The sequence below is a fragment of the Flavobacterium frigidimaris genome (assembly GCF_002217275.1).
Taxonomy (GTDB): domain Bacteria; phylum Bacteroidota; class Bacteroidia; order Flavobacteriales; family Flavobacteriaceae; genus Flavobacterium; species Flavobacterium aquidurense.
Genome location: NZ_MUGV01000018.1, coordinates 158,060 through 203,730, shown reverse-complemented (window position 1 = coordinate 203,730; position 45,671 = coordinate 158,060). Strand labels below are relative to the sequence as shown.

Below are 45,671 nucleotides of genomic sequence, written 5' to 3'. Positions count from 1 at the left end.
GCTAAGCGCCAGAACGTTAGTGGCTATTACACAAGAAAAACAGAAACCAAAAAGCATCCTAAAACAATAAAAAATGACAGAAAACATATTTAACGATTGGTTAGACCAGATTCTAAAAACAGAAAAACCAAATGCTGACATTCAAGCTTATTATTTTGGGATTCTCGAAACGGAAGATGGTTATGAAACTTACTTAGTAGGCTCAGAAGAATTTGACGAAGACGAAGATTGGGCGTGTAATACGGATTTTGAACCGAAAAATAAATACTTACCACTAGGACAAAATGGAGTTGATTGGGAATTGATTCTTGCCGACGTTAAAAAAAATATTGAAAACTATATACAGTCGCCAAACTTTAAAAATAGCTTTCTTGAAAAAGCAAAAGCAATAGCTACAGGTTTTGATGGTGGAGATTTATTCATACTAAAGTAACAGCCACTAACACACGCTACAAGCAATTTGGGGATTTGGCTTAATTAAAAAAATTGGTTTGTATTTGGAAGATTTGGCAAATCCGAAAGACATCGCTGACTTATCCCAAACTGCTTGTAGCGCGAGAACGTTGGGGGGCAATAACTCCGTAGAAGTAGTAGAAACAGCTTTAATTAGGACGTCGAAAGCTAGGCAAAATGTTTTAATATAGATAAAAGTAGCCTGAAAATAGCTGAAATTTAAACGAAAGAACTAGTGATGAAACCTTACTAATATGAATGCATTAGAAAAATACAACATAAAATTCATCAATAAGATAGTTGATGGCAGAGTTTATAAAATTGCCACAGGAGGTCTTGGATATATTCAATCAATAAAAGATGTTTCAACTTTAAATGAATATATTGATATGACAACTACTACAATTAATGGTGATTTCAGCTCTATCGAAGAAGATCCAGATGTCAGCAGTAGTTATGAAGTTGCTTTTCTTACTACTAATGGAGTTGAGGTAATGGATCGTGATGTAAAAAATGTTATTGATGTAATTCCTTTACAAGATTTCAAAGAAATGTTAGTTGGTTGGAGAGATTTTTTATCAATAACACCATTAGATGGTGACAACGGTATTGAAAGATTCTTAAAGCAAAAAGAAATCAATCCTGATGGATTTGATACCATAATAGAAATGGCTAAGGATAAAATTTCAGAACATCAATTAACAACATACCCAAAGCAAAATAAAAGAGTATTCATTTTATGGCTGTCTTTGTTGGTAGGACTTTTATTTTTTTTCTGCATTATTCTGCCATCATTAAATATTTCTAATGTAATAATCCCTCTTTCAATAGTGGGGGCAATAAGTATAAGTTTTTCTGGATTTAAATCTATATTGTATTATAAAAGTTGGGGAAAAGACTTTATCGAAAGAGTGGGAAAACCAAAATTTGATTTACAAACTTATTTTCTAGTATCTTGTATACCAACTATTTTATTCTATTTTATAATTTCTTGGAACTTTATAAGCGGTCCAGGCCATAATCTCTATAAATTAGGCATAACAGCTAAATTCATAAAATCTTTAATCCCATAAATACGTTTGAAAATAGAAATAAAATATTGTAATAAAAACACACTCTTGCTCAACTTAGCGTGTTGTTACTGCCCCCAACACACGCTACAAACAATTTGGGTTTTAGGCTTAATTTAAATTTGGTTTTGTATTTGGAAGATTTGGCAAATCCGAAGATAAGGCTTAATTTAATCCCAAACTGCTTGTAGCGCGAGAACGTTATGCCCAATTTGAAAACAAGAACTTGAGAAATGAATATCCTTAAAAAACTTTTTAGTAACACCAAAGATATTAGACAAAGTATCAGCGTAATAAAATATCCTGATCGAATTTTCTTTAAGACTTACGATAAAATAATTAATGCATATTCTACAAGATCAAAAGAAATTACAATACTAAGTAGTAATTCGTCAGATATTGAAATTGGAGAAGCAATTTTAAAGCATCTGTCTTTATCTAGAACTATAAAAAAGCTAAGCCATGAAACTAGAAAAGAGAATTATGAAATATATAAAAAATTTACAGGATTAAAATCCATGAAAGCTCAAATGAAAGATTCACTTTGTGTCAATATTTATCGGCAAAACGATAAGATTGAATTCTCTCCAACCGTTAACGGCGGAACGACTGGTGATCGAAAAGGATACCATTTCTCAGGTGAAGGTAAAATTACAATTGAAAACAACGAAGATTTTGAATTAATCGGAAAATCTTTGAGATTAGCTTTAGAAAAATGTCGTTGAAAACAAACTGGGCATAACAGCTACTACAACGAATTTGGGCAGTAGGCTAATGGAAAAATGGTTTTGTATTTGTAATGATTTGGCAAATCCGAAGAATGGGCTTAATTTAGTCCCAAACCCGCTGTAGTAGCGGGACGTTGTGTGCTATTTTACCAGAAAATTTAGTGGAAAAGAAAATATGAAAGAAAATATTCGCCTTAAAACTTTGATAAGTATAAGTTTACTTATTTTTAGTTTACCTTTTTTACAAACTTGTTCAGATAAATCATTAAAAAATTCTCCAGCATACAAATCTGAATTTACAGGTTTAGTAGAAGACTCAATAAATACGAAAATTGTATATAATGCAGTAAGTAAAATCAATGATACAATTCGAAATTATGTTGAAGTAAGCAAAATTGAAAAACAGAAAATTATTGCAAAAGATAAAATTGAAAAAGAAATATGGCTGAAAAACTCAAAAAAGGAATTTACACATAACGCATATTTTTTGGGATTTGAAAGCTACAAAAATTTTGAAATTAGATTTTTTGCTGACAAAACTTTTTACATGATGTTGAATTTTACTTTGATTATAATTTTCACATTTATAATGTTTCTAATTTCATTCCTAAAAAAATTTAAACAGATAATCATAATGAGTTCCTTAAATTTAGTTTTTTTATTTACTGCTACTATTTTATTGTGTTTTTGGGAGCAGATAGAAGATATCAGACAAATTAAATATGGGTATTATTTATTTGTTTTAAATTCAATATTAATAATAGTGGAAAGCAGAAAAGAATACAAAATATTGAAAACGAAAACGTAAAAAAAACAGCACACAACAGCTACTACAACGCATTTGGGCATTGGGCTTAATAAGAAAATGGTTTTGTATTTGGGATAATTTGGCAAATCCGAAGAATGGGATTAATTTAGTCCCAAACCCGCTGTAGTAACAGAACGTTGTAAGCAATTTTCCTCATAGTTATAAAATTAGAACAAATTAACATTGCAAGAATGAAATTAAATTTTTTAATAATCTCTGTTTTATTTAGTTGTAATCAAAAATCTTTTGATGCAGAACAACTCAAAAAATATATTGCAAGTAAAAATGAATTTGATAAAAATTTTGTGAATCAATTCCCTAATACTTTATCAGAATATACCACTTATGTCAACAATAAAAATACATCAAAAAATGACGTTGGCTTTATACTTTATAAATATAAAGTAAATCCAGAAGAATTTAAAAAGGTAAAGTCATTAATTAAAAAATCAATTGGACATTATAAATCTAAAGATAGCTGTCTATTAATTGTAAATAGATTTGAGACAATCGAAACAAATGAAAACAGAAGTGAAGTTATCATATCGAATGAAAATCTAATAAATCAAGACTGCTATAACAGTCTTTATCCAATTCCAAACTTTATAAATTATTCAAATCCAAGTAAAAATTTTGAGTCTTATTTGGACGGTACATTCGACATTTACGTTTTGGAGGCAAAAAAAGGTAACCACTTCAAAAAATTTAGTTTGATGACTGATTTACAAATGCCAAATCAATGGAAAAATGGATACTCCAAAGGAGTAGCAATAAGTAAAGAAAAAAGGACTTTAATCTATTGGTCAATCATTTGGTAATAAAAAACTGCTTACAACACACGTTTGTGGCTATTGTGGAATTTAGTGGAATTAACGTTTTTCAAGGAGATTTTCGTTAAACCGAAAATACTCGTTTTCAAAACTCCACAACAGCCACAAGCGCGAGAACGTTAGGCGACATTTAAACAATATTATGAGTACATCAGGACTTGGAGAATTATTTCAATTTATCGGACACTTTCTTTTTATTGCAATCAGTCTTACCCTTTTAATTTATGGTATTTGGAAGACAGGAAAAACGAGGCACATACTTGTTTTTTTATCAATTATAGTTTTTGGAATTTATTTAATTTGGGTTTTCACAAAGAATAGCCAAAAAAATGAACTTGAACAGAGTTATGTTGGAGAATATGAGCTAACAAAATACAAAGACTGTCCTGATTGTATTCTTAAATTAAATCCTGATAATTCTTATACAATTTATAGCAGTGATAAAGAATATGAAAGTGGAAAATGGAAATATTTTGATGACGGAGATATTTTTTATGTTGAATTTGACAACAATGGACAATTAGGTTATAATGAATATGAATATAGAGAATAAACGGCGCCTAACAGCTACTACAACGGATTTGGGCATTGGGCTTAATGGAAAGATGGTTTTGTATTTGGGATGATTTGGCAAATCCGAAAAATGGTCTTAATTTAGTCCCAAACCCGCTGTAGTGCCAAGACGTTATGTGGCATGCTACCGAACTAGATATTAAAAAATTAAAATCATAAACTAAACATCAAATCCCAATACTAAATAAGGCTCTGAAGCTAAACATAAACATCTGCAGACAAAATGAATCAACAAAAGATTGAACAAATTAAGTCGATACTAAAGCACTGGAATCCTCTGGGAAATGCTGAACATAGCATCCAAGATTTAAATGACTATGAAACGGAGGTTGACGATATCATTTTTAATCTTGAAATAGATTATGACTTTCCAGAAAAAAGTGTTACCAAAAAGCAGTTATCTAAAATTGTCAAAGAAGTCTTGAATCAAGCTTTTGATTTGTATTTAACGAACTCAGATTGCGATGCCCCTTCTGAAGAAATATTAGAGATTCTGAACCAGAGATGAAAGCACGCCACATAACACACGCTACAAGCAATTTGGGTTTTAGGCTAAATTTAAATATGGTTTCGCATTTGGAAGATTTGGTAAAACCGAAAGTTTAGGCTTAATTTAGTCCCAAACTGCTTGTAGTGCGAGAACGTTATGCGTCAGTTTACACGAATCTCGAAAACATACGGAAATTATTCAGAAAAATATAACTATGAAACTTTACAAACGAATTGACTCTGCAATACACTTTTGGGAAACTTGGGATATAAGCGAAAAAAAAGGAGCTATTCACAAAGGAATAGTTGGAAAACGTGGTGAATATAGAGAAGTAAGTTCTAAACTTTTTTCAAGCTTTAGAAAAGAGATTCAAAAAGAAATTGATAATTATTGCAAAGATGGTTATCAAGAAGTAGACATTGAAAATCATTCTACTCTATTGATTGAGTTCTTAGTTGAAGGAATGGGAACTGCGGAAGATGTTGAAAAAAGAACTCGACTTCAAAATAAAATGGATGATGTATTGGGTTGGACAGGACTTGGACATTGCGACGGAGGAAGTATTGGAAGTGGAACTATGGAAGTTTGTTGCTACGTTATTGACTTTGAAACAGCAAAATCAGTAATCCAAGAAAGTCTGAAAGACACCGAATTTTCAAACTATACGCGAATATTTGAAGAGATTGAAGAATATGACGAAGAATAAAACCGAACGCACAACAGCCACTACAACGGATTTGGGCAATTGGCTTAATGGAAAGTTGGCCTAGTATTTGGGATGATTTGGCAAATCCGAAAATAGGCCTTAATTTAATCCCAAACCCGCTGTAATACCAGAACGTTATGGGCAATATTAGACAACCTTTCGTTTAAATAGAAACAATGAAAATAAAAATCTTTCTACTCTTAGCATTTTCCCTTAATTCATGTGCGCAGAATTCTAACAAGTCTGATTTTAAAAAGTCTGATGTTCCAAAGGAGTATCAAGACTTACTGATTAATATTGAAACTCTTAAAACTGGTATGATTAGCTATATGAATGAAGCAAATCCAGATTATACAGAGAAAGATGTAAATCAATGTGTAGTAATCTTGCAAAGCTATATCTTAGAAATCGCAAAGAGTAACTCAAAAAAAGATGGAATTGAAATAATCAAGTCAAAAATCCAAGAGTTAAACGAACTCAATAAAAAATGTGGCGATCAACTTATTGAGACTGGTGAAAGAGAACAAATTGCAGAAATCATTATTTCGGCAGGCTATAAAAAAGGCTATAACCAAAAAGACGAAGATATAACCGAACAGTGGCGCGAATGGTAATACTGCCCATAACAGCCACTACCAGCAATTTGGGTATTTGGCTTAATTTAAAATTGGTTTTGTATTTGGATGCTTTGGCAAATCCAAAGAATGGGTTTAATTTAATCCCAAACCCGCTGGAGTAACAGAACGTTGTGGTGCATAATAAAGAACCGAAATACTAAACATGAAAATATTGATAACATTATTAAGTATAATTGCAGGACTAATAATTTTATATTTTGGATTAGCATTTATTTTAATTCAAATCCGAAGACCAAAATTCAACAATAAGGGCTATACGAAACTTGAAAAAAAACTTTTAGATATTTTTACATCTATGTTTGACCCTGATTTAGCTGACAAGATTAAGATGCAAATTGAATACTTCGAAAATAAACGTAAATGGAGGCAATATTGGGAGAAGAGTATGTCAATAGAGCTATATGGAGATAAAAAAATGTCGCCTAAGTTTAAGTACCCAAGACAAGATGAAAGTAAAATTGCAACTATTAGATTTAAGGTAAACGAAGAAAAATACAGTATTGATTTTAATAGTTATGATGGTAGGATTTGGGGATGGAAAATCAGACCCAATCCTAAGTTGATTCAAAAAACAGATAATATTGAAGTAACTGGCAAAAAGATTAACAATGATCCAAATGAGAAAGTTCTAATTACTATTGAAAAAACAGAATTCAAGATAATTCCTAATTTTGGTGGCGTAATTGGAGAGATTGCAAAAGTGAAACCAATTAAAGTTGCCTTTAATCCGTTAATTCCACAGCAAATTGAGATATTTAAGCGAAAAATTGACTCGGTACTTCCAAATGGCTATATAAAAATAATTGAACAAACTGAAGGCTTGGAATTTAATGATTTTCGAATTTCCGGAATTTCTGAAATACAAAGAACAGGATTAGATGATGGAGATTATTTTCATTTAGTTGAATTTGACTATGGAATAATTACCATAAAAGAAAATGATAAAAATGGAGAGATTTATTTTTGTCATTTTTCAGATGGATCGATTGATAAATTGGGAACAGATTTCGACAAAATATTAAAAGAAAGAACGGCATAACTACGCACCTCAACAGCTACAACGGATTTAGTGATTTTGCAAATCCTAAATAATAGGCTTATTTTAGTCCAAAACACGCTGTAGTGCCAATATGTTGGGCCATATACACTCATAACACATTAAAAAAAGAATCTAATGAAAATATTTTCAATGATATTTTTATTTAATATATCATTTTGCTTTAGCCAAAATTATTCATTAAATGACTTTGAAGAATGCAAAATTCCTGATGTGGAAAGCAAAGAATGGTATGATTTTAATCATTCATCAGGCAAAGAGTTTGTTTTTACATTAGAATCAGCTAAGATAAAAGTATCAAAATACAAGTATGCGTCTTCTGTTGAATATGATATTCCCAGTGGAAAATTGCTTGGCATCGATATGGGAGAATTTGGAGGAGGGTTATACTACAGACAAAAAGATTCAACTAAAATATTTTATGTTAATGGAAAAAAAGGGATAGATATTAAACCAAACTGGTTTGGAGGTCTAATGACTAACGAAACGGATCCAATTAATAAAGTCCTTAAAGATTGTAAACTACTTAAAAGCGGGAATGTAAAATTTATTTTTGGAATTAAAGATTCAATTTATTTGCTAGGCGGCTTATCGCATATGGGATTAAATTCCGGAGGACTTTATACTATTAAGTACAATAATGATAATTTTTTTATTTCCGGAGCTTTAAATCTTGAAGATGCTCCATCAGCTATGTCTATATATAACAATTGCATTTATCTAGCAGGAAGTAAAGGATTTTATATAATTGATGAAAACTTGAAGTTAAAGACAATATTTGATAATTTATTTTGGGATGGACTTTATCCAACTTCTGTAGTTGTACTTGATAAGAAGAATGTATTTGTAACAATAAGAGGTGGCTATGTAAAAATCAATCCCGAAGAGAAAAAATTGAAACTTTATAAAGCAAAATAAGTACATCGCACAACAGCCGTTTTGGACCAGGCAAGACAATCGGCAAAAGGCAAGGATATAAGAATTCAAGGTGGTGCAAATACAATCCAACAGTTTTTAAATGCCGGACTTATTGACGAGTTTTTTATTCATATTGCTCCGGTTTTTTTAGGTAGCGGTATACGACTTTTTGACGGCATTGACAAAGAAAAATATAACTTGCAAATTACAGAAGTTATTCCATCAGAATTAACAACCCATTTAAGATACAAACTGAACAAAAAATAAAAACAGACCTATAAATCCAGTTCCTAAACCCTATTACAACTCATTTTGGTAATCGATCTAATAGAAAGTTGGTTTTATCTTTAAGATATTATCAAATTAGAAAATAGGGCTAAATTTGCCCCAAATCAGCTGTAGTCCCAAAACGTTGTACCTAATTTTAAAAACAAAAAAACGAATGAACATATTTCCAAAAAACGATTATACTTTCAAAATAATTGGAGAAGAAACAGAAACTCTTGAACGTTTAAAAAGAAGAACTGAACTGTCTGAAAGTTTAACTTCAAAAATAACCGACAAATCATTTCGTGGAATAATTAAAAACAACACATTTAAAATAATATCTTCAGAAATTGGAAAAGGTGCATTTTGTGTTTTAACTGGGGAAATTGTGAACAAAGAGGGACAAGTTGAAGTGGAAATAAATAAAGCCTTCCGAATTTTGCTAAGTGTTTTATTATGCTTTCCTTTCTTTGGCTTAATTGCTCAGTTTTTTTCTAACAAAGAAGAGTTTTCAATAATCTTTATACTTGTGGCAATACTACAATTATTAATGATTAGATATGTATTTATCGAATTGGCATTCAGACGATTCTCAAAATCTAGTTTAAGTAAATTGAGTGATGTATTGGACATTGACCATCTTGAAAAAAAATAATCAGAACAGCTAAAATTTGGAATTTGGAATTTGGAATTTGAAATTTGGGAATTTAAAAATTTATTTCGGCATAGCAATTTTTGCCTTAAACCCTTTATCAGGTTCAGTATCAAAATCGATAGTTCCTTTAACTGCCTGAATACGGCTTTCCATGTTAAGAAGACCATTTTTTATCATCTTCGTTTTTTCGCAGCCTATACCATTATCAGTATAGTGTATTAAAATAGATTTGTGATCGTTTTCAAATTTTATAAGCACTAAACTTGCCTTACTGTGTTTTTTCATATTCACCATTAGTTCCTGTAAAATTCGACTAATGGCAATTTTTTTTGTATCATCAATAATTTCCCAGTTGATGTCTTCTAAATTATTGACAATAATATTTCTTTCCTTGGTATCATAAGCCAAAAGCATTTCTTTTATGCTGTTGGTAAATTCCATTCCAGTATCAATTCTATTGTTTTCTTTTGATATTCCTCTCACACGCCCGTAGATATCATCTAATTTCTGGAGTAGATTCTCTTTAGTGCTTTCTTTCGATAATGGCTGAGATTCGGCAAAAGCAATTACATGATAGACATCGTTTGCCAATTCATCATGGATTTTTTTAGCAATACGGGTTTCGGTGTTATACGAAGTTTTAAATTCTATAGCCTTGCTCTTATTTTTATAATAACGAATTAAAAGGGCTATTAAAATGACTAAAAAGATAAAAACAATAGCAAATACAATTCGTAAATATTTATCTTTTTGAATAGATAATAGGTTTTCTGCTTTTTCTAAGCGAAGTTTTTCGTTTTCATCTTTTTCTTTTTTAGAATCGTATTTAATTTTGGCCGATTTATTTTTAAAGTTGTTTCTAACCTTTATGATACTGTCATTTAACGTAAAATACTGTTGAACATATTTGCGTTTTTGAAGACTATGATCATTTGAAATTAAAATTTGGAGCGCTTCTAATCTTTCATCAACACTATTTAGTTTAGTAGCTGCATTATAAGCTGCAAAAGCATTTTCATCTGATTTTGGAATGTCTTTTTTAGCATAATAATCGGCCAGATGCAGATAACTTTCAATACTTCCATAAGTGTCCTTGATTTTATTTCTTGTCTGAAGGGCTTCATACATTAAATTAAATCCTTTTTCATTCATTCCATTTTTAAAATAGGCATAACCCAGATTATCTTGCAATCGCGATAAAGATTTATGAGATAGTTGTTTTGATAATTTTTTACTTAATATAGATTCTATGAGGGTAATAGCCTTATCATATTTTTTTTGGTAGATAAAGACAGTTGCAATATTGCTCAAAGGGGCATATTTAGCGATAAGATCTGGCTCATCTTTTATGGATTCCTTATAGTAAAAAATAGCATCATCATAAAGAGATAGTTCTTTATCAGCGACACCTAATATATTATTTATTGAAGAGGTGTATACATTCTTTTTTTTATAATAAGCTAATGCTTCTGTTGCGGTCTCCTTACTACCATAGTAATCACCATTAACTTGTTGAATTGTTGCTATTGAAATAAGTATGTATCCCAGATTGGCACTATCTTTTAAACTTTCAAAAAGTATTTTGGATTTATTAAATTCATAAAAAGCAGTAGTAAAGTTTTGTTTTTCATAATCTGTAATTCCTTTATCTCGCAAACTAAATGCTTCTTTTTTTAAAGATTTTATATGTGGGTTTATGATCTTTTTTTCCTGACAGGAAAAAAGAAAAAGAAATATAATAAAATAAAAAAACGGGGACCGTAACATATAAATTTACTTTCCCCGAAAATAGTGATTAATTAGATACTAAAAATATATTTATTCATCAGTTGGCGGTGGTGGTGGTGGAAGTTTTGGTTCGTCACCAGGACCATCAGCCTGAGTTGATTTTGAATGATCAATAATTTTTTCTGTTTTCTTTTTTGGCTGAGTTTCATATTCATCAGCAGTACAAGAAAATATAGTAAATAACAAAGCGAAAGCGCTTAATAGTAATAGTTTTTTCATTTTAATTTAATTTAGAAATTAGACATGAGTATGGCCGTCCGGATTATCCGGAGCTTGTTAATGGCAATACCAAAATTGATTTTTGGGGAAGTAAACCGTGTAGAACTGTAAGACGTTATTTATACTTCCCGAATAAACTCGGTCTTACGGTTTTCCACTGTTAATTTGAACTAGTTTTATGTTTTTGTTTTAATCTGCAGATAAAACGTGAACTAATTTCTATGGCAAAGGAAAGGCACTTTGAGCCCTTTGTTGATAAGGGATTCCCAGAATTCCCGCATTTTCCCAAGATTCCCGGGAATTCCTAAAAACAAAATACAATGCATACTAATTTAGGTTTGTTAGAACATGTTAGGTGAATGTAAAACCAATCCTGACCTTTATTTAATAGAGATAAAAAAACCTAAAAAGGTTGTCTTGAACTATTAAAAAAGATAAAAAATGGAGTTTTGAATAAATCAAGTTGTTTACGGTTTTCCTCATTTTTAATTTAATCTAGTTTTATATATTTGTTTTAATCGGCAGATAAAACGTGAGTTAATTTCTATGGTAAAATAAAGGTGCTTTGAAGTCCTTGTTTATAGAGAATTATCAGAATTTTTACGTTTTCACGAGATCCCAAAAAATCCTAAAAAACACCATGCATCATACCTTAGAAGAATATAAAAAAGCGATTAAAATTAAATACGAGACAGAGAAAGAAGCAGAACATTTTGATTATTTGTACAATCCTTCCCGCGGAAAACTCCGCGACTTGTGCTGGCTTATTTTCGAGAATAACCCAACGCAGGACGATTTGAATGTTTTTAGAAATTTATTTTGCCTGGATTTTGATCATACCAAAAAAAATAAGTTTAAGGAACAAAAAGACAAGTTCAGGCCTATTGAAACTTTCTTTAAAGGCGAAACAGATCCATTGAATATTGATGCAATAAATCTCGCAGCGGTTATAGTTGATTTTCAACCACGCCCTTTTAAAAAGTTTAATGAAAAGTGTAGAATCGAAGAAGCAAAACAAATTGAAATTGCGCATAAAGAGAATGCAGTTGTTGAAATAGAGAAAGAAGCCATAGTAGTAGAGCGTTTAGTTAAAAATGAACATGAGGAGTCGAAAGAGCATCCTAAAAAAGGAAATCTTTTGTTTGATTTTGCAGCTATATTTTCTAAAAAAATAGGTCAGAAGATATACCCACGAAAAATAATTACGGTAGGAATTGGAGCTGTCGCTTTGATGTCTTCTGCGCTTTTATATTTTGTGCAGAAAAAAGATTAAAAAGCGAAGTTTCTAAACGATAATGAAAAGCATTTTTTTGAAAAATAAAATGCATAAAGAAGTAAAAAGAATAATTTTTTAAGGAGTAATTTTGGAGTAGAAATAGTTTGTTTTTCGGCATATATGATCTGTTATTTATACTATAAAGATAAGAAAAATAAATCGATTAACCTAATAAATACCAAGGAAATAACGATTTTTTTTACTCAAAAAACCCTGTTTTTTTAATTTTTTTTTGACTGCTTAATGCAAGGAAATAATGTGGGATTTTCGAGGTGCTAATTAACCGAAAGAGGATAAAAAAAGCCTGTATTTTTTTACTTTACAGGCTTGCCATTTTTTATTGTTGTAAATCACCCAACATTATAATTCATTATTTGTTTTTGTAGCATTTAATATTTCTATAATCTTTAAAGCGACGTCGCCTGAGGATTGAAAATTTTGCCCGGTAACAATTCTTCCATCCGTCTCTACATGTGAAACGTTGCCTTTAGAAAACTTAAAAATACCACCTCTTTCTTCAACCGTCTTTTGAATTAAGAACGGAAAGTGCTTAAAATAGTCTGCATCTTGTTGTTCGAATGAATCAGGGTAACCGCTAATTTTTTTTCCCGCGACTAAATATTTGCCATCATTTGTTTTTAAGTTTACAATTCCTGCGGTTCCATGACAAACAGAAGAAATAACACCCTTATTTTCTTCATATACTTTTAATGCAATAGTTTGAATTTGCTTGTTTTCAGGTACATTATACATCGCGGCTCCACCACCAACGTAATAAACCGCTTTATAATTCTTTGAATCAATTTCTTCTGGTTTATTAGTGTTTTTTATAGCATACATAAAATCCGGATCAAATAAATATTGTTTTTGTAAAGTGTCAGAGGTATTGATATAGGCGAGTGGAATACTTCCTCCATCCGGACTTACAAAATCGACGTTGTATCCTGCTGTTTTAAAAGTATTGTAGGCGTTTACTATTTCAGCAAAACTATTGCCTGTACCTATTGTCGATTTGCCATAATAATGAGCATTAGAAACAATAAACAGAATTTGCTGTCCTGATTTATTACTACTCCTACTGGCCGCAGATTTGCTGATTATTTTCCATTCGCCCTGAATTTTTTTGAGTAAAAAAAGATCGATGAATTCTATTTTTTTGGCTGGTATTACTATTTCTGCTTTGGCCAGGGCGATATTGTTAAATAAATCAATTGAAATAATACGACCCATTCGACCATTAAACTGTCCCTGATTGTCTTTTTTAAACCATGTCGTGTACTCGCTAATGGGTACAATCCATAACTCCTTGTCTTTATGGCTTAAAAACAAATTGGCATCAGGATAAAACGCTTTTTCGATGCATTCCGGTTTGTTGTACGAGGTACCGTCAAGGTAATTTTGAATGCATTTTTTTACAGCTGCCTCTTCTTCTGTTTGTGCCAATAAACAAGCAGGTAAAAATAGTACTGCGATAAAATAGAAGATTTTTTTCATAAACTTTTAGAATTAAAATTTTTACAAAGCTATGATGGGGCCGATTTAAACCGGAATTGATTTATAATTCAGGAGTCCTGATTTATAAATTAGGACAAAAGAGGTCCGTTTTTGTGCCGTTTACAGCTGTTGTTGCAGTAACTTTTTTATCATTTTAAAAATCTGCATTATTACTTTCTAAAACTATAAAACGTGTTTTGCCGATAATTGACTTGTAATAAAATTATTTATATTTATAAAATATTACAGTAGATTTTGATCTTTGGTAACTAAAATCATTTTTTATGAAAAAGCTTCTATCCTTACTACTTATTTTATGTGCTTTCGGTTGTAAAAAATATGTTGTGTCGTTTGAACAGCCAACAAATATGAAACTTGATAAATTAAAACTCGAAGTACTTCTGGATAAAAAGAAAGTTCAGGAAATTAACTTAAAAGCAACAACTGCAATGCTTTCTTATGAAACAGTAGCCTTGTCAACATCAGGGGAGGGAAAACATCTGCTTCAGGTTAAAGTAAAAGACACGATCTTTAGTTATGACATAAAGTATCCCGAAGAAAAATATATTCTTTTGACCGCGCACTTAAAAGAGAATGGCAAGATTCATATTGGAATTTTGAAACAGCAGTATAAATTTAGGTTGCGTTGAGAGATGATTTATTTTACACATATAAATAAGTTGGTGGTTATTTTATGAAAAATCAAATAGCGACAATATTTTTATTTCTAACTATACTCACTTCTTGTAACAAAAAGCAAGAAGAAAAAATAATGCCGTTAAGTGAATTACAAAATAAAAAAATATATAAAAATTTAGATAGTTTGCCAAAAAATCTGGAACTGGTTTATCGTGTTGATTTATCAGAAAACGATTTGAATAAAATCCCAAGAATAATCTTCAAATTGTCTAATCTACAAGAATTAAATCTTTCTGTAAATAATTTAACAGAACTAAATAATTTAGAAGAACTGCAAAACCTCCAAATTTTAAATATTGGAATGAATAATTTTAAAATATTTCCAATTGAAATTACTAAACTTAGAAAACTTAAAACGCTAGATATTTGGTGGAATGACATTAGAACTTTTCCGGAGGCATTTTATGAAAATAATGTAAACATCGAAGAACTCGACTTAACAAGTATGTTTGAATTTGACTTTACAAACAATTTATCGAAGGTTCATCGATTTAAAAATCTTAGACAACTAAATTTAGGTAATAATCAAATTAAAAATTTAAATATAGAATTTGATAAACTATCTAATTTAGAAACGTTTGGATATATTAGACAGGATAAAATTGATACTAAAAGCATCATTTTAGAGCTTTCCAAATGTGAAAAACTCAAAACTATCCATTTAAGCGTTAATCATATCAAAGAACTTCCAAGTGAAATTTCATTACTTAATAATTTGGAAGAGTTAAATTTATACGAAAACGAATTGACTAAACTTCCTGATAATTTGCTTAAAATGAAGCGACTAAAATCAATTACAATAGATGGTAACAAAATTGATAAAAAAATAATTTTGGACTTTGAAACCAAAATGCCAAAGACGACTTTTATATATTAATGAAAAAAAATATTACAACCAGATACTAGACATTTGGGTATTTGACTTAATAGAAAGTTGATTTTGAGCTGTTGCGCAAAGAAACATCCTGAAAAAACAAAAAATGAACGGCAACCTGCAAACTTCCCGAATATTAACTTCTGAAAGGCTCACCCTTAGGAAACTTTCAAAAAAGGATGCCGCAGCAATATTGCAATTACGCTCGAACACAGAAATAAATAAATTTCTTGACAGAAAGCCAAGCAAATCAGTAGAAGATGCCTTAAATTTCATTAACAATATAATTGATCATGAAAGCGAAGAACTTTTTTATTGGGCAATTACAAAGACAGGCGAAGACAAACTAATGGGTACAATTTGTTTGTTTGATTTCTCAAGTGATTTAAAGAAATGTGAAATTGGATATGAGCTTCTTCCTGAATATCAAGGTCAGGGAATTATGGCCGAAGCAGCGAAGAAGGTTATTGCATTTGCCAGTAAAACACTTGAAATAGAAACGATAGAGGCACTAACACATAAAGACAATCAAAGCTCAACTAAACTTCTTCAAAAATTAAATTTTAAGAAATTGGATGATAAAGTTGAAGATAATCCAAATCTTATTCGATTTAGATTGACAATATAAAGCTATGGAAGCCAAATAATAAGCTTAATTTAGTTTCCAAATACGCTATCGTACCAGAATATTGGTGCTACGCATAAATCAATTAGAAAGCATGAGTTTTGAATTAGATGATATCTTTTTTCTAGAAAATTATGAGACCCTTTTGATTATAAAAAATCACATTTATTTATCGCAGAAAAAATACTTTTCTATGGAGCATTTTAAAAATGAAAGGTATTCAGATAAGAATCTGATTGAAATAAAGGTTGAAGGAATATTGAAAATTAATTTTAATAGTTTAGACGAACACGTACAACTTGAAACCAAATTAAAATCATTTCGATTAATTTTCTTTAGCAATAACATGATGTTGAGGTTTGTTTCAGGGATTGAACCTTTTTTGATTTTAGAGAAAACGGAAAAAGATTTAACCAGAATTCAGAAAATAATTCCGTCAATATTTATTTTTATAATAATTATTATCATTTCTTTTCTTGTTGGAATCCAAAACAGTTTTATTTTAGTAATAGGTTTAGTATTTGCAATTTATCAAATTTATAAAATGTATGGAAATAGCGTGCAGATAGAATATACTAAACCTAAATAAAAAAAGAGCCACGACCAACTACTACAACGGATTTGAGAAAGTGGCTTAATAGGAATTTGGTTTTTATTTAGGATAATTTGGCAGATTTACATAATGCATTTTTTAAAAAAAACTCACAAACAGAATTTAATGGGATTATTTGACATTTTCAAAAAACAAAAGAAGTACCAACTTCCTGAAATGTATAATGGAATTATCACTAAAGATGAATACAATGAAATTTTAGAAATCTGTATAAAATACCATCAAGATAACGGATTAATTATTTCAAAAATTGATGAGGGTGAAATTGTCACAGACATTGAGGGAGAGGAACAACATCGTTATTTGGACAATTTGGTTCGTGTATTAGCAAGTTATGAAAAAACAATTTGGAGCCAGTTAGTTTACGAACATTTTGACAAGTTAAAACCCAATCGATCAGCATTAAATTATCTGTACAAAGATTTTGAATATGCAAGTCAGTTTTTAAGAGTTTTATTAAAAGAAGACACATTCAATCTTGGTGATCATGTGGAAAATTATGTTCATAGAGTTGACTTCCCTAAGACTAATACATTTTTAATACTTGAATTTGAAGAACAATTTCACTATATCAGAAAAGATGAAATAATAGAATGGGAAAAATTGGAACATGAATTATTTGAAATTGCAATTGAAAACTTGCCTGAAAATAAAGTTGAGGTAAAAGAGTATAAATTTGGCGAAAAATATACCGTCTTTATATTCTTTAGTGGTGACTTCTCGGCTTCATTAATGCTTGATTTAGAAAACAGAGCAGATTATTCCATTGGAAAATTTGGAACATTAATAGCGATTCCCACAAAGGGAACTGCATATGCACATCCAATTGAAAATGGAGAATTATTAGCACTTATAGAAATTCTCGACCCGACAATTGAACAGTTTTACAATGAAGACCCAGGAAATATAACAACAAATTTCTATTGGTATCATAATGATGAAATTCAAATTTTTCCAACTGAACAATCGGAAAAAGGCTTATTGATTAGTATGCCTAAAGATTTATTAAAACTACTGAACGAAGATGAATAAAATACTAGTGATAACAGCTACGATAAGAACGCTAGGTCTTAACTTAACGAAAACACACAAATCAAATACATACTTTTTATGGAAGATCAAGGGGCAACAGTAGTAATAAATCATTATGTCATAGAGGGAAAACAAAATCAATATGAAAATTGGCTAAATGAGATTGGCCCAATTTGCAGAAGTTTTACTGGTAATATTGATTACCAAATAATTCGCCCTATTCCGAATTTGACTTTTGATTATACGGTGATCATACGATTTGACACCGTTGAAAACCTTACAAAATGGATGGAGTCAAATGAAAGAAAAAATCTAATTATAAAAGCACAACCGCTATTGTCTAAAGAGGATCAATATCGCATTAAATCGGGCTTAGATTTTCTTTTTGCAAATGAAGGTGAAAAACCAAAAGTTCCCGCTCGCTGGAAACAATATTTGGTTACGTGGTCGGCTATTTATCCGTTATCCATTCTTATCCCTTTGTTAGTGCTTCCCATTTTAAAAATTTTAAATCTTCCGGAAAACAGATTTATTAATTCATTTTTTATCTCCGGTGTTGTAGTTTTTATAATGGTTTATTTGCTAATGCCTAATTATACAAGGTTAATTAGAAAATGGCTTTACAAATAAACGTAAAGGCAATCATTTTTCAGTCTACAAAAAATGGTCTAATTTGAAAGGCAAAGTTCATAGACTATCAAGATTGATGTTCTAATTTTAAACGAGTATCTTTAAAATTTCAGCATTTGCTTAAACATGTTAAATCACTTTTTATATGAATGTAGAAGAGTTTAGAGATTTTTGTCTGTCATTCCCTGATACGAGGGAAGCCATGCCGTTCGAGGGTTTCTTCAAAAGTTCCAAGTCTATACTCGTATTTTATGTGGACAAGAAGATGTTTTGTTTATTCGACCTTGATAAGTTTGATCGTTGTACATTAAAATGTGACCCAAAGCTCATAAATGAACTTAGGGAAGAATATCTAGGTATTGACAAACCATTTAATCTAAGCCCAAAACATTGGATAAGTGTTGCTTTTAACGGAGATGTCTCTGAGGAGTTGATTAAAGAGCTTGTAACTAACTCATATAAACTTGTTACAGCAAGTATTTCGAAGAAAAATAAGTGAAATTACATTTTTATAAATGCGATTATATGGACTTTAAAGATTCACTTTTAAAACTTTTACAAATTATGATCATTATTAATCTCTACTTCTTCAGATTCCTGAGTGTAGTTTAATTCTTCTTCGATCTTTTTGCGGTCTTTTTTATTTTGTTTTATTAGAAAAAAAACTAATAAAGCAACTCCAATTACGATTGCTGAAATGATAGGCCAATTGATTTCCATAAGATTGCTATTTAAGTTTATCAGAACCTTTATTTAAGATAAGAAATCGCGAAACCATAAACCGGAATGTTTGATTGTTCTTTTCTGTGTTTCAAAATCAACATGAATTAATCCGAAACGAGCGTTGTAACCTTCGGCCCATTCAAAGTTATCGGTAAGGCTCCAGACAAAATAACCATCGACATTTAAGCCTTCTTCTTTCGCTTTTAGAATTTGTTCTAAATGATCCTGAATGAAGTGTGTGCGTTTGATATCGTAAACTTTTCCATTGGTAACAATATCCGGAAAAGCGGCGCCATTCTCTGTAATTATTATTTTGCGGATGTTCTCGTAACTATTAAACCTTTTTAAAATATGATATAGGGCAGGAGGGTAAACTTCCCAACCCATGTCTGTTGCTAGGACATTTCTTTTCTCGGCACTGACTAATTCGGCACCAATATAGGGAGTTAATAACGATGCTTTTACAACCTCTCTGGTGTAACATTGCAATCCGATGAAGTCAAAATCAAAAGCCAGATTGTTGCCGTCATCTTCTTTGATATAATTGTTCAGTTTTTTGAGTACAGCCAAATCAGTTTGAGGATAACCCATTCCTAAAATAGGTTCAATAAAAGTTCTGTTCAGTAACGTATCAACACGTTTAGCGGCTTCAATATCTTTTGCATTTTGAGAAAAAGGCTCGATATGCGTACAAGAGAAAGTGGTTCCAATATTAGCATCTGCGACTTTTTCTCTAAGTATTTTTCCGCCTGCAGCTGTAGCCAACGTTACATGGTGCATGGCTTTTAGGTAATTGGTAATCCCTTTTTTTCCGGGAGCATGAATTCCCAGGAAATAACCCGCTCCGGTAAAAACAGAAGGTTCATTGATGACCATCCAGTTTTTGACACGATCACCAAAGTGTTTCGCACAGATTTCTACATATTCTGAAAACCAGGAAACCGAATCGCGATTGGTCCATCCGCCGTTTACTTCGAGTGCGTGAGGCAAATCCCAATGATACAGTGTTACCCAGGGTTCAATACCTTGTTCAAGTAATGAATCGATAATTTTATTATAATAATCAATTCCAGCCTGATTTATCGGGTGCGTTCCAGTAGGCATTATTCTGGGCCAACTGATCGAAAATCTAAAATTCGGAATATTTAAGTGGCTTATGAGATCAATATCGTTTTGGTACGAATTATAAAAATCACAAGCTGTTATGGCATGATGGCCGTTTTTGACTTTTCCTTTTTGAGAAGTAAAAACATCCCAGATCGAAGAACCTTTTCCGTCGGCATCATGAGCCCCTTCAATTTGGAAAGCAGCGGTTGAAACACCCCACAAGAAATCTTGTCCAAATTGGTCTTTGTGTAAAAATGACTTCTCAACTTTATTCATTCAATTGGCTTTCCTTATTTTAAACTATAAATTTATTTTTAAACTAATAAATTTATTAGTGAAGGAAAGTAGAATGCATTGCTCTTAAAAAAAGCCATTCTTTGAATGAAACCAGAAAATTTAGATTGAAGAATTTCATAATATTTAGTTTTAATCAAATTAATAAAACTAATGTGAATTGAGTGTAACGCTAAGATTATGAAAATGTTAAGAGATTTATGTGTTAGCAAAAAGAGGTCAGTCTTCCCAGCCGCAAAGTGTTAATCTGTAGCCTTGCGCTTGCGAAAGCGATACTTTGGTTAAGACATGACGACAGGCTGTAAGACCACGGCAATTTTCGTTGTAATGGTATTTTTTAGCACCCGTCGGACCGCAGATATACACTTTGGTCTCGACACGATGAAAAGAGGTCAGGAAAATAAATAAAAAGAGTAAGGTATATTTCATTTGGGGCGTTTTATTTACTCGGTTATTAATTGGTATTCATTTCCGTTTTTATCAGTTGCTTTTAATTTCCCAAAAGAGATCCATTCGGTATTAATTTCAAGATCAGCAATGGAATCATTTCTCAATATTCCTGCACCATATTTTCCGGCGACGTTAATGTTTCCAAAAACAGAATCACCAACGCTGTTTATTCCTTTTACATCATAATTGTATTCATAATGTCCAGAATTCCCTGTTCTGTATTTGTATTGATAAATATTATCTACATGATACGTTTTAGCTTCTTCCGGAGTAATAGTTTTTCGATCATCAGCCGTAATTACCTCCTTATAAAAAGTATTTATCTTTTGAGGAGGTGGAGCAGCTGCTTTCTTGCAGGAAACAATAGTTACCAAGAAAAATGATAGCAAGTAGTTTTTTAGCATAGGCTTGGTGTATAGAATTGCATAACCCGATAAAAGTAATTGGAACTGGAGTTTTAAAAATGCGTAGTTATACGGGAATAATTTATAGGAATTATAGAGAGTTTTTCTAACTTGGAGAATTTTCGGATTTATTAATATTTAATCGTAGTTAGACTCCAAGTTTATTTCTTTTTGAAACCCAAAAAACTAATGATCGTTTTTAGCTAATCGTATTCCAATTATTCGCGATCCATTTTATTAGATCTGCTCTTAAATTTTCTTGTTTTAATTCTTTATTATGAAGTAACCTTTCTACTTTTTGAAAACTTTCTTTAGTTTGAGGAACGTTATATTTTGATAAGAACTGATTACAGAAATAAACTACTTCATACTCTTCTGTTTTATCAACTTTTTCTCGATCAAGTACACCTCTATATTTCGGATTATCTCCTCCATCTACAGTTTTAGAGTATCCTGTGAAAAGTAAATCATTGCTTGTAAAATTTGCCATTTTGATTAATATTTATTGATTAATATTTCTTTCTATTTAAAACTCATTAATTCTGAATCATTTGGTGAATCCATTTCATAATAAGTATATTCATCATCATATTTGTACCATTTGTAATTAACTTTAGTAAATCGAAACATTTTTAATGCTTCACTTAAAGCCTCTTGTGTTTGGGCCTTATTACCATTATTTGCAAAATAGCCACCCGTAAATTGGATGGTTTTATATTTCTTCCCTATCACTTCAGTCTCAATATTTTCCTCCCATAACTTTTGATAAATAGCTTTTTGATAAGCTTTTCTTAAAATGGGAAATTCTTTAATTTGAATGTTTTTTACTTTGTTTTCAAGCTCTTTACCTAAAGTTCGTACTTCGCTATTATGTGACGTTAATGCCTCATTAATAGTCTTTGCCCATGCTGCAAAAAGAACTAATTCTAGTTGAGTCGCTTCGACTGTACTTCTATAAGATGAAAAGTCTACACCTTTATCTATTGATATAATTTCTCGTTTTAAGTATGTAATTTGATCTGGAATACTTTCTGTTTTATCTTGAGTAGTAGAACTTATTGATTCATTTGCTAATGCTTCAATAGAAGCATCGTCTTTAACATCATCACCACTTCCAAATGCGATGAATATAAATCCTGCAAAAGTTAATGCAGAAAATAAATGTTGTACTTTTCTTTTCATACGTGTTTTAAATTTATAGTTATTGATTTGTGGTAGATTAAAAAAGGCAAAAGCGTTCCCAGTGAATACATGAGTAAATCTGTAATATCGAATGTGCCAGGAACTATTTTAATTATCTGTCCTAATTCAGATGTAATTGAAATTATTGGAATGATAAAAATCCATACAAGATTTTCAGATTTAATTTTATTTTCCCATTGATACAGAATAAAACTTACATATGAAAATACCCATAAGCCATCTGGTAAAGAGTATAAAACAAAATCCGGAAAATTGTTTACGTTAGTGATTGTGAAACTTCTTAAGCTTTTTATGAAATCTAAAAAATGAAGTTTTTCAAACCAAAAAAACATTCTTAAGCTTGGTGTTCTAAATAAGATATATATTAAACTTCCACTACATAATGTGAAGATGTGACCAATATATAATTGTTTGACTTTCATTGAATAAATCTTTGTAACAGCCAAACTTAATCCTATTTAAAACCAGTATTTTACGGAAATCCATAATCTGAAAAATTATTAGTTTTTAGAAATAAAAAAAGCCCCCGAAGGAGCTTTGAAAATTATACTGCAGTTGAGGTTAAATAATCCCCATATCTTTTGCAATAAAAACTAATTGTACGGTATTATTTGCTTTGAAAAAATCCTTTAGTTTAGAAAGTCTTTTCTCCATCGCACTTTTGCTGTTGGGTTTTATTCCTAAGTCTTTAAAGATTTGTATGATTTCATCTTGAGGCGTTCCGGATGATAAATGTTTTAAGATTTGAATATCCAGATCGTCTATTTCAAAATTGTTTTTTTCCTGAAGTGCAGAAGCAACTTCGGGCGAAATAAATTTTTGATCTGAAGTTGAGGTAATATGAATTGCTTTTTTCAATTCTTCAATGCTGTTAAGGCCTTTTAAAACAAAAGCATCGATTTCAGCCTTATCAAAAAGAGATTTAATTCTGTAATTTTTATCTTCGACTGAATAAGCGATAATTTTTATATCAGGCTGCAATTCCCTAACTTTTAAAACCAGTTCGTCGCCGCTGGCAATTTTTGCCTCACGATGATCTGTTTTAAATGAAAGGTCACTAATTAATAAATCAAACGGTTCATTTTTGTTAATAGCAGCAAGTACTTTTAGAAATGCTTCATCGCAAAATTTGGAATGTTGAAAATCGACAATATTTAAATCTTTTAAGACTTGCTCAATTCCTAAACTTATGGCATCCAGGTCTTCGGCTATTAGTACTTTTTTAAACATAAGGCATTTATTTAGGCATTGATATTTTTACTCTGAATCCTTTTTCTGGTTCAGAGTCAAAAGTAATAGTTCCTTTTATTGCCAGAATACGGTTTTCCATATTTTGTAAACCGTTCTTTATAATTTGATTTTTTTCGCAGCCTTTTCCATTATCCGTATAATTGATTGTGATAGTATTTGCGGTACTTTCAAACTTTAAAACCACTAACGAAGCTTCGCTGTGTTTTTTCATATTTACCATTAATTCCTGAAGAACCCTGTGAATTGCAATTTTTTTAATATCATCAATGATATCCCAATTTACTTTTTCGATACTATTAATAATAATATTTGTACTATCACTATTATAGGTAGAAACCATTTCTTTTAAGTGAATTGAATAATTTGCTCCGGTTTCAATAGTATTATTTTCTCTAGAGATTCCGCGAACACGAGTATAAATATGATTCAGTTTTTGTAATAAGGTTTCTTTTACTTCTTCTTTTGTTAAAGATTGTGTTTGTGTAAAAGTGATGGCATAAAATACGTCGTTGGCTAGTTCATCATGAATGTTTTTGGCAATTCGGGTTTCGGTATCGTACGCTGTTTTAATTTTTCCAATTCGATTTCGATTTTGGTAATACTTTCTCGAATATATAAGAATCACAAAAAGCGCTATAATTCCAATCAAAAAGAATATTTTTTGATACTTAGCCTCCTGCAACAATAGTAAATTCTCTGCTTTTTCTAAACGCAATTTTTCATTTTCGTCTTTTTCCTTTTTCGAATCGTATTTAATTTTTGCGAATTTATTTTTAAAATTGTTTCTAACTTTAAGAATACTATCATTTAAGTGAATGAATGTTTTAATGTAAACGGTATTATTGCTCAAGGAATTATTAATCATTAAAAGAGATAAAGCTTCCAAACGTTCATCAACACTATGCATTTTTGTTGCTGTTTGATATGCATTTAAGGCAAATTGTTTAGACTTTTGAGGTTTGCTTTCAGAATAATATTCCGATAAATGTAAATTATTTTCTATGCTTCCATAATCGTCAATAAAAGTTTTTCTAAGATTGGCGCTATTTTGCATCAATAAAAGCCCTTTTTCATTTAATCCCTTTTTGAAATAAGCGTAACCCAAATTATCAATCATGCGTAATTTGTTGTTTTCGTATTTTTCTCCTGAAGTTTTCGTAATAGCCTCAAGAATTTTTATGGCCTCATTATATTTTTGTTGTTTTATGTTAACAGCAGAAATATTGTTTAAAATAGATTGTTTACATATAACATCATCACAATCTTTCAATGCTTCATTATAATAATAAATAGCATCATCATAATTCGACAACTCTTTGTCTGCTATTCCAAAAAAATTATTGATAGTAGCGGTGTATATATCTCTTTTTTTAACATACGGCAATGCTTCTGTAAGTGTTTCCCGACTTCCGTAATAATCGCCGTTGATTTGCTGTATATTAGCCATTTGCGAAAGAACATAGACAATATTTGCACTGTCTGTAGTTTTTTCATATAGTGTTTTGGATTTATTAAAATAGTAAAAAGAACTATCGAAGTTTGTTTGCTGATAGGTTTCAATTCCTTTATCTCTAAAGTTTCCGGCTTCTTTTTTTATAATTTTTTCATTCGCAGTTAGAGTAGGTCTCTCTTTGCATGAAAAGAGAAATACTAAAAAAATAAAATAAAAAAACGGGGATCGCAGCATAGAACTTACTTTCCCCGAAAATACAAATTAATTGTTTTTAAACTTGATTTTTTTTATTCATCTTTTGGTGGTGGAGGTGGGTTGATTGGAATATCACCTGGACCATCAGCATAGGATGGTGTTGCTGGATTGATTTCCTTTTTTACTTCAGTTGCAGACTTGTTATCTGATGTTTCATCATCATTTGTACAAGATACGAATGCCCCATTGGCAACCAATAAACACGCTAATATATAAACTTTTTTCATCTTACTTCTTTGTTAAAAATTTGACATAGATCAGCCGGTTCGATAATGAAATCGAAGTTTTCGTGCTGATTTTCATACCGGACCCTGCGGAATGTTTTTTGAATTTTTGTTTGGGAAGTGAAGTATGTAGAACAGTAAGATTTTATCTATACTTCCCGGATAAACTCCGTCTTACGGTTTTCCATACTTTTTGGTTGAACTAGTTTTGTACATTTGTTCTTATCGCGATATCGAACAATAACTAATTTTGATATGGCAAAGATCTGACGCTTACAAACCTGTATTGATAAGGAATTCCGGGAATTCCGAAATAGTTTTTTAAAGTCCGGACATTTCATAAGAAGTCCGGGAAAATCCGAAATGGAAATCCGAAAAAATCCGAAAAGCCTATGTATAATATTACTTCAGAAGAATATAAAAAAGCTATAAAAGCAAAGTACGAGATTGAAAAATCAGGAGATTATTCCAATTTTTTAATGTCTCCTACACAAGCTAATCTTAGAAAATTGTGTTGGGAAAGATTTAAAGAAAATACGAGTAAAGATGATTTAAATGCATTTCAATCTTTTTTTGATTTTGAGTTTAGCGTTACTAGAAAGAATCAACTAAAAGAACAAACGGATAAATTAAAACCTATTAGAGCTTTTTTTATCGGAAAGACAGAATCGCCAACTGATGAAACAATTGATTTCGCAGCAATTTTAGTAGATTATAAATTACGACCTTATAGAAAGTTCGAAAAAGAAACTATTATTAAAACCAAGCAGTCAATTGATAATTCTTTTGATTCGGAAATAGTTAGTGAGGATGAAAAAAGGCAATTAGATACCTTTTTTGAAGATCAAGGTGAAAAATCTATAGGTCAGAACGAGGAAATGGAGAAATCATCTCGTAAAAACAAACTTTTAGAAAAATTGTTTAATAAATCAAAACCTGCTATGATAACTGTTGGGGTTCTTTTTTGTTTAATAGCAGTAATTATCTATTTTGCTTTCATAAAAAAGAATTGTATGCAATGGTCTGAAGATCATTATGAAATTGTGGATTGCAGTATAAAACCTAAACCTGATTTAAATATTGTAATTCCATTAAATAAAGATCTTTTAGATTTTAGAAAAGTCAAAGTATGTGATACGACTAACTGTTTCAATAAAAATGGAAATGCTTTTATTTGGTATTCTAAGAGTAATAATATCGTGGAATTTTTTAATACTCACGGGAACCATCCCATAAATCATAAGCCACTAAGAGCAGTAACACCTTATATTTTTAAAAAATACTCAGAAGATTGTGTTCCCCAAAAATAAAAAAACCTCCAAAAATCATGTTTTTGGAGGTTATATATTCTACAATCTATACTCTACAATCTATACTCTATACTCTATATTCTATATTCTATATTCTATATTCTATACTCTATACTCTATACTCTATACTCTTCAATCTATACTCTATAATCTATACTCTATAATCTATAATCTATACTCTATACTCTTTATTCTTGACTCTATTTTCTAAAAACTAATTATTAGCCGTCTTATACCCCGTATCCAGAGGAAATAGCAAACTGTTAAGTTTAACATCACGTTCATAAACGTCAGGAAAAAATCCAATATCACCTTCTTTGCTTACCCAGGCAGTGAAATAGCCTATATAGATTGGGATTTTTTTAGTTAGTTTGAATGGCGTTTCTTTTTCACCACTCATAGCGGCATTAATCTTGTCAATCGTCCAGTCAGGATAATCTTTCATCATGGCAACGGCAAGTTCTTTTGCTTTTTCGACATTGATACAGCCGTGACTGAAAATGCGTTTTTCAAAACCAAATAAGGTTTTAGAAGGGGAGTCGTGCATATAAATATCGTTTGGATTTGGAAACATAAATTTCACAAGTCCCAAAGCGTTTTCAGGACCGGGCTTTTGTCTTACGTTTCCGCCATTCCATTCCATATTATGATCCGCCAGATAATTTTTGTCTTCGGCCATTTTTAACTGTAATTCATTTTTAATAATACTTGACGGTACATACCAATACGGACTAAAAACAATGCGATCTATCTGTCCGCTAAAGATGACGGTTTTGGTTAATGGAGTACCAATGAAAACTTTAGATACAACATCGTAATTTCCATTTCGGACAAAATACAGCCTAAACGACGGAATGTTAACCATCACATATTCTTCCTGATTTTCTAATGTTGGCGGAATCCATCGACAGCGTTCCATATTGAGCATCAAAGTTTTGATACGATCACTTACCGGCTCATTCATTTGATTAATATGCTCTTTGTTAATAATATAATTTGGAGTGAGTACATGGCGAAGTTTGTATTTCATTACACCATCCATTAATTCCTGATCATAAAAATTACTTTTAGAATCCTGCGCCAAATCACCAATCACAAAAAGTCGTGTTCTGACATCCTGAATCGTAACTCCCGTATCATCTGGTCTTAAGTCTTTGTATGGATTTGGCATTGTAATGGTTTTCCAGGTGTTGTTTTTTTCAATTTCCCTGTATTTTTTTAAAACATTCTGAAGTTTGTAATATTGACTAAAAAGAACATGATTATTTTCATCCAATAAATTGGGGTTGGTAACAATAGAATCTAATAAAGTCTCATAAGAAAGTTTTTTCTTTGGTAAGTACCATTCGATTTTATTTTGTTCAGCGGCATCCATTCCCTGAAAAACATGTTTTGCATAAAGGATATACATGGAACTCAATAAAAGCTCAGTATCCGACTCTGAAATCTTTTTATCTGATTCCTCATTAAAAACTTCGTCTATTTTATCTTTATACGGAATTCTGACCTGAACACCTTGTTCGTAAGTAGAGTTCAGTTTTTGATACATCAAATGCCCAAATTCGTTGATGTCATTGCCCTCGTACCAGATTGACTTGTAGGATCTGTCTTTGTAAAGCGTTGAAACATCGTTTTGATACTCTTTTAATTGAGAATACTTTTTGAAGAAGGCCAATACAGTTGCATCGCTGATGACAGGGACGGCATATTTATTACCAGCACTACTGGGAATAAAAAAAGCAAATTTCTTATTTTCCAAAAGAATTTTATCCTTCGAAAATCCAAAGGAAGAAACAATAAAGCAGGAAATTAAAAAGATTGTCAGAGTAAAATTTTTCATTTTTTTTTCATTTTACGTTACTACTATTTGCCAAAAAGGTCAATGCAGGTTGAGGTAATAAAAAAAATGATTTGGGGAAATCGTATGGTATGCCTATTTGCACCATCAAATTTAGAAAAAAAATCTTATTATTTTTCATTTATCCCCAAATTAAAAAATGATTTTTATAGTCAATGAATTTATTGAATTAAAAGGGTTTTACTCAAAATTGTACTGGTTGATTTGTTAGGTTCATCAGGCTGATGACCGCCAATGGCAATTTTTATTTCACCATTATATTCCTGCTGAACACCTTCTTGCGTAATATGTGATACATCTTCTGGAGAAAGTGTAAAGGTTAGAGTTTTGCTTTCGCCCGATTTAAGATTGATTCGTTCAAACCCTTTCAAAGTTTTCAAAGGTGCTTTTATAGTTGCATTTTGATTGATAACGTACAATTGCGCTACTTCTTCACCGGTCATTTTACCTGTATTAGTAACGCGTACAGAAATGGAAATGCTTTTTCCTTTACTGATTTTCGTGGGCATTTTTAGTTCATCGTATTTAAAAGAAGTATAACTCAAACCATATCCAAAACCATAAAGCGGTGTTCCTTTAAAATAACGGTACGTTCTGTTGTCCATTTTATAATCTACAAATTCAGGTAAGTCTGAGTCGCCTTTGTAAAAAGTAACAGGCAGTCTTCCAGCCGGATTATAATCTCCAAAAAGAATATCAGCAACTGCAGTTCCGGCTGCTTGTCCGCCGTACCAGGCGTTTACAATGGCTGGAATATTTTGAGCTTCCCACGGAATAGCGATGGCGCTTCCGGTCATCATGACGAAAACAACTGGTTTTCCTGTCGTTTGTAATGCTTTCATCAAATCAGTTTGTACGGTTGGTAATGCAATCGAAGTACGATCTCCGCCTTTAAACCCCGGAAAATTTACTTTCATTTCTTCGCCTTCCAATTGCGGTGAAATTCCGCCTGCAAAAACAAAAGCATCAACATCTTTTAAACGATTCATAAGCGCAGCAAAATCGGTTTTTTTAAAGTTTCCGGCATTTAGGGAAACATTTCCTTTTCCTTCGCCTTGCCAATATTCCACGACCAAATTATAAACTGCTCCTTTTGTTGTTTTCAATTGGAAAGTTTGTCCGCCCCAACGATTTTTTTTCCAGGCATTTAGTTCTTCTTTTCCATTCACAAGAAAGCGGTAACCATCGTCGGCGGTAAGTTCAAAAGTAATGCTGCCATCTTCAGTAGCTGTGAAATTTGTGGTGTATCGGGCAGAAAAATTATTGGCTTTAAGGTTTTGAACAACTGCTTCACCTTCCTGCCAAAAATGGTTTAATTCCGTTTCCGTTCTTGTAATTTCCGGTTGGCCAGAAAGAGCTGTATTAGTAAAATATTCCGCTTTAAAACCTTTTTTTCCTTCAAAAGTATATTGATTTTTAACATCAGCATAAACTAATAAAGTATCATTTGTAAAGTTGATGGCTTTCTCATAAATAACCTCAGTATTTGAACCTAGTTTGTCTTTAATTCCTTGCAATACAGTTGTAAGTTTGGAAGGAGTTCCGTTGTAATTTCCCAAAATCGAAATCGAATTATCAGCATTTGGACCTAAAACAGCGATCTTTTTAATCTTTTTATTCAACGGTAAAGTATTGTTTTCATTTCTTAGCAAAACCATTGATTGTCTGGCCATTTTTAAAGCATGTTCCTGATGTGCTGTGCTCTCTAAAACAGATTCTGGTGTTTGTGCATATTTCACCATTTCGACAGGATCAAACATTCCTAATCTGAAACGAATCATATAAAGACGTTTAACTGAAATATCGATTTGAGATTCAGGTATTTTTCCTGTCTTTACTGCTTGTACCAAAGCTTTGTAGGCATCCGTTCCGCAGTCAATATCGGTTCCGTGGAAAACAGCGTCAGCTGAAGCAGATGCCGCATCCGGATGTGTTTTATGATTTTTGAAGAAGTCGTCAATCGCCCAACAATCTGAAGTTACATAACCATCAAATTTCCATTGATTGCGTAGAATATCGGTCATTAAAATATCGCTTGCACAACATGGCTGCGTTCTAAAAGCATTGTACGCACACATAACGCCGGCCACTTTTGATTCGGTTACCAATTTTTTAAACGCCGGCAAATACGTGTCCCAAAGCTCATAAGGCGTTACATCAACATCAAAAGTATGACGCAAAGGTTCAGGTCCGCTATGAACTGCATAATGTTTCGCACAGGCTGCCGCTTTTAGATATTTTGGATCATCGCCCTGCAATCCTTCAACAAAAGAATTACCTAAAGCAGCAGACAAAAAGGGATCTTCGCCGTAGGTTTCCTGTCCGCGTCCCCAGCGAGGATCACGAAAAATATTGATATTGGGTGTCCAGTAAGTAAGGCCTACATAACGCTCATTATTTCGGCCTAATGCAAGGGCTTTATTGTAAATTGCTCTTCCTTCCAACGCCGAATAATCAGCCATTGTAAAAAGGGAATTTTTATCAAAAGTAGCTGCCATAGCAATCGCTTGCGGATAAACAGTAGTTTTAAAAGGAGTTCTTGCAACGCCATGCAAAGTTTCATTCCACCAGTCATAAGCCGGAATGCCTAATCGCGGAATAGCGGGTGAAGAATTCAGCATTTGTGATACTTTTTCTTCAAGCGTTAAATGACTTACCAGATCGTTTACACGTTCCTCAAAAGACAGAGTTGTATTTTGAAAAACATATTTTTCCCTGGTTTGTGCATTACAATAAATTGAAAGGAATAAAATTATAATAGTTTGACAGGCCGTTATTACTTTTTTCATGAGAAATGTTTTAATACATTAATAGCTAATACTTCGTATAATTTATTTTGACAATTTAACCAGCGTGAAAAATAGTGTAAAATTATTTTGCAACCGATTGTGTAAAGAAAGAAAAATAATTTAATTTTGACAAAAAAATAAGTACAAAATTCTTTTCAGAAAATACTATCCGATAGGAAGTCTTGTTTTATTTTAAGATCAGTTTGAACTACTTTGTTGAAGGTTCGAAAATATATATACCAACTTTTTTAGTATTTTAATTTTTATGGAAGAGAGTAGAGATGTTACCATTTATGATATTGCTGAGCGAATGAATCTTGCTACTTCGACCATTTCAAGAGCTTTAAAAGATCATCCTACAATTAGTGATAAAACCATAAAAAAAGTAAAGAAAGTAGCCGAAGAAATGGGGTTTCGCCCAAATATTTTAGCGGCAGGTTTACGTGGAAATTCAACGAAAATAATTGGGGTTTTAGTATCCCGAATCAATCGCCCTTTTATCTCCTCGTTAATTAGCGGCATTGAAGAAATTGCCCAAAAAGCTGGTTATAGCGTTATGATCACGCAAAGTCATGATTCTTATGAAGATGAGGTTAATTTGTCGAAAGCACTTTATGATAGCAGGGTTTGTGGAATTATTTGTTCCCTGGCAATGGATACTCGCGATACTTCTCATTTTCAAAAGTTTATTGATAAAAATATCCCGTTGGTTTTTGTAGACAGGGTACCAAAAGATTTTGATACCTATCGTGTTATGATCGATAATTACTCTGCAGGTTATAAAGCCACAAAACATTTAATCGAACAAGGCTGCAGACGCATTGCACACATTACAGGTTCGCCATACAGAAATACGTACAGTGAACGAAAAAGAGGTTATGTTGATGCTTTACTTGAAGCTAATTTAACTGTTGATGAAGAACTTATCATCGAAACAACGCTAACTTACGAAGAAGGTGAAACGGCAGCTACAACTTTATTTGATCTGCCAAATCCCCCGGATGGCGTTTTTGTTGTAAATGATACAGCTGCAGTTGGTGTAATTCAGATTGCTAAAAAACGTAGTTTAAGAATTCCGGAAGATATTGCCATTATTGGCTTTAATGACGATCCTATTGCTTCTATTATTGATCCGGGATTGACTACTATTTCGCATCCGGCTGTGAAGATGGGGCAGACATCGGCCAAGAAAATATTGAATCATTTAAAGTCGGCTAAAAAGAGTGCAGATACTCCTAAAAAAGATCGAATTACTGAAGTTACTTTTTTAAATACTGAGGTTTTAGTTCGTGCTTCTTCAAGCAGAAAGGAATAAATTCTTTCGATTTCATTCCTAATTGTCTGTCAAACATCTCCTTTTTTAACAAAAGAATTGTTGTTGTGTAAAAAATTTTGCAGTAAAATTTTTTTCTTAAAACACAATGCTTATTTTTACGCAACCGATTGCAAGTTTTTAAATTTAACCACTCAAAAGAACATCCAATGCGCTATCCAAAGAAACCTTTATTTATACTTCCAGTTCTGCTGTTTTTGTTTTCCCTTAAAACAATGGCACAAAAGGATTATAAATTATGGCTTCAGTACGATAAGAAAACGGAGGTGGAATTACTTTCAAAATATCTATCTGATGTTCAGGGAATCGTTTCTCTGGAAAATTCAGCAACTTCAAAAATTGCTTCAAATGAATTAGAAGTGGGGTTGAGTGAAATGTTCGGGAAAACAATCAGTCTTAAATCAAAAGTTGAAGGAGATAAAAATATTATTATTGGATCTAAAGAAGTACTGAGTTCAGACATTCAAAAGGAAATCGGAAATTTTGATCAGATTAATGATGAAGGGTTTATCATCAAATCGATTTCAATAAAAAATAAAAATCAGATTGTCATTACCGGTAAAAAAGAGGTGGGAGTTTTATATGGTGTCTATCATTTTTTAAGATTAGTTCAAATGAATAAATCTATTAAAAATTTAAACATTGTTGATTCACCAAAAACGAACATCCGAATTTTAAATCACTGGGATAATTTGGACAGAACTGTAGAACGCGGTTACGCCGGATTCTCTTTATGGAACTGGCAAAAATTACCTGATTTTATTGATCAGCGTTATATTGATTATGCCAGAGCAAATGCATCAATCGGTATCAACGGAACAGTGTTGACGAATGTCAATGCGAATGCCTTAATCCTGACACCGCAATATTTAGAAAAAGTAGAAGCTTTAGCAAATGTGTTCAGGCCCTACGGAATAAAAGTGTATTTAACAGCCCGTTTTTCGGCGCCAATCGAAATTGGAGGTTTGAAAACAGCCGATCCAAAAGATGCTGCCGTTGCCAATTGGTGGAAAAATAAAGCCAAAGAAATTTATAAAAGAATTCCGGATTTTGGAGGTTTTCTGGTAAAAGCAAATTCAGAAGGACAACCAGGCCCACAAAATTATGGAAGAGATCACGTCGACGGAGCCAATATGCTGGCCGATGCCGTTGCGCCATTTGGTGGCGTAATTATGTGGCGCGCATTTGTGTATTCAGAACATGACGCCAATGATCGTGCAAAACAGGCTTACGCCGAATTTGTACCGTACGATGGAAAATTCAAAGACAATGTAATTGTTCAGGTAAAAAATGGGGCGATCGATTTTCAGCCTCGCGAACCTTTTCACCCTATGTTTGGCGCCATGCCAAAAACACCTTTGATGATAGAGTTTCAAATCACGCAGGAATATTTAGGTTTTAGCACGCATTTGGTTTTTTTACCCAAATTATTTCAGGAAGTGTTAGAATCAGATACCTATCAAAAAGGAAAAGGTTCTACAGTTGCAAAAGTGATTGATGGTAGTATAACAAAAACAAAACTCACCGGAATTGCCGGAGTTTCCAACATAGGAAATGATTTAAACTGGACCGGGCATCCTTTTGCGCAGGCGAATTGGTACGGCTTTGGAAGACTGGCATGGAATCCGGAATTGGATTCTGAAGTTATTGCAGATGAATGGTTGCGATGTACATTTTCAAATAATGAAAATTTCATAAAACCGGTAAAAGCTATGATGATGGAGTCAAGAGAAGCCGTTGTCAATTATATGACGCCACTTGGTTTGCATCATATTATGGATACGGGTCACCATTACGGTCCGGGTCCGTGGGTTTCAAATTTATCCCGACCAGAATGGAACCCGGTGTATTACCATAAAGCAGATAAAAACGGTCTTGGTTTTGACCGCTCTAAAACCGGAACAAATGCCACGGCGCAATATGCTCCGGAAGTAGCCAAAATTTTTGATACTTTAGAAACCTGTCCCGAGAAAGATTTATTATGGTTTCATCATGTTTCCTGGGATTATAAATTGAAAAACGGACAAACATTATGGAACGGTTTGGCTTTGAAATATCAGGAAGGCGTAAATCAGGTGGCAGCTATGCAGAAGGTTTGGAATACGACCGAAAAATATGTCGATGAAGACCGTTTTAAAGAAGTACAAATGTTATTAGAAATACAATATAAAGAAGCAAAATGGTGGCGAGATGCGTGTTTGCTTTATTTTCAGCAATATTCCGGTAAGGAATTGCCAGTTGGAGTAGAGAAACCAACACAATCTTTAGACTATTTTCAATCCTTAAAATTCCCTTTTGCACCGGGAAATTAAATATTCAAATTAAAAAATATGAGCACAAAAACAGCAATTGTAACCGGAGGAAATTCGGGTTTGGGTTTTGCAACAGCAAAGAAATTATGTGATAACGGAATCAAAACCTATATAATTGGAAGATCAAAAGAGAAAACAGAAGACGCCTGTAAAGAGATTGGAGTGAATGCAATTCCGGTTATTTATGATCTAAATAATCTTGCTGGAATTCCTGAAATGATTGAAAATATAAGCAAAGAAAATCCGATAGATATTTTGGTTAATAATGCCGGAATCAATCTTAAAAAAGAGTTTTTGGATGTTACTGATGAAGACTTTTTATCTATAATTCACACCAACCTTTTAAGTGTTTTTGCGGTTAGTAAAGCCGTTGTAAAAAACATGAAAGAAAAGGGGACAGGAAGCATTATCAATATTAGTTCGATGGCATCGCAATATGGTATTCCAAAAGTAATTGCGTACTCGGCTAGTAAAGGCGCAATCGAGTCGATGACCAGAGCAATGGCGGTAGAATTAGCACCTTTTGGAGTTCGCGTAAATTGTATTGCCCCGGGATTTATCAAAACCAAAATGTCTTCGACAGCACTTGATAATGATCCGGAAAGAAAAAATAAAGTACTGGGAAGAACGCCAATGGGTTTCCTGGGAGAACCTTCAGACATTGCAGATGCTGTTTATTATTTCGCTTTAAGCGAATCAAAATATACAACCGGAACTGTTTTGCCTGTTGATGGCGGAAACAGTATTGGGTTTTAAGAAAAATATATTTTAAACACAGTTGTGTTGGAAAAGATTTAAACAGATAGAAACATGGATTTAGTTTGGCGGTAAAGGCGTTTCACAGGTTTTGAAAACACATAAGCTGTGAGTTAAAATCTAGATTTTTTAAGAATATCGTTTTAAATAATTGAAAGCAATATCTCTGTGTTTAAAATTTTATACGGATAACATATAAAGACATTGAGTTCTTTAAAACACTCACCCACCCACATAGCCTGCTATGTGTTTTTAAATAAATGAAATGCCTTTTTTCAACACATTGTTAAGCTATGTTTCTATGTGTTTGAAAATTAAAGTGTTAAAAAATAAGTTTAGTATTATGATAAAAATGCAACAAACCATGCGTTGGTTTGGCCCTCAGGATAATGTTACTTTAAGAGATATTAAGCAGGCAGGAGCAACCGGAATTGTAACGGCTTTGCACCAAATTCCCGTTGGGGAAATCTGGACTATTCAAGACATTAAAGAAAGACAGCAAATCATCAGAGAAGCCGGATTAGAATGGTCTGTTGTTGAAAGTTTACCGGTTCATGAGGAAATAAAACGGGCTACCGGAGCTTATTTGCAATACATCGAAAATTATAAAATCAGTTTAAAAAATTTGGCGGATTGCGGTATTAAAATCATCACCTATAATTTTATGCCGATTCTCGACTGGGTACGTACCAACCATAATTTTATCAATGAAGACGGAAGTAAGGCGCTATTATACAATCAACTTGCTTTTACTTATTTTGATGTGTTTTTGCTAAAAAGACCCAATGCTGAAAATGATTATTCGGAGGATGAGAAAGCAAAGGCTTTGGAATTCGGAAACCAACTTTCTGAAGACGAGAAAGCTTTACTTTTTAAAAACGTTTTATTAGGATTACCGGGCAGTAAAATCAATTTTACCGCTGAACAAATTTTATCGCTTTTAGATAATTATGCTGAAATTGATAATAACAAATTAAGAGAAAACCTGATTTATTTTTTATCTGAAGTAGCTCCGGTTGCTGAAGAATTAGGTTCTAAATTGGCGATTCATCCTGATGATCCTCCGTTTTCGGTTTTAGGTTTGCCCAGAATTGTTTCAACAGAAAAAGATATCAAAGCCATTTTTGAAGCCGTGCCTTTAAATGCAAACGGACTTTGTTATTGTACAGGTTCATTAGGAGCAGATCCAAAAAATAATCTGGCGCAAATTATTGACGATTGCGGAGATCGAATTCACTTTTTACACCTTCGAAATACCATCCGCGAAAGCGAAAACATTTTTAGGGAATCTGCCCATTTAGAAGGAGATACCAAAATGGAAGTCCTTATAGAAAAACTGCTTTTATTGATGAATAAAAGAAAAGTGAGTTTGCCCATGCGTCCTGATCACGGTTTTTTGCATGATGTTGATGAAAAAACAGAAACGTATCCGGGTTATTCTTTGGTTGGAAGATTGAAAGGTCTTGCAGAATTAAGAGGCTTGGAAATGGGAATTGCTTATAAATTGAATTTATAATAGAATTATCCTAACAGGTTTTAAAAACCTGTTAGGTATATTTCAAAGTTTATACGTGCATTTTTGTCATCCCGAGAAAAGAGGGATGCCAAGATTTTGGTAAAGAAATGATTGTGCGGCTGATTTTATGTTGTCCCTACGGGACAATCTGTAAATGGTAAATTGTTTTTCTACCAGGATTTAATCTCTACGAGATATTTTTAAATAGGAATTTTGCGAATATACTCCGATAGGAGTTAAATATTGGTAGAAGAAAAAAAAGGCAGATGAAAAAATGTCCCGTAGGGACTACATATAGTATGCACATTTTTGTCATCCCGAGGAACGAGAGATCCCCACAAGTAGCTCGACAAAGATTGGCGATTTACTTTGCGGAATCTAGTGTGGTCCTTCGTTCCTCAGGATGACTAGATTGTGGTTAAAACTATTAGAGTTACTATTAATAAAATTATTATGCGTTTACTAAAATCTCCATTACTGCCAATAATCCTACTGCTTTTCCTCCTCGGAATCAGCACAAAATCCTATGCCATAAATGGAGATAAATATGTAGTAAACAAAGCTTCCGCAGAAAATTTCCCATTAGCATCAAAAGGAAAAACAGCTTCTATTTTAGTAAGTGCAACTGATTTTCCGGGCGTTTTAAAAGTCGCAGGACATGTGGAAAATGATCTTTTTAAAGTCACAAATATTCATCCAAAACAAATTAAAACCCTTTCAGAAGCGACGGATTATGTGGTGATTATTGGCACAATCGGAAAAAGTGAAATCATTGATCAATTGGTTCGTGAAGGAAAAATTGATGCGACTCAGCTTCAGGGAAAATGGGAAAAATTCACTACTCAAATTGTCGATAATCCTTCAAAAGGAATCAAGAAAGCATTAATCATTGTAGGCTCTGATAAAAGAGGAACGATTTACGGAATGTATGATTTGTCGAATCAAATTGGCGTTTCGCCCTGGTATTTTTGGGCAGATGTTCCGGTGAAAAAACAATCAGAATTGCATGTTTTAAGTGGAATTCATTCTAACGGAGAACCAAAAGTAAAATACCGAGGCATCTTTATCAACGACGAAGCTCCGGCATTATCAGGCTGGGCGTTTGATACGTATGGCGGATTTAACGCGAAATTCTACGATAAGGTTTTTGAATTGATTCTGAGAATGAAAGGCAATTATTTGTGGCCGTCGATGTGGGGAAGAATGTTTTATGTAGATGATCCTCAAAACGCTGTTTTAGCGGATGAATACGGAGTTGTAATGGGAACTTCGCACCACGAACCACTAACCAGAGCGCATGCAGAATGGGCTAATTTAGGCAAAGGAAAATGGGATTTTAGTACCAATTCTGAAAACCTGATTTCGTTTTGGAAGGAAGGCATGAAAAGAATGGGAAACACGGAAACCATTGTAACGGTTGGAATGCGTGGCGACGGTGACGAACCAATGACACAGGGAACAGCAATTGATCTTCTTGAAAATATTGTAAAAGCGCAGAGAGAGATTATAAAAGAAGTGACTAAAAAGCCAATTGAAGAAACGCCTCAGATGTGGGCTCTTTACAAAGAAGTTCAGGATTATTACGACAAAGGAATGCGTGTTCCGGACGATATTACACTTTTATTGTGCGATGACAATTGGGGCAATATCAGGAAATTACCGGAACTAAATGCAAAACCAAGAAAAGGTGGTTACGGCATTTATTACCATTTTGATTATGTGGGCGGACCGCGAAACTACAAATGGATCAATACCAATCAAATCGAACGCACCTGGGAACAAATGGATTTGGCGTACCAATATGGCGTTGATAAAATTTGGATTGTGAATGTGGGAGATATCAAACCAATGGAGTTTCCAACGGAGTTTTTTCTTGATTTGGCCTGGAATCCGGAAAAATGGAACGCAGGGAATTTAGATCAATATTATATGCAATGGGCAAAGGAAAATTTTGAAGATCAAAATGCAAATGAAATTGCTCAAATTATAAAATTATACACCAAATACAATTCCAGACGAAAGCCTGAATTATTAAACGAGAAAACGTATAGTATTACCAATTATAGCGAAGCAGAAACGGTTTTAAACGATTATAAAAAACTAGTCGAAAAAGCGAATGCAATCAATACAAAACTAAAACCGGAATACAAAGATGCTTTTTATCAGTTGGTTTTATTTCCGGTGTTGGCAAGTGCAAATTTGAATGAATTGTACGTTGCAACAGCAAAAAATCAGTTGTACGCGAATCAGGGAAGAGCTTCTGCAAATTCGTATGCAAAACAGGTAAAAGAGTTATTTCAAAAGGATAGTTTACTAACGAATTATTATCACACTAAATTGGCAAACGGCAAGTGGAATCATATGATGGTGCAAACGCATATAGGTTATACTTCATGGCAAGAGCCAAAAAATAATGTGATCCCGGAAACGAAAAGTATTGAGTTATTAAACAAAGCAGAAGTCGGAATTGCAATTGAAGCTTCTGAAAATTGGTGGCCAAATAGTGCAGCAGAAATTGTTTTGCCAACTTATAATTCAGCCGAAAACAAAAGCTATTTTGTAGATGTATTCAACAGAGGAACGATGCCTTTTGATTTCAAAATAATTGCTAAAGATAATTGGATTAAGGTTTCAAAATCAAAAGGAAAAATTAATACTGAAGAAAGAATTCTAATCAGTATTGACTGGAAAAAAGCGCCAAAAGGTGATACAAAAAGTCAAATTACAATTTCAGCCAATAATCAAAATTTCACTGTAATTGTAAATACTAAAAACATTGATTTAAAGGAAGTAAAAGGTTTTGTGGAGAATAATGGTTTGGTATCGATTGAAGCTCAGCATTATTCGAGAGCAATTAATTCAGAGGTAAAATGGACTGTAATTCCGAACATCGGGAGAACCGAATCGGGAGTTACTTTAAAACCTTCCAATATTCAGTCAATTGAAATTTCTGAAAAATCACCAAGATTAGAATATGATATTCATTTGTTTCAAAAAGGAATTTTAAAAGTACAAGCTTATTTTTCGCCAACCATTAATTTTTCTACTCGCGAGGGTTTGAAATACGGAATTGCTATTGATGATGAAAAACCACAAATCATCAATTTTAATGAAAAAGATTCGGATAAAACGTGGAATAAGGCTGTTGCTGATAACATTAAAATTATAACCTCTTCGCATAAAATAGAAAGTGCAGGAAATCATGTTTTAAAGTTTTACGGAATTGACCCTGCTTTAGTGCTTCAGAAAATTGTAATTGAAACCGAGTCGGGAAAAATTTTGGAGTCTTATTTAGGACCACCGGAAAGTTTTCAAAAGAAATAATAACAGAAGAAGCTATGTTTTTTTAAACAAGTGAACCGCCTCTATAGACAAACAAAAGCTATGTCTCTATGTGTTGCAAAAAAAAAATAACTATCAACCAAAAAATAAAAAAAATGAAATTAATTAAACCCTGTTTACTGGCAATAACCACATTGTTGTTTGTAAATTGCACGGCGCAAAAAAAAGTCAGCTCGCTGAAAGACGCTTACAAAAAAGATTTCTATATCGGAACCGCTTTAAGCGCCAGTCAAATTGAAGAAAAAAATGCGAAGGAAGATGCGTTAATTCGAAAAGAATATAATGCGATTACGGCAGAAAATATCATGAAATCGATGTTTGTACATCCTCAAAAAGACAAATATGATTTTGCATTGTCTGATAAATTTGTGGCGTATGGCGAGAAGAATAAAATGTTTATTCACGGTCATACTTTAATCTGGCACAGTCAATTGGCACCGTGGATGGAGAAAATTAAAGACAGTACGGAAATGAAAGCTTTCATGAAAGATCATATTACAACGATCGTTTCGAAATACAAAGGAAGAATTGGTTCCTGGGATGTTGTGAATGAAGCTTTAAACGAAGATGGAACTCTAAGAAAATCTGTTTTTTTGAATACACTGGGAGAGCAATATCTTACTGATGCCTTTAAATTAGCCGCCGCTGCAGATCCAAAAGTGGATTTGTATTACAACGATTATAATAATGAAGCAGCTGCGAAAAGAGAAGGTACCATTAATTTAATCAAAAAAGTCAGAGCAGGAGGAGGGAAAGTTGACGGAGTTGGAATTCAGGCGCATTGGCGATTGGAAAGTCCATCTTTGCAAGAAATTGAAGAAAGTATTTTGGCTTATTCTGCACTAGGTTTAAAAGTTGCTTTTACAGAATTAGACATCACGGTTCTACCAAATCCATGGGATTTAAAAGGGGCCGATGTGAATCAGAATTTTGAAGGAAGCGCTAAGATGAATCCGTACCCGGAAAAACTTCCTGATGATGTTCAGGACAAGCTTGCACAACGTTATGCAGACATTTTTAAATTATTTTTGAAACACAAAGACAAAATAAGTCGTGTTACTTTTTGGGGCGTTTATGATGGACAATCCTGGTTAAATGACTGGCCTATAAAAGGTCGTACGAATTATCCTTTATTATTTGATGCACAATTGCAGCCTAAAAAAGCGTATGATAGCGTAATGCAGTTAAAGAATGAGAAAAAAGGCAGTATTGACAAAGGTTTTAAAGATTAGTGCAACAGGTTGTTTTTCAGAAAATAATGTAATAAAGTAAAGTAAATTTGCATGGTATGTTTTTTTTGCTAATTTTACACAACCGATTGCTTAAGTTACAGCCTTTTGAAAACGGTACACGAGCTAACTAAATAATCGAATTTAAATCAATTTTGATTATAAAATTAACCAAAATAACCACAAACAAATAATGAATTTTAATTCTCAAAAACTATCCATAAAAGAAAAAATTGGATACAGCTTAGGCGACCTGGCGGCAAACTTAGTCTTTCAGACACTGATTACTTACCTCGCTTATTTTTATACCGATATTTACGGATTATCGCCTCAGGATTCTTCTATAATTATGTTGGTTGTCGGTTTGATAGCAGCTTTTGTTTTTAATCCAATTATTGGTGTTCTGGCCGACAGGACCAGTACCAAATGGGGGAAATTCAGACCCTGGATTTTATGGACTGCAGTACCCTTGGGAGTTATTGCATTATTAGCCTTTACAACACCCAATTTTGCCTATCACGGTAAAGTGATTTATGCGGTAGTAACTTATACCTTTTTATTATTGTTTTACGCCAGTAACAATTTACCCTATTCTGCTTTGAGCGGTGTAATTACTGGTGATATGGGCGAACGCAATAGTTTGTCGTCTTATCGCTTTGTGGCTGTAATGTTTGCACAGTTTTTTGTTCAGGTTTTTATGCTTGGTATCATCAAAAGTGCCGGAAATGGCGATAAAGCAATTGGTATTGAAAAAGTAATGACAGCGTTGGCCATATTTGGTACCATTATGTTGTTAATTACATTTTTTACAACAAAAGAACGTATCGTTCCAAAACCGGAACAAAAATCAAGTATAAAAGAAGATTTAAGCGATTTGGTTAAAAATAAACCGTGGTTAATCATGTTGGCGTTGACGACTTTGGTATTTATTACTTTGGCGATGAAAGGCAGTGCTTATGTATATTATTTTGAAAATTATGTAGACAAACAACAACTGGCGATTTTTATTCAGCCAATATTAGATGGTTTAGCCGGAATTGGATTGAATCAGTTTGGGAATGATCCTATTGCGGCCGGATTTGGACTATTCAATGCTGGCGGAATTATTTTCATGATCGTCGGAATCACTTTGTCAAAAAGATTAGCAGATAAATATGGTAAGCGAAACATCTTTGGTTCCTTTTTATTTGTCTCCACCTTATTTATATTGGCTTTTTATTTCTTTTCTTCAAAATCAATCAGTGTGATTTTTGTTTCCCAAATTCTGCACGGATTTTTCTACGGAATCACAATTCCGATTTTGTGGGCCATGATTGCCGATGTTGCCGATTACTCAGAATGGCTAAACAACCGTCGGGCGACTGCGATTATATTCTCTGCCATGATGGTGGGATTAAAAGCCGGATTGAGTATTGGAGGCGCTTTAACAACTTCATTGTTAGGACACTTTGACTATGTTGCAAATGCAGCCGTACAAAGTGCAGTAGCTGTAAACGGAATTAAACTTTTGGTTAGCGTCTTTCCTGCAGTTCCTTTTCTGATTGGTGTTGCACTATTGTTCTTCTACAAAATCGATAAGAAAATGGAAATCCAAATTGAATCGGATTTAAAAGAAAGAAGAGCCTAGCTTATTTAAAAATTAAAAAAAAACCTGAAAAAAATGCCTGAAGATAGTATTGAAAATATTGACTTTTTAGAGTTAGATAAACGAGCGATCTCGAATCCATTGATAAATCATATGTATACCGCTGATCCATCGGCGCACGTTTTTAATGGAAAAATATACATTTATCCATCGCACGACATTGATGCCGGAATTCCTTTTAATGACAATGGAGATCATTTTGGAATGGAAGATTATCATGTCATTTCCATGGAAAACGTAAATGCCGAAGCTGTAGATAATGGTGTGGCTTTACATGTAAATGATGTTCCTTGGGCCGAGCGACAAATGTGGGCGCCGGACGCCGCGTGTAAAAACGGAAAATATTATTTGTACTTCCCGGCCAAACGTGCCAACGGAATTTTCCAGATTGGAGTAGCCATAAGCGATTCACCAACTGGTCCATTTGTACCTGAACCAGAAGCAATCAAAGGAAGTTATACTATTGATCCTGCTGTTTTTGAAGATAATGACGGAAAATATTATATGTATTTTGGTGGAATTTGGGGAGGCCAGCTTCAAAAGTATCGCGACAACAAATACGATGAAAATAATGTGGAACCTTTAGCAGATAAACCTGCATTGGGGCCAATTGTGGCGTTGCTTTCTGACGATATGAAGGAGTTTGCAGAAGAGCCGAAAGAAATCAAAATTTTAGATGAGAATGGTGAAGTTTTAAAGGCAAGGGATAATGATCGTCGTTTTTTTGAAGCATCATGGGTGCATAAATATAACGGGAAATATTACTTCTCGTATTCAACAGGAGATACTCATTTTATTTGTTATGCGATAGGAGATAATCCGTATGGACCTTTTACTTACAAAGGAAGAATCCTGAATCCGGTGATTGGGTGGACTTCACATCATTCTATTTGTGAAATTGAAAACGAATGGTATTTGTTTTACCACGATTCCAGTTTGTCAAAGGGAGTTACGCATTTACGATCTATCAAAGTAACAAAAATTGAATATAATGCTGACGGTTCGATTGTTACGATTGATCCGTATGATAAAAAAGAGAAATAACATTAAAAAAATTTCAGGAAAACCACAACCGGTTGCTCAAAATACAACCGCCCATTGGTTTATTGAGTAATTAATTCACAGTAGAACCAATTATAGAATTGATATGTTATCGTAAATTAACCATCATGATGTCATGATTGATCGTAATGTCGCTCCGCTGGAGCTTGTAGAATTGTGGTAATTTTTTTCTATAAATATGACGCTCCGCTGGAGCTTGGGATGTAGAATAATTTTGTCTGAACAAAAAAACAATTGTAATTAAGTCCCAGCGGGACGCCATAGTTATAGAATTGAAAAGTGTATTGCAAATGAACCCCAGTGGGGTGACATCATAGACCTTGATATCGCTCCGCTGGAGCTCTTATAAAGATGAGGGATTTTTTTCTATAAATATGACGCTCCGCTGGAGCTTGGGATGTAGAATAATTTTGTCTGAACAAAAAAAACAATTGTAATTAAGTCCCAGCGGGACGCCATATTTATAGAATTGATATGTTATATTAAATAAACCATCATGATGTCATGATTGATCGTAATGTCGCTCCGCTGGAGCTCTTATAAAGATGAGGGATTTTTTTCTATAAATATGACGCTCCGCTGGAGCTTGGGATGTAGAATAATTTTGTTTAAACAAAAAAGCAATTGTAATTAAGTCCCAGCGAGACGCCATATTTATAGAATTGAAAAGTGTATTGCAAATGAACCCAGCAGGGTGACATCATAGACCTTG

The 45,671-nt window shown here is 32.8% G+C and carries 44 protein-coding genes; 30 read left to right on the top strand and 14 right to left on the bottom strand.

Annotation, left to right across the window (positions count from 1 at the left end; all coding sequences use genetic code 11):
• The first annotated feature begins 73 nt into the window (after window positions 1–73).
• The 13 genes from B0A65_RS11475 (at window position 74) to B0A65_RS11415 (ending at window position 9,193) form a co-directional block, all read left to right on the top strand.
• Window positions 74–433 (top strand): hypothetical protein, encoded by a 360-nt coding sequence (locus tag B0A65_RS11475; protein ID WP_074659007.1) that lies wholly within the window; start codon window positions 74–76, stop codon window positions 431–433.
• Between the two features lie 274 nt (window positions 434–707).
• Window positions 708–1,526 (top strand): hypothetical protein, encoded by an 819-nt coding sequence (locus B0A65_RS11470; protein WP_074659006.1) that lies wholly within the window; start codon window positions 708–710, stop codon window positions 1,524–1,526.
• A 230-nt stretch (window positions 1,527–1,756) separates the two neighbouring features.
• Window positions 1,757–2,248 carry a contact-dependent growth inhibition system immunity protein gene (locus tag B0A65_RS11465; RefSeq protein ID WP_074659005.1) on the top strand — a complete coding sequence of 164 codons (492 nt, stop codon included), beginning with the start codon at window positions 1,757–1,759 and terminating at the stop codon, window positions 2,246–2,248.
• 178 nt (window positions 2,249–2,426) lie between these two features.
• Window positions 2,427–3,059 (top strand): hypothetical protein, encoded by a 633-nt coding sequence (locus B0A65_RS11460; protein ID WP_074659004.1) that lies wholly within the window; start codon window positions 2,427–2,429, stop codon window positions 3,057–3,059.
• Window positions 3,060–3,250: 191 nt separating this feature from the next.
• The gene (locus tag B0A65_RS11455; RefSeq protein WP_074659003.1) at window positions 3,251–3,877 is read left to right on the top strand and encodes a hypothetical protein; all 627 of its coding nucleotides are present in this window, start codon (window positions 3,251–3,253) and stop codon (window positions 3,875–3,877) included.
• Between the two features lie 154 nt (window positions 3,878–4,031).
• Window positions 4,032–4,442: a hypothetical protein gene (locus B0A65_RS11450; protein WP_074659002.1), complete on the top strand. Its 411-nt coding sequence runs from the start codon at window positions 4,032–4,034 to the stop codon at window positions 4,440–4,442.
• 243 nt (window positions 4,443–4,685) lie between these two features.
• Complete coding sequence (locus tag B0A65_RS11445; protein ID WP_074659001.1) at window positions 4,686–4,970, top strand: hypothetical protein; 285 nt, start codon at window positions 4,686–4,688, stop codon at window positions 4,968–4,970.
• Between the two features lie 196 nt (window positions 4,971–5,166).
• On the top strand, window positions 5,167–5,658 hold the full coding sequence (locus tag B0A65_RS11440) for a hypothetical protein (protein ID WP_074659000.1): 492 nt from the start codon (window positions 5,167–5,169) through the stop codon (window positions 5,656–5,658).
• A gap of 176 nt (window positions 5,659–5,834) precedes the next feature.
• The gene (locus B0A65_RS11435; protein ID WP_074658998.1) at window positions 5,835–6,272 is read left to right on the top strand and encodes a hypothetical protein; all 438 of its coding nucleotides are present in this window, start codon (window positions 5,835–5,837) and stop codon (window positions 6,270–6,272) included.
• A gap of 166 nt (window positions 6,273–6,438) precedes the next feature.
• On the top strand, window positions 6,439–7,335 hold the full coding sequence (locus B0A65_RS11430) for an SMI1/KNR4 family protein (RefSeq protein ID WP_074658996.1): 897 nt from the start codon (window positions 6,439–6,441) through the stop codon (window positions 7,333–7,335).
• 135 nt (window positions 7,336–7,470) lie between these two features.
• Window positions 7,471–8,271, top strand: a complete 801-nt coding sequence (locus B0A65_RS11425; protein WP_123890330.1) for a hypothetical protein — start codon at window positions 7,471–7,473, stop codon at window positions 8,269–8,271.
• A 21-nt stretch (window positions 8,272–8,292) separates the two neighbouring features.
• A complete protein-coding gene (locus tag B0A65_RS11420; protein WP_207556424.1) occupies window positions 8,293–8,538 on the top strand; it encodes a dihydrofolate reductase family protein in 246 nt (81 codons plus the stop codon).
• A gap of 175 nt (window positions 8,539–8,713) precedes the next feature.
• Window positions 8,714–9,193, top strand: coding sequence for a hypothetical protein (locus tag B0A65_RS11415; protein ID WP_074658993.1), 480 nt, complete (start codon window positions 8,714–8,716; stop codon window positions 9,191–9,193).
• A gap of 60 nt (window positions 9,194–9,253) precedes the next feature.
• On the opposite strand, the gene B0A65_RS11410 is transcribed toward B0A65_RS11415, so the two are convergent.
• Both B0A65_RS11410 and B0A65_RS11405 read right to left on the bottom strand, forming a co-directional pair.
• On the bottom strand, window positions 9,254–10,849 hold the full coding sequence (locus tag B0A65_RS11410) for a tetratricopeptide repeat-containing sensor histidine kinase (RefSeq protein ID WP_317044608.1): 1,596 nt from the start codon (window positions 10,847–10,849) through the stop codon (window positions 9,254–9,256).
• 162 nt (window positions 10,850–11,011) lie between these two features.
• Complete coding sequence (locus B0A65_RS11405; RefSeq protein WP_074658989.1) at window positions 11,012–11,200, bottom strand: hypothetical protein; 189 nt, start codon at window positions 11,198–11,200, stop codon at window positions 11,012–11,014.
• 640 nt (window positions 11,201–11,840) lie between these two features.
• Here B0A65_RS11405 and B0A65_RS11400 point away from each other — a divergent pair.
• The gene (locus B0A65_RS11400; protein ID WP_074658987.1) at window positions 11,841–12,473 is read left to right on the top strand and encodes a hypothetical protein; all 633 of its coding nucleotides are present in this window, start codon (window positions 11,841–11,843) and stop codon (window positions 12,471–12,473) included.
• A gap of 363 nt (window positions 12,474–12,836) precedes the next feature.
• Here the strand turns inward: B0A65_RS11400 and B0A65_RS11395 are convergent, their stop codons facing one another.
• Window positions 12,837–13,970, bottom strand: coding sequence for a nuclear transport factor 2 family protein (locus tag B0A65_RS11395; protein WP_074658985.1), 1,134 nt, complete (start codon window positions 13,968–13,970; stop codon window positions 12,837–12,839).
• Window positions 13,971–14,254: 284 nt separating this feature from the next.
• On the opposite strand from B0A65_RS11395, the gene B0A65_RS11390 reads away from it, so the two are divergent.
• The 7 genes from B0A65_RS11390 (at window position 14,255) to B0A65_RS11360 (ending at window position 18,942) form a co-directional block, all read left to right on the top strand.
• The gene (locus B0A65_RS11390) at window positions 14,255–14,620 is read left to right on the top strand and encodes a hypothetical protein (protein ID WP_074658983.1); all 366 of its coding nucleotides are present in this window, start codon (window positions 14,255–14,257) and stop codon (window positions 14,618–14,620) included.
• Between the two features lie 44 nt (window positions 14,621–14,664).
• On the top strand, window positions 14,665–15,546 hold the full coding sequence (locus B0A65_RS11385) for a leucine-rich repeat domain-containing protein (protein ID WP_074658981.1): 882 nt from the start codon (window positions 14,665–14,667) through the stop codon (window positions 15,544–15,546).
• 103 nt (window positions 15,547–15,649) lie between these two features.
• A complete protein-coding gene (locus B0A65_RS11380) occupies window positions 15,650–16,171 on the top strand; it encodes a GNAT family N-acetyltransferase (RefSeq protein WP_074658979.1) in 522 nt (173 codons plus the stop codon).
• A 190-nt stretch (window positions 16,172–16,361) separates the two neighbouring features.
• On the top strand, window positions 16,362–16,757 hold the full coding sequence (locus tag B0A65_RS11375) for a hypothetical protein (RefSeq protein WP_123890328.1): 396 nt from the start codon (window positions 16,362–16,364) through the stop codon (window positions 16,755–16,757).
• Between the two features lie 129 nt (window positions 16,758–16,886).
• A complete protein-coding gene (locus B0A65_RS11370) occupies window positions 16,887–17,813 on the top strand; it encodes a hypothetical protein (protein ID WP_123890326.1) in 927 nt (308 codons plus the stop codon).
• A gap of 78 nt (window positions 17,814–17,891) precedes the next feature.
• Window positions 17,892–18,443: an antibiotic biosynthesis monooxygenase gene (locus tag B0A65_RS11365; RefSeq protein ID WP_074658973.1), complete on the top strand. Its 552-nt coding sequence runs from the start codon at window positions 17,892–17,894 to the stop codon at window positions 18,441–18,443.
• A gap of 145 nt (window positions 18,444–18,588) precedes the next feature.
• Window positions 18,589–18,942 carry an MmcQ/YjbR family DNA-binding protein gene (locus tag B0A65_RS11360; RefSeq protein WP_074658971.1) on the top strand — a complete coding sequence of 118 codons (354 nt, stop codon included), beginning with the start codon at window positions 18,589–18,591 and terminating at the stop codon, window positions 18,940–18,942.
• A 56-nt stretch (window positions 18,943–18,998) separates the two neighbouring features.
• Here B0A65_RS11360 and B0A65_RS23270 read toward each other — a convergent pair whose 3' ends face one another.
• The 9 genes from B0A65_RS23270 to B0A65_RS11315 form a co-directional block, all read right to left on the bottom strand.
• A complete protein-coding gene (locus tag B0A65_RS23270) occupies window positions 18,999–19,163 on the bottom strand; it encodes a hypothetical protein (RefSeq protein WP_207556423.1) in 165 nt (54 codons plus the stop codon).
• Between the two features lie 33 nt (window positions 19,164–19,196).
• Entirely contained in the window at window positions 19,197–20,549 is a 1,353-nt protein-coding gene (locus B0A65_RS11355) for a GH1 family beta-glucosidase (RefSeq protein WP_074658969.1), read from the bottom strand.
• Window positions 20,550–21,010: 461 nt separating this feature from the next.
• A complete protein-coding gene (locus B0A65_RS11345) occupies window positions 21,011–21,421 on the bottom strand; it encodes a hypothetical protein (RefSeq protein WP_074658965.1) in 411 nt (136 codons plus the stop codon).
• A 199-nt stretch (window positions 21,422–21,620) separates the two neighbouring features.
• Entirely contained in the window at window positions 21,621–21,911 is a 291-nt protein-coding gene (locus B0A65_RS11340) for a hypothetical protein (RefSeq protein ID WP_074658963.1), read from the bottom strand.
• A gap of 32 nt (window positions 21,912–21,943) precedes the next feature.
• Window positions 21,944–22,603 (bottom strand): hypothetical protein, encoded by a 660-nt coding sequence (locus tag B0A65_RS11335; protein WP_074658961.1) that lies wholly within the window; start codon window positions 22,601–22,603, stop codon window positions 21,944–21,946.
• Window positions 22,600–23,046: a hypothetical protein gene (locus B0A65_RS11330; RefSeq protein WP_074658959.1), complete on the bottom strand. Its 447-nt coding sequence runs from the start codon at window positions 23,044–23,046 to the stop codon at window positions 22,600–22,602. The genes B0A65_RS11335 and B0A65_RS11330 overlap by 4 nt, the downstream gene beginning before the upstream one ends.
• A gap of 139 nt (window positions 23,047–23,185) precedes the next feature.
• Complete coding sequence (locus tag B0A65_RS11325) at window positions 23,186–23,854, bottom strand: response regulator (protein ID WP_074658957.1); 669 nt, start codon at window positions 23,852–23,854, stop codon at window positions 23,186–23,188.
• 7 nt (window positions 23,855–23,861) lie between these two features.
• Window positions 23,862–25,322 carry a tetratricopeptide repeat-containing sensor histidine kinase gene (locus B0A65_RS11320; protein WP_317044607.1) on the bottom strand — a complete coding sequence of 487 codons (1,461 nt, stop codon included), beginning with the start codon at window positions 25,320–25,322 and terminating at the stop codon, window positions 23,862–23,864.
• 293 nt (window positions 25,323–25,615) lie between these two features.
• Complete coding sequence (locus B0A65_RS11315; RefSeq protein WP_074658953.1) at window positions 25,616–25,810, bottom strand: hypothetical protein; 195 nt, start codon at window positions 25,808–25,810, stop codon at window positions 25,616–25,618.
• Window positions 25,811–26,199: 389 nt separating this feature from the next.
• Here B0A65_RS11315 and B0A65_RS11310 point away from each other — a divergent pair, with 389 nt between their 5' ends.
• Window positions 26,200–27,117, top strand: a complete 918-nt coding sequence (locus tag B0A65_RS11310) for a hypothetical protein (RefSeq protein WP_074658951.1) — start codon at window positions 26,200–26,202, stop codon at window positions 27,115–27,117.
• A 214-nt stretch (window positions 27,118–27,331) separates the two neighbouring features.
• Here the strand turns inward: B0A65_RS11310 and B0A65_RS11305 are convergent, their stop codons facing one another.
• Together B0A65_RS11305 and B0A65_RS11300 are read right to left on the bottom strand one after the other, a co-directional pair.
• Entirely contained in the window at window positions 27,332–28,957 is a 1,626-nt protein-coding gene (locus B0A65_RS11305) for a L,D-transpeptidase family protein (protein ID WP_074658947.1), read from the bottom strand.
• A gap of 179 nt (window positions 28,958–29,136) precedes the next feature.
• Entirely contained in the window at window positions 29,137–31,764 is a 2,628-nt protein-coding gene (locus tag B0A65_RS11300; RefSeq protein ID WP_074658945.1) for a glycoside hydrolase family 3 protein, read from the bottom strand.
• A gap of 265 nt (window positions 31,765–32,029) precedes the next feature.
• Here B0A65_RS11300 and B0A65_RS11295 point away from each other — a divergent pair, with 265 nt between their 5' ends.
• From B0A65_RS11295 to B0A65_RS11260, 8 genes are all read left to right on the top strand, one after another.
• Window positions 32,030–33,079: a LacI family DNA-binding transcriptional regulator gene (locus tag B0A65_RS11295; protein WP_074658943.1), complete on the top strand. Its 1,050-nt coding sequence runs from the start codon at window positions 32,030–32,032 to the stop codon at window positions 33,077–33,079.
• A 233-nt stretch (window positions 33,080–33,312) separates the two neighbouring features.
• On the top strand, window positions 33,313–35,409 hold the full coding sequence (locus B0A65_RS11290) for an alpha-glucuronidase family glycosyl hydrolase (RefSeq protein WP_242670271.1): 2,097 nt from the start codon (window positions 33,313–33,315) through the stop codon (window positions 35,407–35,409).
• Between the two features lie 18 nt (window positions 35,410–35,427).
• Window positions 35,428–36,165 (top strand): SDR family NAD(P)-dependent oxidoreductase, encoded by a 738-nt coding sequence (locus tag B0A65_RS11285; protein WP_074658939.1) that lies wholly within the window; start codon window positions 35,428–35,430, stop codon window positions 36,163–36,165.
• Between the two features lie 352 nt (window positions 36,166–36,517).
• Complete coding sequence (uxuA, locus tag B0A65_RS11280) at window positions 36,518–37,681, top strand: mannonate dehydratase (protein WP_089069628.1); 1,164 nt, start codon at window positions 36,518–36,520, stop codon at window positions 37,679–37,681.
• 453 nt (window positions 37,682–38,134) lie between these two features.
• Window positions 38,135–41,005, top strand: a complete 2,871-nt coding sequence (locus B0A65_RS11275; RefSeq protein ID WP_074658935.1) for a glycosyl hydrolase 115 family protein — start codon at window positions 38,135–38,137, stop codon at window positions 41,003–41,005.
• A gap of 113 nt (window positions 41,006–41,118) precedes the next feature.
• Entirely contained in the window at window positions 41,119–42,255 is a 1,137-nt protein-coding gene (locus B0A65_RS11270) for an endo-1,4-beta-xylanase (RefSeq protein WP_074659234.1), read from the top strand.
• Window positions 42,256–42,445: 190 nt separating this feature from the next.
• Window positions 42,446–43,879 carry an MFS transporter gene (locus B0A65_RS11265; RefSeq protein ID WP_074658933.1) on the top strand — a complete coding sequence of 478 codons (1,434 nt, stop codon included), beginning with the start codon at window positions 42,446–42,448 and terminating at the stop codon, window positions 43,877–43,879.
• Between the two features lie 33 nt (window positions 43,880–43,912).
• Complete coding sequence (locus B0A65_RS11260) at window positions 43,913–44,941, top strand: glycoside hydrolase family 43 protein (protein WP_074658931.1); 1,029 nt, start codon at window positions 43,913–43,915, stop codon at window positions 44,939–44,941.
• Window positions 44,942–45,671 lie beyond the last annotated feature (730 nt).

Coding starts and splice junctions, on each gene's coding strand:
- B0A65_RS11360 (WP_074658971.1), top strand. CDS start 18,589: ATGAATGTAGAAGAGTTTAGAGATTTTTGTCTGTCATTCCCTGATACG.
- B0A65_RS23270 (WP_207556423.1), bottom strand. CDS start 19,163: ATGGAAATCAATTGGCCTATCATTTCAGCAATCGTAATTGGAGTTGCT.
- B0A65_RS11435 (WP_074658998.1), top strand. CDS start 5,835: ATGAAAATAAAAATCTTTCTACTCTTAGCATTTTCCCTTAATTCATGT.
- B0A65_RS11355 (WP_074658969.1), bottom strand. CDS start 20,549: ATGAATAAAGTTGAGAAGTCATTTTTACACAAAGACCAATTTGGACAA.
- B0A65_RS11275 (WP_074658935.1), top strand. CDS start 38,135: ATGCGTTTACTAAAATCTCCATTACTGCCAATAATCCTACTGCTTTTC.
- B0A65_RS11400 (WP_074658987.1), top strand. CDS start 11,841: ATGCATCATACCTTAGAAGAATATAAAAAAGCGATTAAAATTAAATAC.
- B0A65_RS11365 (WP_074658973.1), top strand. CDS start 17,892: ATGGAAGATCAAGGGGCAACAGTAGTAATAAATCATTATGTCATAGAG.
- B0A65_RS11285 (WP_074658939.1), top strand. CDS start 35,428: ATGAGCACAAAAACAGCAATTGTAACCGGAGGAAATTCGGGTTTGGGT.
- B0A65_RS11415 (WP_074658993.1), top strand. CDS start 8,714: ATGAACATATTTCCAAAAAACGATTATACTTTCAAAATAATTGGAGAA.
- B0A65_RS11380 (WP_074658979.1), top strand. CDS start 15,650: ATGAACGGCAACCTGCAAACTTCCCGAATATTAACTTCTGAAAGGCTC.
- B0A65_RS11465 (WP_074659005.1), top strand. CDS start 1,757: ATGAATATCCTTAAAAAACTTTTTAGTAACACCAAAGATATTAGACAA.
- B0A65_RS11390 (WP_074658983.1), top strand. CDS start 14,255: ATGAAAAAGCTTCTATCCTTACTACTTATTTTATGTGCTTTCGGTTGT.
- B0A65_RS11260 (WP_074658931.1), top strand. CDS start 43,913: ATGCCTGAAGATAGTATTGAAAATATTGACTTTTTAGAGTTAGATAAA.
- uxuA (WP_089069628.1), top strand. CDS start 36,518: ATGCAACAAACCATGCGTTGGTTTGGCCCTCAGGATAATGTTACTTTA.
- B0A65_RS11370 (WP_123890326.1), top strand. CDS start 16,887: ATGGGATTATTTGACATTTTCAAAAAACAAAAGAAGTACCAACTTCCT.
- B0A65_RS11385 (WP_074658981.1), top strand. CDS start 14,665: ATGAAAAATCAAATAGCGACAATATTTTTATTTCTAACTATACTCACT.
- B0A65_RS11315 (WP_074658953.1), bottom strand. CDS start 25,810: ATGAAAAAAGTTTATATATTAGCGTGTTTATTGGTTGCCAATGGGGCA.
- B0A65_RS11470 (WP_074659006.1), top strand. CDS start 708: ATGAATGCATTAGAAAAATACAACATAAAATTCATCAATAAGATAGTT.
- B0A65_RS11345 (WP_074658965.1), bottom strand. CDS start 21,421: ATGCTAAAAAACTACTTGCTATCATTTTTCTTGGTAACTATTGTTTCC.
- B0A65_RS11405 (WP_074658989.1), bottom strand. CDS start 11,200: ATGAAAAAACTATTACTATTAAGCGCTTTCGCTTTGTTATTTACTATA.
- B0A65_RS11310 (WP_074658951.1), top strand. CDS start 26,200: ATGTATAATATTACTTCAGAAGAATATAAAAAAGCTATAAAAGCAAAG.
- B0A65_RS11265 (WP_074658933.1), top strand. CDS start 42,446: ATGAATTTTAATTCTCAAAAACTATCCATAAAAGAAAAAATTGGATAC.
- B0A65_RS11455 (WP_074659003.1), top strand. CDS start 3,251: ATGAAATTAAATTTTTTAATAATCTCTGTTTTATTTAGTTGTAATCAA.
- B0A65_RS11325 (WP_074658957.1), bottom strand. CDS start 23,854: ATGTTTAAAAAAGTACTAATAGCCGAAGACCTGGATGCCATAAGTTTA.
- B0A65_RS11340 (WP_074658963.1), bottom strand. CDS start 21,911: ATGGCAAATTTTACAAGCAATGATTTACTTTTCACAGGATACTCTAAA.
- B0A65_RS11395 (WP_074658985.1), bottom strand. CDS start 13,970: ATGAAAAAAATCTTCTATTTTATCGCAGTACTATTTTTACCTGCTTGT.
- B0A65_RS11300 (WP_074658945.1), bottom strand. CDS start 31,764: ATGAAAAAAGTAATAACGGCCTGTCAAACTATTATAATTTTATTCCTT.
- B0A65_RS11445 (WP_074659001.1), top strand. CDS start 4,686: ATGAATCAACAAAAGATTGAACAAATTAAGTCGATACTAAAGCACTGG.
- B0A65_RS11425 (WP_123890330.1), top strand. CDS start 7,471: ATGAAAATATTTTCAATGATATTTTTATTTAATATATCATTTTGCTTT.
- B0A65_RS11375 (WP_123890328.1), top strand. CDS start 16,362: ATGGAGCATTTTAAAAATGAAAGGTATTCAGATAAGAATCTGATTGAA.
- B0A65_RS11330 (WP_074658959.1), bottom strand. CDS start 23,046: ATGAAAGTCAAACAATTATATATTGGTCACATCTTCACATTATGTAGT.
- B0A65_RS11475 (WP_074659007.1), top strand. CDS start 74: ATGACAGAAAACATATTTAACGATTGGTTAGACCAGATTCTAAAAACA.
- B0A65_RS11290 (WP_242670271.1), top strand. CDS start 33,313: ATGGCACAAAAGGATTATAAATTATGGCTTCAGTACGATAAGAAAACG.
- B0A65_RS11305 (WP_074658947.1), bottom strand. CDS start 28,957: ATGAAAAATTTTACTCTGACAATCTTTTTAATTTCCTGCTTTATTGTT.
- B0A65_RS11320 (WP_317044607.1), bottom strand. CDS start 25,322: ATGGCTAATATACAGCAAATCAACGGCGATTATTACGGAAGTCGGGAA.
- B0A65_RS11270 (WP_074659234.1), top strand. CDS start 41,119: ATGAAATTAATTAAACCCTGTTTACTGGCAATAACCACATTGTTGTTT.
- B0A65_RS11460 (WP_074659004.1), top strand. CDS start 2,427: ATGAAAGAAAATATTCGCCTTAAAACTTTGATAAGTATAAGTTTACTT.
- B0A65_RS11335 (WP_074658961.1), bottom strand. CDS start 22,603: ATGAAAAGAAAAGTACAACATTTATTTTCTGCATTAACTTTTGCAGGA.
- B0A65_RS11450 (WP_074659002.1), top strand. CDS start 4,032: ATGAGTACATCAGGACTTGGAGAATTATTTCAATTTATCGGACACTTT.
- B0A65_RS11430 (WP_074658996.1), top strand. CDS start 6,439: ATGAAAATATTGATAACATTATTAAGTATAATTGCAGGACTAATAATT.
- B0A65_RS11295 (WP_074658943.1), top strand. CDS start 32,030: ATGGAAGAGAGTAGAGATGTTACCATTTATGATATTGCTGAGCGAATG.
- B0A65_RS11440 (WP_074659000.1), top strand. CDS start 5,167: ATGAAACTTTACAAACGAATTGACTCTGCAATACACTTTTGGGAAACT.